Below are 57671 nucleotides of genomic sequence, written 5' to 3' on the forward strand. Positions count from 1 at the left end.
CGGTCCCTTATCGGATCATCAGCTGATCTTGACCGGATTCACGATGTCGGCCACCAGGACCAGCAGCGTGAAGCAGATGAAGAGTCCGGCGACCACGTAGGCGACCGGCATCAGCTTCGCCACATCGAACGGGCCCGGGTCCGGGCGCCGGAAGACCTTGGCCAGATTGCGCCGCAGCGACTCCCAGAGCGCACCCGCGATGTGCCCCCCGTCGAGTGGGAGCAACGGCAGCATGTTGAACAGGAACAGCGACAGGTTGAACCCCGCCAGCAGGAACAGCATCATCGCGACCTGGTTCTGGGCCGGGATGTCGAGGTTCATCACCTCGCCGCCGATCCGGGCCGCGCCCACCACACCCACCGGCGAGTCGTCGGCGCGTTCGCCGTCGCTGAAGGCGGCGTCCCACAGGGCCGGGATCTTGGAGGGCAGCGCGATGATCGCGTCGACGCCGTTCTCGATCATGTCGCCCATGCGCACGACGGAGTCGCCGAAGGAGAGCGGCACGATCTCGGTCTGGGCGGCGAAGCCGAGGTAGCCGGCCTTGATGAACTGATCCGGGACGACCTCGCCGTTGCCGTCCTTCTTCGCGACGGCGTTCTCGCGCAGGACGGCGTTGAGGGTGACCTCCTGGCCGCCACGCTCGACGGTGATGGTGGCGGGACCGATGGTGTTGCGGATGCGGTCCGAGAGCGTCGCCCAGTCGTCGACCTTCTGCCCGTCGAAGGCGACGATCTTGTCGCCCTCCTGGAGGCCCGCGGCCTTGGCCGGGGAGACGGGGTCGGTGCCCTTGCAGGTGTCGCGCTTCTCGCTCTGCGAGATGACGCACTGCTGGACGCCCGCGACCTCGGTGGTCTGCGTCTGGAAGCCGAAGGTCATCGCGACGCCCATGAAGATCGCGACCGCGAGGATGAGGTTCATGAACGGGCCGGCGAACATCACGATGACGCGCTTCCACGGCCTGCGCGTGTAGAAGAGCCGCTTCTCGTCGCCGGGTTCGAGCTCCTCGTACGCGGCGGAGCGGGCGTCCTCGATCATGCCGCGCCACGGTGAGGTGGAGCGGGCCTCCAGGCGGCCGTCGGCGCCGGGCGGGAACATCCCGATCATGCGGATGTAGCCGCCGGCCGGGATGGCCTTGATGCCGTACTCGGTGTCGCCCTTCTGCTTCGACCAGAGCGTCGGACCGAATCCGACCATGTACTGCGGGACCCGGATGCCGAACATCTTGGCCGTGGAGAGGTGGCCCAGCTCGTGCCAGGCGATGGAGAACAGCAGGCCCACGACGAAGACGGCGATCCCCAGGACCGTCAGCAGGATCGAGGTCAGACTCATGCGCGCGCCTCCGCTGTCACTTTCGCCGAGAGTTCCCGGGCCCGTGCGCGGGCCCAGGTTTCCGCTTCGAGGACGTCCGCGACGCTGAGCGGGGTTCCCGGGGCGGGGGTGCCGTGTTCGGACACCACAGCGGTGACCGTATCCATGATTCCGTTGAAGGGCAGCTGTCCGGCGAGGAAGGCGTCGACGCACTCCTCGTTGGCCGCGTTGAAGACGGCGGGTGCCGTGGAGCCGAGCGTACCGACATGGCGGGCGAGGCCGACCGACGGGAAGGCCTCGGTGTCCAGCGGGAAGAACTCCCACGTGGACGCCTTCGACCAGTCGAAGGCGGGGGCGGCGTCCGGGACCCGCTCGGGCCAGCCGAGGCCGATGGCGATGGGTCCGCCCATATCGGGCGGGGTGGCCTGGGCGAGCGTGGAGCCGTCGGTGAACTCGACCATGGAGTGCACGTAGGACTGCGGGTGGACCACGACCTCGATGCGGTCGAAGGGGATGTCGTAGAGGAGGTGCGCCTCGATGACCTCAAGACCCTTGTTGACGAGCGTCGCGGAGTTGATCGTGATGACCGGGCCCATCGCCCAGGTGGGGTGGGTCAGGGCCTGCTCGCGGGTGACGTCGGCCAGCTCCTCGCGTGTACGGCCCCGGAAGGGTCCCCCGGAGGCGGTGACGACGAGCTTGCGGACATCGGCGCGGGTGCCGGCGGCGAGCGCCTGGAAGAGCGCGGCGTGCTCGGAGTCGACCGGGATGATCTGGCCGGGGGCGGCGAGCGCCTTCACCAGCGGGCCGCCGACGATCAGCGACTCCTTGTTGGCGAGGGCGAGCGTACGGCCCGCCTTCAGCGCGGCCAGCGTCGGGGCGAGCCCGATGGAGCCGGTGATCCCGTTGAGCACGGTGTGGCAGTCGCTCGCGGCGAGCGTGGCCGCCGCGTCGGGCCCGGCGAGGATCTCGGGGAGCGGCTCCCCGGCCCCGTACCGCTCACGCAGCGCCTCGCGCAGGGCGGGGACCGCGCCCGGGTCGGCGACGGCGACCGTGCTCACCCGCAGCCGGTGGGCCTGCTCGGCGAGGAGGGCGGTCCGGCCGCCGGCGGCCGAGAGCGCGGTGACCCGGAAGCGGTCGGGGTTGCGCAGGACCAGGTCGATGGCCTGGGTGCCGATGGACCCGGTGGAGCCGAGGATCACCAGATCCCGGCGGCCGTCCGCGGTGTCGAAGAGGAGATGCGGATCGGCGAGGGGGGCGGGGCTGTCGCTCATACCCCCCATTGTTGCCGCTCCGGCTGTGCGCGGGGACAGCGCGTCCCGGTGGGGCGGGGATTCGGCGGCTTCGGTACGGAGGGGGCGCGCCGGGTGCACGGGCGCGCCCCCCTTGATGCGCTACGGGGGCGGCGGCTCAGCTGATGCGTTACGGGTGGCGGCTCAGCGGACCGGCCGGTGCCGGTTCTCCTCGGCGGAGGGTCCAGGGGTGGCGTCCGCGATCCAGGGGCCTTCGCCGCTGGGGTCGATGACGCCCTCCTCCAGCCAGGTGTACGTACCGGACAGCACGCCGTCCACCACGCGCCGGTCCAGATCGTCGGTGTTGGACCAGAGCCGCGTGAACAGCTCCTCCACCCTGACCCGGGACTGCCGGCAGAAGGCGTCGGCAAGCTGGTAGGCCTCGCGGCCGTGCTCCCCGGAGCCCCGCAGATGCTCGGCGCGGACGCAGGCGGCGCTCATCGCGAAGAGCTCGGCGCCGATGTCGACGATCCGGCCGAGGAACCCTTGCTTGGTCTCCATCCGCCCCTGCCACCGGGACATGGCGTAGAAGGTGGACCGGGCGAGCTTGCGCGAGGAGCGCTCGACGTACCGGAGGTGCCCGGAGAGGTCGCGGTGCCCGGCCGGGTTGAACTCACCGTACGTCAGAGGAAGTTGCCCCGCCCCGGTCACCAACTGTGGCAGCCAGCGGGCATAGAACCCGGCGGCGTTGGCACCGGCTTTCGCCTTGTCGGCAAGTGCCTTCTCCGGATCGATGATGTCGCCGGCGACCTTGAGGTGGGCGTCGACGGCCTCACGGGCGATCAGCAGGTGCATGATCTCGGTGGAGCCCTCGAAGATCCGGTTGATCCGCATGTCGCGGAGCATCTGCTCGGCCGGGACGGCCCGCTCCCCGCGGGCGGCGAGCGACTCGGCGGTCTCGAAGCCGCGCCCGCCGCGGATCTGGACCAGTTCGTCGGCGATCAGCCAGCCCATCTCGGAGCCGTACAGCTTGGCGAGGGCGGCCTCGATACGGATGTCGTTGCGGTCCTCGTCGGCCATCTGCGAGGAGAGGTCGACGATCGCCTCCAGGGCGAAAGTGGTGGCCGCGATGAAGGAGATCTTCGCGCCGACCGCCTCGTGCTTGGCGACGGGCCGCCCCCACTGCTCCCGTACGGCGGACCACTCGCGGGCGATCTTCAGGCACCACTTCCCGGCCCCGACGCACATGGCGGGCAGCGAGAGGCGCCCGGTGTTGAGGGTGGTCAGGGCGATCTTGAGCCCGGCCCCCTCGGGCCCGATGCGGTTCACGGCAGGCACCCGGACCTGGTGGAAGCGGGTGACGCCGTTCTCGATGCCGCGCAGCCCCATGAAGGCGTTGCGGTGCTCCACGGTGACACCGGGGGCGTCGGCCTCGACGACGAAGGCGGTGATGCCGCCGGGGTGTCCGTCGGAGGCGGGCACCCGAGCCATGACGACGAGCAGATCGGCGACGACCCCATTCGTCGTCCAGAGCTTCACACCGTCCAGGAGGTAGTCGTTCCCGTCGGGCACGGCGGTGGTGGCGAGGCGGGCCGGGTCGGAGCCGACGTCGGGCTCGGTGAGCAGGAACGCGGAGATGTCGGTGGTGGCGAGCCGGGGCAGGAAGGCGTCCTTCTGCTCCTGGGTGCCGAAAATCTTCAGCGGCTGCGGTACGCCGATCGACTGATGCGCGGAGAGCAGCGCACCGATGGCGGGGCTCGCGGAGCCGACGAGGGCGAGCGCCTTGTTGTAGTACACCTGGGTGAGCCCGAGACCGCCGTACTTGGTCTCGATCTTCATGCCCAGGGCGCCGAGCTCCTTGAGCCCGTTGACCACCTCGTCGGGGATCTTCGCCTCGCGCTCGATCCGCGCACTGTCGATGTGCGCCTCGCAGAAGGCCCGCAGCCGCCCGAGGAACTCCTCGCCGCGCCGGATGTCGTCGGGCGGCGGCAGGGGGTGCGGATGGATCAGGTCGAGCCGGAAGCGCCCGAGGAACAGCTCCTTGGCGAAGCTGGGCTTACGCCAGTGCTGCTCCCGGGCGGCCTCGGCGACCTTGCGAGCCTCACGCTCGGTGACCTTGGGTGCTTTGGGGACCTGGGGGGTGTTGTGTGGTGCGGACATGGGGGCCTCACCTCGCCGCGCATCACCAGGACGGACAGGCACCTGGGCACACGGACTGCTAGTCGCTGCCTACTGATCCGTATGTAACCCGTGTACCCGCACTTCGGCACCCGCACCAGCCCTCGCGTACGGGGTGGAGGCCTCGGCTTCCCTCAGCCGAGCCGACCGGGCCGACCGGGCCGACCGGGCCGACCGGGCCGACCGGGCCGCAAGAGCATCGGGTCGTAGACCGGGGACTCCGGGGCATGCTTGATCCGGGCAGCGACCACCTCGTACCCCCATCGCGGGTAGGCGCTGCGCGCGGGCTCGTTGGCCACGATGCACGTCAGGGTGGTCCAGGTCTCCGGGCGCCCGTCGACCATCACGTCGTGGAGGCGCCGACCGATGCCGAGGTTGGTCGCTTTCGGGAGAACCATGAGTTCCCGCAGCCAGAAGACGTCGCCGGCCTCGGCGGCCTGCTTGGCGTCGGCGGGCAGGTCATCGGCGATGGACGCCCACCACGCGCGGCCCGGGGTGAGCGTGACCCCCTGGACGTACCCGACGAGGGCCCCGTCGTCCAGACGCGCCGTGACGACCTCGAAGCCGCGCATGGTGAAGGCGGCGGTGAGCCGGTCGGCGAAGGTCTCGACGGAGAAGAACGGATCGCCCGCGTAGGGCGGGACGCCGTACACCTCGGCGTAGACGGCGTTGAGTTCATCGACGATCTCGCGCGCTGCGTCACCGTCGTGCCGGGTGAAGGTGAGGCCGGGTGTGGTGCGGGCGGGCATGCGGGGAAGCTCCTCGGCTAGGCGACGTGGTCGGTGAGCAGGTCGAACGTGTCGCGAACGGCAGGGCTGGCCCGGTGCGGCCCGAGCCGTTCACGGACGGCCACGAGTTGCTTGCGTGTACGGCTGGAGGACTGCCCGCCCTCGATGAGCCGAAGGGATTCCCGCGCGGCGTCGGCGGGCCGAAGTCCCGGTCCTGAGCGGCGGCGCCGGCGAGTCGGGCGAGGCACATGCCTCTGTTACGGGAGTGACACGGAGTGGCGCTTCCCACTTGGTGGCCTACTGCTCAACCGTGCGAATGCAGCGACCTATTCGAGAATCCGTGTGGGGAACGAACGGCGAGAGATCAATGGCAGCTGCCCGTTGGGCCCCGAGATCCTGAGCTGCTTGCCCTGCTGGTCCCAGACCTTGGCGCTTGTGACCAATCACTGTTCCCCCTTCGAGCGGCCGCAGACGAGGGCCGGAGGTGTGGGCGCCCGAGATCGTCCTAGCGTACCGATCAGCTGAACGCTGAGCCTGAGGTTCGAGGATCGTCAAATGCCGTGCTTCCAGCCGGAGTGGCCATGCCAGATGCGTGCCAGATCGCGGGCGGAACGACGGGGCCGACGGACAGCAGGACGGTAGTCAGCCGGCGCCTCGGACGCGCTTCACAGCCGGCTGGACCGGGGCGAGGCCCCGCCCGTAACCACCCGGTGGCTGCTGGTCCCGGCCGGGCGCAAAATGGGAATGCGCACTCATCGGCTTCGGGGGCCCTCGGCCGTATCCCCCCGGACGAGTTGGCGGCGATCCCCGTCACGCGGGAGCGCTTCTCCATCGAGGTCACGGGGAGGAAACCCCGAGGCGGCAGCCCCCGCACAGTGGGCTGCCGCCGGTCCTTATGTGTGCCCCGCCCGCGCTCGCTGTCCAGGCGGGGGCGCGGGTGGGGTCGTCCGAGGGACTACAGGGCCAGGCCCGTGAGGACCAGGACGCGCTCGTAGGTGTAGTCGTCCATCGCGTAGCGGACGCCCTCGCGGCCGACGCCGGACTGCTTGGCACCGCCGTACGGCATCTGGTCGGCGCGGTACGAGGGGACGTCGCCGATGATCACGCCGCCGACCTCCAGGGCGCGGTGGGCGCGGAAGGCGGTCTGGAGGTCGTGGGTGAAGACGCCTGCCTGGAGGCCGTACTTGGAGGAGTTGACGGCGGCGAACGCCTCCGCCTCGCTGTCGACCTTCTGGAGGGACATGACCGGGCCGAAGACCTCCTCGCAGGAGAGCTTCACGTCGTCCGGGAGGCCGGCCAGGACCGTCGGGGCGTAGGTGGCGCCGTCGCGCTTGCCGCCGGTGAGGAGTTCGGCGCCTCCCTGGACGGCCTCGTCGACCCAGGACTCGACGCGCTTCGCCGCGTCCTCGCTCACCAGGGGGCCGACATCCGTGGTGGCGTCGGCCGGGTCGCCGGTGACCAGGGCCTCGACGGCGGCGACGATCTTCGGGACCAGCCGGTCGTAGACCGAGGCGTCGGCGATGACGCGCTGCACCGAGATGCAGGACTGGCCGCCCTGGTAGTTGGAGAACGTGGCGATCCGGGTGGCCGCCCAGTCCAGGTCCTCGTCGGAGGCGTAGTCGGACAGGACGACCGCCGCGCCGTTGCCGCCGAGCTCCAGGGTGCAGTGCTTGCGGGGCACCGACTCCATGATCGCGTAACCGACCGGGCCCGAGCCGGTGAAGGAGATGACCGGCAGGCGCTCGTCCTGGACCAGGGCGGGCATCTTGTCGTTCGGGACCGTCAGGACGGACCAGGAGCCGGCCGGGAGGTCGGTCTCGGCCAGCAGCTCGCCGAGGATGAGCGAGGAGATCGGCGTCGCCGGGGCCGGCTTCAGGATGATCGGGGCGCCTACGGCGATGGCCGGGGCGACCTTGTGGGCGCTCAGGTTGAGGGGGAAGTTGAACGGCGCGATGCCGAGGACCGCCCCGCGCGGGAAGCGGCGGGTCAGGCCGAGGCGGCCCGTGCCGCCGAGGTCGGTGTCGAGGCGCTGGGCCTCGCCGCCGTTGAAGCGGCGGGCCTCCTCTGCCGCGAACCGGAACACCGAGATCGCCCGGCCGACCTCACCGCGCGCCCACTTGATCGGCTTGCCGTTCTCCGCCGAGATCAGCTGCGCGATCTCCTCGGTGCGCTCCCCCAGCCGCCGTACGACGTGGTCGAGGGCCGCGGCCCGTACGTGCGCCGGGGTCGCGGCGAACTCGTCGCGTACGGCGTGGGCGGCGGCGACGGCCTCCTCGGCCTGGGCGTCGGTCGGCACGCTGACGGTGCCGACGAGGCGTCCGTCGTACGGGTTGGTGACGTCGAAGCTGTCGGCACCGGTGGCCTGGCGGCCGGCCACCCAGAAGGCGTGGGGCGAAGTCATGGAGGTTCCGGCCCTTCGGAGGTCGTGAGCGTGCGGAGGTCGTGGACGAGGTGGGCGTGACGGAAGCCGAGGGCCCCCTCTGTGGTCCCACGGTAGGGCGGGGAAGGTGCGATCGCGTTTAGCCGGGGTGGAGTGGGGTGGCTGTCCGGTGCTCCGAATTGGCCAGGGGGGTGGTGGCCGGGCCGTCGGACGGTGGTGTCGTGGTCGTACGAGGGCCCGTTCCCCTCCCCGTACGGCGCAGCAGGTCCGGTACGAGCGTGAGCAGGCCGGCCACCGCCAGCGCCGCGCCCAGCCAGAGCGGGGCCCGCAGGCCGAAGCGGTCCAGGCTCAGGCCGCCCAGCGCTGAGCCCAGGACCACGCCGAAGGTGATGAACGAGCTGTGCACGGTGTTGACGAGCGGGCGGGCGTTGCCGACGCGCTGCACCCGGGTGACCAGGGCCGGGTTCATGGTGACCCCGACCAGGCCGATGCCCAGCATGCAGAGCACCGCCCCGACGTCGAACCGGGCCAGCAGAGCGAACCCGGCCAGGAACACCGCGTTCAGGGAGAGGCCCGTGAGGAGGACGGGGAGGGTGTGGCGGTCCGCCAGCCGGCCGACGACGGTGTTGCCGATCACCGTGGCGGCGCCGTACGCCAGGAGCAGCAGCGGGACCGTGCCCGGGGAGAAGCCGGTGACCTGGGTGAGGATCGGGTTGAGGTAGCTGAAGGCGGAGAAGGTCGCGCCGATGACCATGGTGCTGGTCAGCAGGGTGAGCCAGAGGCGGGGAGCGCGGAAGGCGGTCACTTCGGCGCGGAAGGTGCCGCTGCCCTCCGGGCGGCCCGTCCGGCCCACCCCGATCAGCGTGCACAGGGCGGCGGCGGCCGTCAGCGCGGAGATGGCCCAGAACGCGGCGCGCCAGCCGTACCGTTCGCCGGTCAGGGTGGCCAGTGGCAGCCCGAGCAGGGTGCCGAGCATCAGCCCGTTGAGGATGACCGCCACGGCCCGGCCGCGTACCTCGGGGCGGGTCAGCTGGGAGCCGAGCGAGATCGCTACGCCGAAGAATGCCTGGGACACGACCCCCGTGATGATCCGTGCCATCACCATCGCCGGGTAGCCGGACGCGGTGGCGGCCAGCACGTTGCCCGCCAGGAAGAGCGGGAAGAGGACCATGAGCGCGGTCTTGGGCGGGAGCCGCAGCAGGGCGACCGAGAGCAGCGGTCCGCCGAGCGCCATGGAGAGGGCGAAGACCGTGATCAGGTAGCCGATCTGCGGGACGGTGACGCCCAGTCCCGCGGCCATCTGCGGCATCAGCCCGGCGACGACGAACTCGCTGGTGACCATGGCGAAGATGCCGAAGGCCAGTACGTGGACAGCACGAGGCACGAGCGGTTCCCCCTGTGGATGTGGTTTTGTATTGATCGGTTCAGAACTTGGGAATGGGTGGGCCGTGCCTCGGTTCGGCACGTGAGGGTCAGCTGGTCAGGGCGTCCAGGGCCGTGTCGGCGACGGACTGGACGGCTGCCCGGTCGGCTCCGCCCTGGGCCGCGATCCGCATCCCGCCGATGACGGCGTTGACGTACCGGGCGAGGGCGTCGGAGCCGCGCGTGGAGGCGATGGAGCCGTCGCGCTGCCCGGCCGCGATGACGGCGGACAGGGTACGCAGCCGCCGGGCGGCGTCGCGGTCCAGGAGGCGGGCGGCCTCCGGGTCGCGGGCCGCGAGTTCGACCGTGGAGTTGACGCCCAGACAGCCCAGGCTGCGGCCGTGGGGGCGGTGGTCGAACTCGTCGGACACGATCTTGTCGAGCAGGGCGCGGACCCGCTGGGCGGGCGGGCGTGACGTGTCCTCCAGGACGGCGTCCTGCGCCTCGGCCATGGTGTCCAGGTAGCGCGCCAGTGAGCGCGCGAACAGCTCGCGCTTGCTCCGGAAGGTGTTGTAGATGCTGCTGCGCCCCAGCCCCGTGGCGGTGCAGAGGTCCTGGGTGGAGGTGGCCTCGTAGCCGCACTCCCAGAACGTGCGCATCGCGGCGTCCAGGGCCCGGTCCTCGTCGAACTGTCTCGGTCGGGCCATGGCAGCACTCTAGGGTTTTGGATCGGACGTTGCAATACCGGCCCTGATCCGGGTTCTCAATTTTCGGCCGGTGCCGCCGCCTCCGTCGCCTTCAGTGCGAGCCACAGCTCCATCCGGACGTCCGGGTCGTCCAGCGAGCGGCCCAGGATCTCCTCCACCCGGCGCATCCGGTAGCGCAGGGTGTGCCGGTGTACGCCCAGGTCGGCGGCGGCCGCGTCCCACTGGCCGTGGCGGGAGAGCCAGGCGCGCAGGGAGGCCACGAGGTCGCCGCGGCCCTTGGCGTCGTGCTCGTACAGGGCGCGGAGCATGCCGTCGGCGAAGGCCCGTACGGCGTCGTCCGCAAGGAGCGGCAGGACCGAACCGGCCGCCAGCTCCTCGTGCTCGACCAGGGCCCTGCCCCGGCGGCGGGCGACCGAGAGGGCCTGTTCGGCCTGCTTGTACGCGGCGGAGACCGCGATCGGGCCGCAGGGGGCGGAGAGGCCCACCACGACGTCGCTGTCCTCGGCGCCGCCCTCGCGCGGGGCGCGGTCGTCCTGGGCCTCCGCGTAGGACGCGCAGGCGGCGACCGCCGTGCCGCCGTCGGCCGCCAGGACGACGACGCGCTCGCCTTCGGGGACCATGAGCAGCGCCTCGCCGGAGCGGGCGGCGGCGGCCTCCATCGTCTCCGTGAGCAGGTCGAAACCGGCGGGCGCGGCCGCCTCCGCGATCAGCAGCCGGAAGGGGGCGTCGAGCAGCCCGCCGTACAGATCTCCGGCGACCGCCCGGGCGTGGTCCGGCTGCCCGGCCAGCAGCATCCGCAGGACGGCGGCGCCCAGGCGCTGTTCGGCGCCCTGGAGGGAGCGGGAGCGGGCGGTGGTGAGGGTGAGCAGGGCGACGGCGGAGTGGACCGCGTACCGTTCGGCGGTCCCCAGCGCCGCTCCCGTACCGACGGCCAGCGCACCGCGCGCCCGGCGGCCGGTGCCCAGCGACTGGAGTTCGACCCGGTCCTCGCTGTCGCCGACGACGACGCTGGCGGGCGCGGGTCTGTCCCGGAGGCGTTCGACGTCGGGGGTGAGGCGGGCGGCCCGGCGCGCGGCCCAGTCGGGGGCGGCGGCGAGCACCGCGCCGGAGGTGTCGTACAGCGCGGCCCAGCCGTCGACGTGGACGGCGAGGCGGGCGAGGAGGTCGGCGGGGCCGTCCCCCGCGAGCGCGGCCTTCGTCAGCTCGCGCTGGGCCTCGAAGCCGGCGGTGACCGCGCGGTACTGGTCGGCGGCGATGGCGGCGGAGACGGCCTTGCTGATGGCGAGGAACGGGGTGCGGCGGGGCACTTCGAGGACGGGCAGGCCCGCTTCCTCGGCGGCGTCGAGCAGGGCGGCGGGGATGGCGTCGTAGTTGACCCCGACCGCGAAGCCGACCCCCGCGACGCCCGCTCCGGCCAGCCTCCGTACGTAGCGGCGCATCGACTCGGCGTTCTCGGCGTCCAGGTTGGTGGCGGTCACCAGGAGCAGTTCGCCGCCGTCCATGTACGGGACGGGGTCGGCGAGCTCGCTGGCGTGGGCCCAGCGCACCGGGGTGTCGAGCCGGTCCGCGCCCGCCCGCACCGTGAGCTTGAGCGCCGAGTGCTGGACGAGCGAGGCGAGCGTGGGGGGCATGGGACCGGGAACCCTCGGTGTCGGGGACGCGTGGCCGGCGAGGGGTCTCGCCGGCCCGATCGGTGATCGGTGGTCAGTGGTGGGTGATCGGTGGTGGGTGATTACGCCGTCCCGTATGAACGGCTGCCAACGATTCTGCCAGGGTGGCAGAGTTCCTGTAACCGCTCTCAGTCGCCCCCGGTTCCGCAAGGGCGCTTCTCAGCCGTCGCCGGTCTCGCCCGAGGAGGCCCCTTTCTCAGCCGCCCAGCTCCACCAGCAGCGGCGGCGCGTGCTCACCCTCCACCGTGGTCAGCCGGATCACCGCGTGCCCGGCCGGGACCGCGTACGCCAGCTCCGAGGCCGACCAGCGCTCCCGCTCCACCTGCCGTACGGTCACCGCGTCCGTGGTCACCGCCTTGCCGGTCACCAGCTTCCGCAGCGCGTGCAGGGCGCGGGTGAACGGCTGGTCGGCGAAGACCGTGTGCTGCGCGACCTCGCGGGTCTCCACCCACTCCTTGCCCCAGGCCTCGGCGAAGCGCTTGCCGTCCCACGTGGTGATGCCGGAGAAGGCGGCCGTGCAGCCGACCGCGCCGAGCAGCGGGGTGTGCAGGGCTTCGGGCACGTCGTCGACGGTACGGAGGGTGAGGACGGCCCCCGCGTTGACCGAGCGCAGCCGGCGGATGCCGCGTACGGTCTCGGCGGTCACCGCGTGGGTCGCGTCGTCCAGGACCAGGCCGACGAAGAGCGTGGTGTCGGTGCGGGCGGCGGTGATCGCGGTGAACTGGGCCAGCAGGAGCCGGGTGAGGAGGCGGGATGCCTCGGCGTGGCCGCGTTCCGGCAGGTCGACGCGGACCCGCAGCGGGTACTGGCCGAGCGAGCGCAGCGCGAAGGGGCGGGCGTCCGGGCCGGTGGCGAAGAACCCGGCGAACGCGGGCCGGTCCAGCAGCGCGACCCGGTCCGCGAGGGCCGGTGCGGGGTCGCCGGGGCCGCCCGCCTGCCGGGTCCTGGCCTCCAGCTCGCGGAGCATCGCCTGATGTCCGGCGGTTTCGAGGGCGGCGCGCAGGGCGGTGAGCGCGGCCGGGGTCCCGTCGAGGAGTTCGCGCAGTTCCGGTACGGAGGGGAAGTGGCCGTGGGCCGTCCGGTACGGGCCCAGCAGTTGGGCGAGGACGGTGGCGGCGCGGCGGCTGTCCAGGCTGCCGACATCGCCGACGAGCCCCTCCGCCAGGACGGCGGCGGCCTCGTCGGGGTCGGTGGTGCCGCCGTACAGGTCGAGGTCGTGGGCGGAGGCGGGGTTGCCGACGCGTACGACGACGTCGAAGGCCTCGTCCGGGCCGACGGGCGCGCCCGCGCCGCCGACGGCGAGGACGGCCGCCTGGCCGGCCAGGGCGCGCAGCCCGAGGGCCTCCACCACGGGGCGCACCAGCCGGGCGGACTTCCCGGAGCCGGGCGGGCCGACGGCCAGCAGCGAGGTGCCGAGCAGGGTGGGGTCCAGGGCGATACCGGTGGACCGGCGGGCGTAGGGGTTGTGCGGGTCGTCCGCGCAGCGGCCGATGCGCACCTGGCCGGTGAGCACGTCGTGGCGGGCGGTGCGGCGGGGCAGGTCGCGGTCCCCGGAGGGGTGCAGGGCGGCCGCTCCCCCGGTGCGCAGGACGGCCTCCGCGAGGGGGGCGAGGCGGTCGGGGCTGCGGGTGGCCTGGGTCCAGGCGTGGCGGAGGCGGGCCACGTCCACGTCGTTCATCCGGCCGGTGCGGACCTCGGCGGTGAGGGTGTCCGCCGCGTCGGTCCAGCCGGCCGCGCGCAGCTCGGGCCACTGGTCGGCGGAGGTCACGGTGGAGGATGCCGAAGCGGTGTCGGCCGGGGCCGGGGTTACGGCGCCCTTGCGGGCGGCGAGCAGGTCGCGCCAGCGGCCCAGGAGGGCGAAGGGGTACAGGACGGCGGCGGCGATCAGCGCGTAGATGACGTTGACGACGGTCTGGCTCTGGTAGATCTCGCCGCCCGCGACGGCGGCGACCAGGACCAGGACCGGGCGGACGACGGGCAGGGTCTCCTTCCAGACCAGGAGCTGGGTGAGCCCCGCCGCGACGGCCGCCGCGAGGGCGAGGAAGGGCTGCCCGCGGCTCACGACATGGCGGCGGAAGAGCTCGGAGAAGTTACCGATCCGGCCGCAGCCGTAGGCGAGCAGCCCGAAGAGGAGGGCCTCGTACACGGTGAGGGCGTCGGAGCCCTCGATGGTGCGGGGGCCGCCGGAGGTGCCCGGGTTCCACCACTCGCCCGGGGTGAAGAGCTTGAGGGGGACGAGGCGGTACGGGAGGTAGCCGTTGCGCCAGAGCGACCAGAGGAGGAGGGCGGAGAGGAGGGTGATGACGGCGCCCACGAGGAGGGAGCGGTCGGAGACCTCCTCACCCTGCTCGGCCGGACGCGGTGTGAACCCGAACCGCCAGACGCCGGGGGCCTGCGGGGGGCGGGGCGTACGGAGCCAGGCGTCCAGAGCCGGGGCCCCGGCGGAGGGCTGCTCGACGGGGGGCGGCGGGGAGGCGGGGCGGGCGGGGGGCGGCCCGGGCGGAGGCGGCGGGGAGGTCCACGCGGAGGGCTGCACGCCCCAGGGCGCCCCCGGGGTCGCGGGCGGCTCCCCCGGCGCAGGGCGCGGGCCCCCCGGTTCACCGGCCGGAGGCCGCCCGGGCGCGGGCTGCCCTGGCCAAGGCTGCCGCGGCGGCCCCGACGGCGGTGGTGGCACGGCCGGGCCGGGCACCCTGTCCGCACTCGTGCCCCGTACGCCGCGCGTGCCCTCGTCCTCCATGAACCACTGCCCCCTTGAACTGCCGGGTCCATCCGCTGCCCCGGTCAATCTAGTGCGCGCACACGGGGAGTTCAGCAACCCGCCCGAACAGTGACCGCCCCGGACCGGCCCGTGCCCGCATCGCACCAGGTCGGAAGGGACGTACACCGCCTTCTGTCCGCGACGGACAACGACACGCGCCCATCACTCCCGATCGGAGCATGCCCGGGTGGGGCGCCGGCCCCTAGCCTGCGATGAGAAGCGCGTCCGAAACACCCCCAGGAGCCCCTCATGACCGCAATCCCGCAGGAGCGCCGCCTCGTCACTGCCATCCCCGGCCCGAAGTCGGTCGAGCTGCAGGCTCGCCGTGTCGCCGCCGTCGCCGCAGGTGTGGGCTCCACCCTGCCGGTCTTCACCGCCCGCGCGGGCGGTGGGATCATCGAGGACGTGGACGGCAACCGGCTGATCGACTTCGGCTCCGGTATCGCCGTGACCTCGGTCGGCGCCTCCGCCGAGGCCGTCGTACGCCGCGCCTCCGCGCAGCTCGCGAACTTCACCCACACCTGTTTCATGGTCACGCCGTACGAGGGGTACGTCGAGGTCTGCGAGCAGCTCGCCGAGCTGACGCCGGGCGACCACGCGAAGAAGTCCGCGCTGTTCAACTCGGGCGCCGAGGCCGTCGAGAACGCGGTGAAGATCGCCCGCGCCTACACCAAGCGCACCGCCGTCGTCGTCTTCGACCACGGCTACCACGGCCGGACCAACCTCACCATGGGCATGACGGCGAAGAACATGCCGTACAAGCAGGGCTTCGGTCCGTTCGCGCCCGAGGTCTACCGCGTCCCGGTCGCCTACGGCTACCGCTGGCCGACCGGTGCCGAGAACGCCGGTGCCGAGGCCTCGGCCCAGGCCATCGACGCGATCGCCAAGCAGATCGGTGCGGAGAACGTCGCCGCGATCATCATCGAGCCGGTGCTCGGCGAGGGCGGCTTCATCGAGCCGGCCAAGGGCTTCCTCCCGGCGATCGCGCAGTTCGCCAAGGACAACGGCATCGTCTTCGTCGCGGACGAGATCCAGTCCGGCTTCTGCCGCACCGGCCAGTGGTTCGCCTGCGAGGACGAGGGCATCGTCCCGGACCTGATCACCACCGCCAAGGGCATCGCGGGCGGTCTGCCGCTCTCCGCCGTGACCGGCCGCGCCGAGATCATGGACGCCGCGCACGCCGGCGGTCTGGGCGGTACGTACGGCGGGAACCCGGTCGCCTGCGCGGGTGCGCTCGGCGCCATCGAGACGATGCGCGAGCTGGACCTCAACGGGAAGGCCAAGCGGATCGAGGAGGTCATGAAGGACCGCCTCGCGCAGATGCAGGCCAAGCTCCCCAACGGCGACATCATCGGCGACATCCGCGGCCGCGGCGCCATGATCGCCATCGAGCTGGTGAAGTCCGGCACGAAGGACCCGAACCCGGAGGCGGCCGGCGCGCTCGCCAAGGCCTGCCACGCCGAGGGCGTCATGGTCCTGACCTGCGGCACCTACGGCAACGTGCTGCGCTTCCTGCCGCCGCTGGTGATCGGTGAGGACCTGCTGAACGAGGGCCTCGACGTCATCGAGCAGGCATTCGGCACGCTCTGACCCGTCGAGGATCCTTCGATGATCCTTCGAACTCGGGAACGTACGGCGGCGGTTCCTCGACGCCGCCGTACGGCATCCGGGTGAGGGCCTGTGAAGAAGGTGTGCGGGGGCGATGGCGGGTGGCGGCTGCGGCTGTCGGCCGCCCCTTCGCTGCCGTACGGTTTCTGCAGATGAGAGAAACACATCGCCCACGGGAAACCGCGGGTGATTCCGGGTCGGGGCTTCCCCAGCACCGTCCCGGGCGTGCCTTCGTGCACGACTCCGGAGCCTCTGGCTCCGGTACTCCTCACCGATCGGACGGCCGCCCGCCCCACACCCCCCGGGGCGCGCGGCGACCCGATCCCGCCGGCCATCCCGGAACAACCCCCCCTGTTCCCGGGTGGCCGGCCTCTCTCTTTCTCCCCGTCTCTCTTTTTCTCGGCATCCTGCTCGCGCTGTTCGCGCTGATCACCTGGCAGGTCGCGGCCGACGGACCGCTGCTCCGGCTGGACGAGCGCGTCGGTGAGAGCCTCTTCCTGCGCGGCCCTTCCGCCCTGACCCAGCTCTTCTCCGATCTCGGCGGGGTGCCGGTGGCGCTCCCGGTGCTCGTCTGCGCGATCGCGTACGCGCTGTGGCGCGGGGCCAGGCGGCTGCCGGTGTACGCGGCCCTCACCATGGCGGCCGTACCCGCGCTGGTGATCCCGCTGAAGGTGGCCACCGCCCGGCAGGGTCCGCTGACCGAGGCCGTCAACTACTACCCGTCGGGCCATACGGCGACTGCGGCGGTGGCGTACGGGGCTTCGGCGCTGCTCCTCCTCACCGTCGCCCGGCCGGCGTGGCTGCGGGCGTGGGTCCCGCCCGCCGTCGCTGTGCTGCTGACGGCGGCGACGGGCGTCGGTCTGGTGCTGCACGGCTACCACTGGCCGCTGGACGTGCTGGCGAGCTGGTGCCTGGGGCCGGTGCTGCTGGCGCCGCTGTGGTGGGTCAGCCGCGGGGCCCGGCTGCGGTCAGGAGAGCCGCGAGCCACTCGGTGAGCTCCGGGGTGTCGTGGCCGATCGTCGCGAAGTGGATGCCGAGCGGCTCGTCGGCGGGGACGGTGCCGGGCTCGTAACGCCGGTAGTGGATGTTCCCGCGTTCGCTGTTCGTCACGGTGAGTTCCTCGACCAGTGCGTCGGTGCCCAGGAGCGGTGCGGGGTCGGCGCGGACGCGCTCGTCGTCGGCGGCCTGGGTGATGCGGACCGGGACGGTGAGGGGGAGGTCCGGGTTCATCGCCTCCAGTTGGCGGTCGAACTTCTGCTGCTCGGGGTTGGGCGTGGCCGGATAGCCGGGGCGGAACTGCTCGGTGCCCTTGATACCGCCCCAGGAGTCGGGGCGGCTCAGCCCGGCGCGGGAGCGGTCCCGTACATGGGGCCAGAGCTCCTGGAACGCCCGGGGCGAGAGGACCTGTTCCGGGTCGATCGTGGGGTCGCCGCCGAGGGCGCCGGCGAGGAGGAGCGGGGTGAACGCGAAGCCGGAGTTCACCTGGTCGAGGGTGGCTCCGCCCCGGACCAGGCCGAGGAGGTGGTTGGCGGGGGCGATCGCGGCGACGCCGGTCAGCCCTTCGACCCGCCCGGGGGCGTGGTGGGCCGCGAACAGGGCCGCCTGGCCGCCCTGCGAGTGCCCCACGATCGCGAACCGCTCCCCGATCTCCCCGGGGAACAGCCTGCGGGCGGCCGTCACGATGTCGAGTACGCCCATGGCCTCGGAACGGCCGCAGAGGTACGGGTGCAGCCGCTGTGGCGTACCCGTGCCGAGCGCCTCGTAGTCCGTCATCGCCACGGCCCAGCCCTGGTCCAGGAAGTGGCCCAGGAGCGTGAGCGGATAGGCGTTCATGGGCGAGGCCCCGGTGTCGCCCCGGTCCCGTGAGGGCGCGCAGCGGTCGGCCACGCCCACCGTGCCGTGGGCCCAGCTGATCAGCGGGTGGCCGCCCGCGGGGACGGGGTGGGCGGTGCGGTCCGGCAGGGCGATGATGCCGGAGGTGGCGACCGGGCTGCCGTCGGCGCCCTCCGACCGGTGCAGGACCAGCGAGTTCTCCCCGCCGGGTACGGCGGCGGCCGGGTTGTCCAGGGGGCGGGCGTGGATCGGGTCGCCGGGTACGCCGTCGGGGAGCGGTATCGGCGGGGTGTAGAACGCGTCCCCGGCCGGGGCGTCCGTCGCGAGGGATGTACTGGTGGCCACACGCTGTCCCTTCTCGGACGCCGCGGGCTGCCGTGCCCCTCCGCGTGGTCGGACCTCGCGATCACCTTAGGACGGCATGGATGATGCCCGTCGCCGCGATCCTCTTCACCCCGGCGACGGGCATCGGTCTGGTGGGCTGCCTCAGGGGTACCTCAGCGGCCGAAGTAGGAGTTGAAGTTCCTGCTGAACTCCCAGTTGTTGAACCGGTCCCAGTTGATCGACCAGGTCATCAGGCCACGGAGATCGGTCCAGGTCCCGTGGGTCTGGTAGGAGCCGCAGTCGGTCTTCTTGATCAGGCAGTTGAGCGCCTTGTTGACCTCGGCCGGTGAGGTGTGGCCGTTGCCCGCCTGGGTGGAGGCCGGGAGGCCGATGGCGACCTGGTCGGGGCGCAGGCCCGGGAAGACGCGGCTGGTGTTGCCCGCGACCGGGAAGCCGGCGAGCAGCATGTCGGTCATCGCGATGTGGAAGTCCGCGCCGCCCATCGAGTGGTACTGGTTGTCCAGACCCATGATCGGGCCCGAGTTGTAGTCCTGGACGTGGAGCAGGGTCAGGTCGTCGCGCAGGGCGTGGATGACCGGCAGGTAGGCGCCGGCGCGCGGGTCCTGGCCGCCCCAGGGGCCGGAGCCGTAGAACTGGTAGCCGAGCTGGACGAAGAAGGTCTCGGGCGCCATCGTCAGGACGAAGCCGGAGCCGTACTTCGCCTTGAGGGTCTTCACCGCGGAGATCAGGTTGACGATGACCGGTGAGGTCGGGGCGCGGAAGTCGGTGTCCCCGGTGTTCAGCGAGAGGGAGTGGCCCTCGAAGTCGATGTCCAGGCCGTCCAGGCCGTAGGTGTCGATGATCTTCGAGACCGAGGTGACGAAGGCGTCCCGGGCGGCGGTGGAGGCGAGCTGCACCTGGCCGTTCTGGCCGCCGATGGAGATCAGGACCTTCTTGCCCGCGGCCTGCTTGGCCTTGATGGCGGCCTTGAACTCCGCCTCGGACTCGACGTTCGGGCACTCGGCGACCGGGCAGAGCGAGAAGCGGATGTCGCCGGAGGTGACGGAGGTGGGCTCACCGAAGGCGAGGTTGATGACGTCCCAGGAGTCGGGCACGTCCGCCATGCGGGTGTAGCCGGAGCCGTTGGCGAAGCTGGAGTGGAGGTAGCCGACGAGCGCCCGGGCGGGGAGCTTGGTGTCGCCGCCACCGCCGCCGCCCGCCGTGGTGGTCGCGGTGACGGCGGCCGACTTCGCGGACTCGCCGGCCGCGTTGGTGGCGGTGACCTGGAAGCTGTACGCGGTGGAGGCGGTCAGCCCGGTCACGGTGGCGGAGGGGCCGGTGGCCGAGGCCACCTTCGTACCGCCTCGGTAGACGTTGTAGCCGGTGGCGCCGGAGACTTCGTTCCAGGAGAGCGCGACCGAGGAGGAGGTGATCGCGGTGGTGCGCAGGCCCGCGGGGACTGCGGGGACGACCACCGGGTCGCCGCCGGGGCCGACGAGGGTGAGGTCGTCGACGTAGTGGGCCGGGGTGCCGTACCAGCCGTGGGTGTAGACGCTCACGGAGGTGGTGGAGGGGCCGGTGGTGAAGCTGGTGGTGAGCTGCTTCCAGGCGCCGGTGGACTGGGTCCAGGTGGAGACGTCGGTGGTGCCGGTGCCCGTGGCGCCGAGGTAGACGGGGCTGCCCTGCACCCAGGCGCTCAGCGTGTAGCGGGAGTTGGGCTTGACCGTGACGGCCTGGGAGCACTTGGCGTTGTCGTTGCCCGCCGGGGTCCCCTTCAGCGCCTTCGTACCGCCGTGCACCGGGGTGGAGACGACCGAGCCGCTGCCGGCGGTGCAGCTCCAGCCGTCGAGCCCTGCCTCGAAGGTGCCGTTGCGCGCCACGTCCACATCCGCCGCGCTCGCCGCCGGTGCCGTGGCGACCAGGGCACCGGCAGCGAGCACTGCGGCCGTACAGGTGGCCAGAAGTCCGGAAAATCTGACGGTTGGTCCGGTGCGTTCCACAACAGCCTCCGTGCAGGGGGGAATTGGGTGTGGCGTGCGCACAACATGGTCCAGACCAATGAGGTTGTCAAGACCTCTGGCAGTGGGGCCACCCCCTGCATGGCCTCTGACCGGGGGCCATCCTCCTTCGCGGCCCCCGGGCTGCGGGTCACCCTCCTTCGCGGTCGTCCTGGGCGGCGGCTCCGGCCGCCTCGTGCATCGCCAGCTCCAGCAACGCCGCGTCCGTGAGGGTCCCCGAACCGTCCGGCGGGATCAGCCAGCGCACTCCCCCGGCCGCCCGGCCCGGATGGGGAACGACGATCCAGGTGCCGGGGCCCGCGCCCCGGATGCCGGTGCCGAGCCAGCGGGACGCCGTGCCCGGCGGGACGAAGAAGCCCATGCGCGACTCGCCGAAGTCGGCGAGGACCGGGCCGGGCCGGTCGATGAGGCGGGTGAGCACGTCGAGCGTCGGATAGCCGAGCTCACCGGGGAGGATCAGCACGTCCCAGCGCCTGCCGGCGGGAAGAAGAGCGATCCCCTGCGGGTTGCGCTCCCATTCCCACCGGCAGGCGCCGGGGTCCGGTGCCACCGATGTGAGCCACTCGATCGCGGCTTTCATTTCCGGTCCCGTCATGACCAGCCTCCCGTTGACGTGAACACCGGCAGGGTTCTACCGGTGGGTACACGTGCGAGAGAGCGCTCGGCCCCGACTATGACGCGGGTTGGGACCATGAGTGGCCGTGACGTGAGTCACACTGTTGGACAGGGTGTCAGCTGTCGAAGCCGAGCCCCAGCTTGTCCATGGTCTTCAGCCAGAGATTGCGGTGCCCGCCGTTGCTGTCGGCCCGGGCGAGCGACCGCTTGGTGATCTCGATCCCGGCCCAGGCGAACGGCTCCGGCGGGAACGGCATCGGCTTCGAGCGGACCATTTCCAGGCGGGTCCGCTCGGTCTCCTCGCCGGCGAGCAGATCGAGCATCACATCGGCCCCGAAACGCGTGGAGCCGACGCCGAGACCCGTATATCCGGCGGCGTACGCGACCCTTCCCTGATGGGCCGTCCCGAAGAATGCCGTGAAGCGGGAACAGGTGTCGATCGCGCCGCCCCAGGCATGCGAGAAATTCAGCCCGGAAAGCTGCGGGAAACAGTCGAAGAACTGCTCCGCGAGTTTCAGGAACGTCTCCGGACGCTGGTCCAGATCGGCGCTGAGACGGCCCCCGTACGGATAGATCGCGTCGTATCCGCCCCACAGGATCCGGTTGTCCGCGGAGAGCCGGAAGTAATGGAACTGGTTGGCGCTGTCGCCGAGTCCCTGGCGCCCCTTCCAGCCGATGGATTCCAGCTGCTGCGGGGTGAGCGGCTCGGTCATCAGCGCGTAGTCGTAGACCGGCACGGTGTACGGGCGGACCCGCTTGACGAGCGACGGGAAGATGTTGGTGCCGAGCGCGACCCGGCGGGCGAAGACCCTCCCGTACGGCGTACGCACCGCCATCCCCGGGCCGGAGCGCACGAGGTCGAGGCCCCGGGTGTGCTCGTAGATCCGTACGCCCAGCTCCAGGCAGGCCCGCTTCAGGCCCCAGGCGAGCTTGGCCGGGTGCAGCATCGCGACGCCGTTCCGGTCCCAGAGGCCGCCGAGGAAGGTGGGCGAGTCGACCTCGGCGCGCAGGGCGTCGCGGTCCAGGAAGTCGACACCCGTGATGCCGAGCTTCACCAGCTCCTCCTGCCATTCCCGCAGCTCTTCGAGCTGGTGGGGCTCGGTGGCGACGTCGATCTCACCGGTCCGCTCGAACTCGCAGTCGATGCCGTAGCGGGCGACGGCGGCCTCGATGGCGTCGAGGTTCCGCTCCCCCAGCTCCTCCAGCTTCGCGATCTCGTCCGGCCACCGCTCCACGCCGTTGGCCAGGCCGTGGGTGAGGGAGGCGGCGCAGAAGCCGCCGTTGCGGCCCGAGGCGGCCCAGCCCACCTCGTGCCCCTCGATGAGGACGACGTCCCGGCCGGGGTCGCGCTCCTTGGCGATGAGCGCGGTCCACAGTCCGCTGTAGCCGCCGCCGATGACCAGAAGGTCGGCGTGCTCGTCGCCGGTGAGGGCGGGGAGCGCATCGGGTTTGGCCGGGTCGTCCAGCCAGTAGGAGACCGGCTTGGCGCCGGAGAGTGAATGGGCAGCGATACTCATGGCAGCTGGGGCCATGGTTTCCAACTCCTTCGGGACTTTCAGTTTCGAGCGTTGCTCTTCCGCCGGCTCGCGATGAGCTGGCCGACGAGGACCATCGTTACCGCAATGATGAACATGGCGGTGCCGATGACGTTGATCTGCACGGGCGTGCCGCGCTGCGCCGATCCCCAGACGAACATGGGGAAGGTGACGGTGGAGCCCGCGTTGAAATTCGTGATGATGAAATCGTCGAACGAGAGCGCGAAGGCGAGCAGGGCTCCCGCCGCGATTCCCGGGGCGGCGATGGGAAGGGTCACCCGGACGAAAGTCTGCACGGGGCCCGCGTAAAGGTCGCGGGCGGCTTCCTCCAGTCTCGGATCCATCGACATCACGCGCGCCTTGACGGCCGTCACCACGAAGCTGAGGCAGAACATGAGGTGCGCGATCAGCACGGTCCAGAAGCCGAGCTGGGCGCCCATGTTCAGGAAGAGCGTGAGCAGGGAGGCGGCCATGACGACCTCGGGCATCGCCATCGGCAGGAAGATCAGCGAGCTGATCGCGCCGCGCGCCCGGAAGCGGTAGCGCACCAGCGCGAAGGCGACCGCCGTGCCGAGCGCGGTGGCCCCGAGCGTCGCCCAGAACGCGATCTGGAGCGAGAGCGAAAGGGATCCGCAGAGGTCGGCGACGCCGCAGGGGTCCTTCCAGGCGTCCAGCGAGAACCGCTGCCACGCGTAGTTGAAGCGCCCGTTGGGCTTGTTGAACGAGAACACCATCACGACGATGTTCGGCAGGATCATGTACGCGAGGGTCAGCAGACCCGCGATGACGATCAGGTTCCGGCGTATCCAGCGCAGTACGGGCATCAGACCAGGTCCTCCGTCCCGGAGCGGCGGATGTAGAAGGTGACCATCAGCAGGACGATCGCCATGAGGATGAACGAGAGCGCGGCGGCCGTCGGATAGTCCAGGACCCGCAGGAACTGGCTCTGGATGACGCTGCCGACCATCTTGGTGTCGGTGGAGCCCAACAGCTCGGCGTTGACGTAGTCGCCGCTGGCCGGGATGAAGGTCAGCAGGGTGCCGGAGACGACGCCGGGCATGGAGAGCGGGAACGTCACCTTGCGGAAGGTGGTGGCGGGGGTGGCGTAGAGGTCGCCCGCCGCCTCGTGCAGCCGGCCGTCGATCCGCTCCAGCGAGGTGTAGAGCGGCAGGATCATGAACGGCAGGAAGTTGTACGTCAGACCGCAGACGACGGCCATCGGGGTGGCGAGGACCCGGTTGGACTCGGTCCAGCCGAGCCAGCTGGTGACGTCCAGGACGTGCAGGGTGTTGAGCACGTCCACGACCGCGCCGCCGTCGGCGAGGATCGTCTTCCAGGCCAGCGTACGGATGAGGAAGCTGGTGAAGAACGGGGCGATGACCAGCACCAGCACCAGGTTGCGCCAGCGGCCCGCCTTGAAGGCGATGAGGTAGGCGAGCGGGTAGCCGAGCAGCAGGCACAGGATCGTGGCGGTGCCCGCGTACAGCAGGGACCGGATGAACTGCGGGTAGTAGTCGCGCAGCGCGTCCACGTACGTCTGGAAGTGCCAGGTGACCTCGAAGCCCTGCTCCAGGGAGCCGGTCTGTACGGAGGTGGAGGCCTGGTAGACCAGCGGCAGCGCGAAGAAGACGAGCAGCCACAGGATGCCGGGGAGCAGCAGCCAGTACGGGATGAGCCGTTTACGGGTGGAGGGCTTGCGGAGCGTGAGCTTCCGGGGCTCCTCGGGCTGGGCGGGGGGCGCGGGCGGCGCTTCGGTGAGGCTCACTCCGCGTCCTCCACGCTGGTGGCGCCCGCGTCGATGTCCTGGGCGGCGTCGAGGCCGAAGGTGTGGGCCGGGTTCCAGTGCAGGACGACCTCGGCGCCGGGGGTGAGCCGGGAGTCGCGCTCGATGTTCTGCTCGTACACCTGGAGGGCCGTTCCGGCCGGGCTCTCGACGACGTACTGCGTGGAGACGCCGATGAAGCTGGAGTCGGTGATGCGGCCGGTGACGCGGTTGCAGCCTGCGGCGATGTCATCGGCGTCGTCCGCGTGGGCCAGGGATATCTTCTCGGGCCGGATGCCGAGGAGGAGCCGGCCGCCGCTGGTGGTCGGCGCCGAACATCGCTCGCGGGGCAGCGTGAGCTTGCCGCCACCCGCGGCGACCACCAGGTCCTCGCCGGTCGACACGATCTCGCCCGCGATGAGGTTGGAGGTGCCGAGGAAGTTGGCGACGAAGGTGGTGCGCGGGTTCTCGTAGAGGTCGGCGGGGGCGCCGAGCTGCTCGACGCGGCCCCCGTTCATCACCGCGACGGTGTCGGCCATGGTCATGGCCTCCTCCTGGTCGTGGGTGACGTGAACGAAGGTGATGCCGACCTCGGTCTGGATCCGCTTGAGCTCCAGCTGCATCTGGCGGCGCAGCTTGAGGTCGAGGGCGCCGAGCGGTTCGTCCAGCAGCAGGACCTGCGGGTGGTTGATGAGCGCGCGGGCGACGGCGACGCGCTGCTGCTGGCCACCGGAGAGCTGGTGCGGTTTGCGGCGGGCGAAGTCGCCGAGCTGGACCAGCTCCAGCATGTCGTCGACCTGCTTCTTCACCGACTTGATGCCGCGCCGGCGCAGCCCGAAGGCGACGTTCTCGGTGATGTCCAGGTGCGGGAAGAGCGCATAGCTCTGGAAGACGGTGTTGACCGGCCGCTTGTACGGGGGCAGGTCGGTGATGTCCTTGCCGCCGAGGTAGACCGTGCCGGTGGTGGCCTCCTCCAGCCCCGCGATCATCCGCAGGGTGGTGGTCTTGCCACAGCCGGAGGCGCCGAGCAGGGCGAAGAAGGAGCCCTGGGGGACGGTCAGGTCGAGCGGCTGTACGGCGGTGAAGGAGCCGTAGGTCTTGCTGATCCCGACGAGGCGGACATCGCCGCCCGCGGTCTGCTGCTGTGTCATGGGTCGCGGTCCCAGTGTGTTCGGGGGAGTTCGGGGAAGGGGGTGACCTGGCGTCGTACCGGTGAGGTGCCTGGTCAGGCGCCGATGAGTTTGGCGAACTTCTCTTCGTACGCCGTCTCTTCCTCCGTGCTCAGGGAGCGGAAGGAGCGGGACTTCGCCGCCATCTCCCGGTCGGGGAGGATCAGCGTGTTGGAGGCCATCGACTCGTCGATCTTGGCGAGTTCGTCGCGTACGCCGTCGACCGGGCAGACGTAGTTGATGTACGCGGCGAGCTGGGCGGCGACCGGCGGCTCGTAGTAGTAGTCGATGAGCTTCTCGGCGTTGGTCTTGTGCCGGGCCTGCGCGGGGACCAGGAGGTTGTCGCTGGAGGTGATGTAACCGGCGGCCGGGATCGCGAACTTGATGTCCGGGTTGTCGGCCTGGAGCTGGATGATGTCCCCGGCCCAGCCGACGCAGGCGGCGATGTCGCCCTTGCTGAGGTCGGCGGTGTAGTCGTTGCCGGTGAAGCGGCGGATCTGCTTCTTGTCGACGGCCTTCTGGAGCCGGCCGATCGCCCCGTCGAAGTCGGCGTCGGTGAACTTCCCCGGGTCCTTGCCCTGGTCGAGGAGGGTCATGCCGATGGTGTCGCGCATCTCGGAGAGGAAGGAGACCCGGCCCTTGAGCTTCGGGTCGTCGAGGAGCTGGGTGACCGAGTCGACCTTCCGGCCGCCGGTCGCCTTCGCGTTGTACGCGATGACCGTGGGGATGCCGGTCCAGGGGTAGGAGTAGGCGCGGCCGGGGTCCCAGTCAGGGGTGCGGAACTGGGCGGAGACGTTGGCGAAGGCGTGGGGCAGGTTCGAGGGGTCGAGCTTCTGCGCCCAGCCGAGCCGGATGATGCGGGCGGCCAGCCAGTCGGTGACGCAGATGAGGTCGCGTCCGGTGTTCTGGCCGGCGGCGAGCTGCGGTTTGATCTTCCCGAAGAACTCGACGTTGTCGTTGATGTCCTCGGTGTACTTGACCCTGATCCCGGTGCGCTTGGTGAACGCCTCCAGGGTGGGCCGGCTCTTCTCGTCGTTGCTGACGTCCATGTACTCGGTCCAGTTGGAGAAGGTGAGTTCCTTCTCCTTGGCCGAGTGGTCGTCGGCGGCGGCCGCTCCCTCGGCGCGTCCGGCGGGCGGGATGCCGCAGGCGCCGAGGGTGGCTATCCCGCCCAGTGCGAGGGCGCCCATACCGGAGGCGCGCAGCAGGGAGCGGCGGGTGAGGGCTCCCCTGCCGCTGGTCAGGGAACGCTTCATGGCCGCCAGCTGGACCGGCGAGAGGCGCTCGGGCTCGTAACTCTCCATACGCTGTTGCCCTTTCGGGTGGGAGGCCGCTGGGGCCTGTCGTCGCGGACAGGCCCCGGTCGCGCGGCTGCTGCTATCGGTCCCCGAAGATCGTGCGGTGCCAGTCCTTCCGGGCGACCGCGGTGTTGTCGTACATGACGTGCTTGACCTGCGTGTACTCCTCGAAGGAGTACGCCGACATGTCCTTGCCGAAGCCGCTGGCCTTGTATCCGCCGTGCGGCATCTCGGAGAGGATCGGGATGTGGTCGTTCACCCACACACAGCCCGCCTGGATCTCGCGGGTGGCGCGGTTCGCGCGGTACAGGTCGCGGGTCCAGGCGGAGGCGGCCAGTCCGTACGGGGTGTCGTTGGCGAGGGCGATGCCCTCGTCGTCGGTGTCGAAGGGGAGGACCACCAGGACCGGGCCGAAGATCTCCGACTGGACGATCTCGCTGTCCTGGGCGGCGCCCGCGACGAGGGTGGGCCGGTAGTACGCGCCGTCCGCGAGGTCTCCGCCGGGGGCCTCGCCGCCGGTGACGACCTGGGCGTAGCCGCGGGCCCGCTCGACGAAGGCGGCGACGCGGTCGCGCTGGGCGTGGCTGATGAGGGGGCCGAGGTCGGTGGCCGCGTCGAAGGGGTCGCCGAGGCGGACGGTCTCCATGAGGGCGGCGACGTCGCGGACGAAGGCGTCGTAGAGGGGACGCTGGACGTAGGCGCGGGTGGCGGCGGTGCAGTCCTGGCCGGTGTTGATGAGCGATCCGGCGACCGCGCCCTGGACGGCGGCCTCCAGGTCGGCGTCGTCGAAGACCACGAAGGGGGCCTTGCCGCCGAGCTCCAGGTGGAGCCGCTTGACAGTGGCGGTGGCGATCTCCGCGACCCGCTTGCCGACGGCGGTGGAGCCGGTGAAGGAGGTCATCACGACGTCCGGGTGGCCGACGAGGTGTTCACCCGCCTCCTTGCCCGCGCCGGTGACGATGTTGATGACGCCGTCGGGGATGCCCGCCTCGGTGGCGGCCTGGGCGAACATCAGCGAGGTCAGCGGGGTCAGCTCGGCGGGCTTGAGGACGATGGTGTTGCCCGCGGCGACGGCCGGAAGGACCTTCCAGGCGGCCATCTGGAGCGGATAGTTCCAGGGGGCGATGGAGCCGACGACACCGATCGCCTCGCGCCGTACGTACGAGGTGTGGTCGCCGTCGTACTCGGCGGCGGCCTTGCCCTCCAGGTGGCGGGCGGCGCCCGCGAAGAAGGCGGCGTTGTCGACGGTGCCGGGCACGTCGAACTCGGTGGAGAGCTTGATGGGCTTGCCGCACTGGAGGGACTCGGCGTACGCGAAGTCGTCGGCCTGCTCGGCGAGGACGGCGGCGAACCGGTGCAGGGCCTCGGAGCGCTCGCCGGGGGTGGCGGCCGACCAGCCGGGGAAGGCTGCCCTGGCTGCGGCGACGGCCGCGTCCACGTCGTCGGTGCCCGCCAGCTCGTACCGCAGGACGCTCTCGCCGGTCGCGGGGTTCACCACGTCGTGGTGGCGGCCGGACGTGCCCGTGAGCAGCTTGCCGCCGATGTACTGCGCACCTTCCGCGAAGCGGTCCTGAACCTGGAAGCCGTTGCTCATGACGCTCTCCTCCGCCGCTGTACCCGCTGAGCGGGGTCGGCGTAGCCTCTTCGTGAATTGAGTGCCGATCCTGACAGAGGGGTCCAGGCCCAACAAGTGATTCCGTTGTTGCCTTTTGGTTACGCGACGGAATCTGTCGACCATGTGTCGTGTCGGTGCGGAAATCCCCGTACGGAGTGTCAGTGGCGGATGCCACACTCACATGCCATGGGACCGATCGATGAGCTTGTGGCGGACGTGGCGCGGGGCAAGCGGGTGAAGTATCTGCCGTTCTGGGGCCACCGCCCGCGCCCGGACGGCCGGCTGGGGCCGAGCTGCCTGAGCCAGTGGTGGCCCTCGCCCTTCACGGTGGACGGGGTCACGTACGCGAGCGCGGAGCACTGGATGATGGCCGGCAAGGCCCGCCTCTTCGGCGATACGGAGGCGGAGCGGGCGGCCGTTGCGGCGAGCAGCCCGGCGGCGGCGAAGAAGGCGGGGCGGCTGGTGCGCGGCTTCGACGAGGACCTGTGGATACGGGAGCGGTTCGCCCTGGTCGTGGAGGGCTCCACGCACAAGTTCGGGCAGAGCCCTGAGCTGGCCGGCTATCTGCTGGGCACGGGTGACCGGGTGCTGGTGGAGGCGTCCCCGCTGGACCGGATCTGGGGCATCGGGCTGGCGGCGGACGACGAGCGGGTGGAGCGGCCGCAGGAGTGGCGGGGGCTGAATCTGCTGGGGTTCGCGCTGATGGAGGCGCGGGCGCGGCTGCGGGCCTCGTAGCCGGCGGGTACGACAGCGCCGCCCGGTCCGGCGGGGAGTGGTTCCCTGCCGGACCGGGCGGCGGATGCGGTACGTCCCCGGGGCTAGCTCCGGCCCTCGATGACCAGCGACGTGGCGAACGGGTCGTCGTCGTAGGTGTCGTCGAAGCTGGAGTCACCGTTGGCGATGGCCCAGATGATGAAGCCGAGGAGCACGGAACCGATCACGATGCCGACCGAGCCCGTGATGATCCCGGCGATCGCCATGCCCCGGTTGGTCGCCTCGCCGCGCTTGGCCCGGCCGAGGCCGATGATGCCGAAGATCAGCGCGAGGATGCCGAGGATGATGTTCACCCCGTACATGCAGAAGCCGACCACCGAGATGATGCCGAGCACCAGCGCGGCCGTGCCGAGGCCGTTCGAGGGCTGCGGCCCCCAGGGCTGCTGGCCGCCGTAGGCGTCGTAGCCCGGGTAGCCGCCGTACGGCTGCGCCGGCGGGGCCGGGTAACCGTAGTGCCCGGTGGTCGGGGGCGGCGGTGGCTGGTGGCCGGGGCCGACCGGCGGCGGCGGTACGGCCGAGGGCGGCGGGCCGAAGCCGCCGCCCGCCGGTATCGGTCCGGTGGATTCCGGGGCCGGGCCCGCACTCGGCATCGACGTCACGGTCTGCTGGTCGTGGACGGCGGGCGGCGGCGGTGCCGCGTCCTGCTTGCCCAGCTCCACCCTGCTGTCCGGCGGTGCCCACGGATCGCGCGGCGCGGCCCCGCCCCCGGGCTGCTCTGTGTTGTCTGACATGGGCCTCCCCCATCGTGGTCCCGTCATGCTACGGCCCGGTTCCGTGCCGCCTCACCCCGCCTACGATGATCGGTGCAGCCGGCCGGACCACCCCCGGGGCTCCGCCGATGTACACGCCGAACTGTGGGAGACAGACACATGACCGATCCGCACCCCTTCATCGCCGGGCTGCCCAAGGCCGAGCTCCACGTCCACCATGTCGGGTCCGCCTCGCCCCGGATCGTCGCCGAACTGGCCGCCCGGCACCCGGACTCGAAGGTCCCCACGGACCCGGAGGCGCTGGCCGACTACTTCACCTTCACCGACTTCGCGCACTTCATCGAGGTCTACCTCTCGGTGGTGGACCTGATCCGCACCCCCGAGGACGTCCGGCTGCTCACCTTCGAGGTGGCGCGGGACATGGCCCGGCAGAACATCCGGTACGCGGAGCTGACCGTGACCCCGTTCAGCTCGACCCGGCGCGGCATCCCGGAGGTGGCCTTCATGGAGGCCATCGAGGACGCCCGCAAGTCGGCCGAGGCCGAGCTGGGCGTCATCCTGCGCTGGTGCTTCGACATCCCGGGTGAGGCCGGGCTCCAGGCCGCCGAGGAGACGGCCCGGCTCGCGGTGGAGCGGCGGCCCGACGGGCTCGTCTCCTTCGGCCTCGGCGGACCGGAGATCGGGGTGGAGCGCCCGCAGTTCAAGCCCTACTTCGACCGGGCCATCGCCGAGGGCCTCCACTCGGTGCCGCACGCCGGGGAGACCACCGGACCGCAGACCATCTGGGACGCGCTCACCGTCCTGCGCGCCGAGCGCATCGGCCACGGCACCAGCTCCGTCCAGGACCCGAAGCTGCTGGAGCACCTCGCCGAGCACCGCATCGCCCTGGAGGTCTGCCCGACGTCGAACATCGCCACCCGCGCGGTCACCGACATCGAGCTCCACCCGATCCGGGAGATGGTCCAGGCGGGCGTCCTGGTCACCGTCAACAGCGACGACCCGCCCATGTTCGGCACCGACCTCAACAACGAGTACGCGGTCGCCGCCCGGCTGTTGAAGCTGGACGAGCAGGGCATCGCCGGCCTCGCGAAGAACGCGGTGGAGGCCTCGTTCCTGGACCCGGCCGGCAAGCGCCGGCTGGCCGAGGAGATCGACACGTACACGGCGAACTGGCTCCGGGGCCCCGCCCGCTGACCCGGACACGTAACCGTCCCGCTGACCCGGACACGTACGCGGAAAACCACCTCCGGCGCCCCGTCCGCCGACCCCGGTCGTCACAATGGCCCCATGGCCGACACCACCTCCCGCCTCACCGCCGTCGCGCATCGCGGCGACCCGTACCGGGCCCGCGAGAACACGCTGCCCTCGATCCGCTCCGCCCTCGACCGGGGGGCGGACGCGGTCGAGATCGACGTACGCGTGACCCGCGACGGGGTGCCCGTCCTGCTCCACGACGAGACGCTGGAGCGGCTGTGGGGCCATGACCGGCGCGTCGACCGGCTCACCCACCAGGAGGTGCTGGAGCTGACCGGCGGCGGGGTGCCGACCCTGCGCGAGGCGCTGGACGCCACCGAGGGGCACCGGGTGATGGTGGACCTGCCCGGCTCCACGGACGCCTCGGTGAAGAAGGTCGTGGGTACGGTCCTGGAGTGCGGGGCGGGCGAGCGGGCGTACTACTGCGCGGGCGCGGACGCGATGCTGCGGGTGCGCGCCGTGGACCCGGCGGCGGAGATCGCGCTGACCTGGAACACGCTCGCCCCGCCGCGCCCGGTCCTGCTGGAGGCGGTGAAGCCGCGCTGGCTGAACTACCGCTTCGGGCTCGTCAGCCGCGAACTGGCCGACCGGGCGCACCGGGACGGGTTCCTCGTCTCCGCCTGGACGGCCGACACCAAGCGCACGATGCGCCGGCTGATCGAGCGGGGCGTCGACTCGATCACCACCAACCGGATCGACGCCCTGCACAAGCTGCGGTCCAACTCCCCCGGCACCGAGGGGCTCTTGATCGGTCCGGCATGATGGTCGGTGCCGTGAAGCGCCGGACGGGTACCGAGGAGCAGCAGACGTGAGTGAGAGCCGACCGCAGGCCGAAGCCCCCGCGCGGATACGTTCCGACGTCGCGCACAACGCCCGGGTCTGGAACTACTGGCTGGGCGGCAAGGACCACTACCCGGTGGACCGGGCGGTGGGTGACCAGGTGACCGGGATGTATCCGAGCATCGGTGAAGTGGCCCGCGCGGACCGGGCGTTCCTCGGCCGGGTGGTGCGGCATCTGGCCGGGGACGTGGGTGTCGACCAGTTCCTGGACATCGGCACCGGTCTGCCGACGGCCGACAACACCCACGAGATCGCCCAGCACACCGCCCCGCACGCCCGGGTCGTCTACGTGGACAACGACCCGATCGTGCTGGCGCATGCGCGGGCCCTGCTCAGCGGTTCGCTGGAGGGCGCCACCGAGTACGTCGACGCGGACGCGCACCACCCGGAGCGGATCCTGAAGGCGGCGGAGCCCACCCTGGACCTGGGGCGGCCCGTGGCGGTGATGATGCTCGGCATCCTCAACTTCGTGCTGGACACGGACGAGGCGCGGTCCATCGTCCGCACGCTGATGGCGGCCGTCCCGTCCGGGAGCCACCTGGTGCTGACCCACCCGACGCTGGAGCTGGGCGGCGAGGGCAACGAGGCGGCGATGCGCTTCTGGAACGAGAACGCCACCCCGCCGATCACCGCCCGCAGCCGGGAGGAGGTCATATCGTTCCTGGACGGGCTGGACCTGCTGGAGCCGGGGATCGTCTCCTGCTCCCGCTGGCGTACGAACCCACGGGAGCCGGAGGTGGCGCAGTTCGGCGTGGTGGCGCGGAAGCCGTGACTCAGAAGGCTGCCGGAGCGGGCGTGGCGGCCGGTGCCTGCTCCAGCACCTCCAGCCGCTTGATCATGCGCCGCACGATCAGCAGCGGGATGACACCGAAGACCCCGAAGGACATGTCGATCACGGACCACCAGAACGGGATGTCGCGGATCGGGCCGCATATCAGGGCGAGCGGGATGATCCCGGCACAGGCGATCATGCCGAACTCGATGACCCAGATGTTGCGGACCGGGTCGCGGTAGGGCCCGTAGAAGGCGACGGCGATGACCAGGTGGGCGAAGGCCAGCCAGTCGGTGCCGTACAGCATGAAGGGCTGGTCCCGCTCGATGGTGTCGAGCCCTTCGCGGACCCGGGTGATCCACTCCATCAGGCCCGGGAGGTGCTCGGGGACCGGGGAGGCTGAGGCGCCCAGGAGGTCCTCGGCCCAGCGGAGTTCGGTGACGAGCGGGAAGGCCGTGATGCCGCTCAGCACCAGGCAGACGATGAAGAAGACCAGCCACCTGCGTATACGCCGCGTGAGGGCGTGTCGCTCGCTCATATCCGCAGCGTACGCCCGTGTTTACCGCCCCTTTACGGCACCCCTGTCAGCGCTTCACAAGCCGACGATGGAGTTCCATTTCTTGGCGAAGTCCGTCCGCTCCTCGGAGGTGATGTCGCGGGCGATGGCGAGCCGTTGACGCATCGTGTCGTCGGGGAAGATCAGCGGATCCTCGGCGAGCGCGGCCGTCTCCTCGTCCTTCGAGGAGGCGAGGACGTCGCGGGCGGCGGGGACCGGGCAGACGTAGTTGACCCAGGTGGCGAGTTCGGCGGCGATCTCGGGGTCGTAGTAATGGTCGATCAGCCGCTCGGCGTTGCGCTTGTGGCGGGCGAGGTTGGGAATCATCAGCGACTCGGCCCACAGCTCGGCGCCCTCCTCGGGGACGACGAACTCGATGTCGGGGTTGTCGGCCTGGAGCTGGATGACATCGCCGGAGTACGCCTGGCAGGCCAGCACATCGCCGGTGGCGAGGTCCTTGATGTAGTCGTTGCCGGTGAAGCGGCGGATGTGCTTGGAGCGGACCCTGCGCTCCGTCTGCTCGCAGATCTCGTGGAAGTCGTCGGGCGTCCAGCGGGTGATGTCGACGCCGTTGCCCTGCATCAGCAGCGCGAACGACTCGTCGAGGCCGGAGAGCAAGGTGACCCGGCCGCGCAGGTCGTCCGCCCACAGGTCACCGGTGGAGCGGATCTCGCGGCCGAGCCGCTTCCGGTTGTACGCGATGCCGGTGATCCCGGACTGCCAGGGGACGCTGTGGAGCCGCCCCTCGTCGAAGGCGGGCGAACGCAGCTGCGGATCGAGGTACTTGGCCACGTTGGGCTGCTTGGCCCGGTCCATCTCCTGGACCCAGCCGAGCCGGACGAAGCGGGCCGCCATCCAGTCGCTGATGACGATCAGGTCCCGGCCGGTCTGCTGGTGGTTCATCAGCGCGGGGCTGATCTTCCCGAAGAACTCGTCGTTGTCGTTGATCTCCTCGGTGTACGTGACGGAGATCCCGGTCCGCTTCGAGAAGGCGTCCAGGGTGGGCCGCTTCGACTCGTTGTCGTCGTCGGTGTCGATGTAGAGCGGCCAGTTGGCGAAGTGCAGGGTGTGGTCGGTGGCGGAGCTGTCGTGTCCGGCCCGGTCCCCCGGCTCGACGAAGGCCGCGGGCACCCCGCAGCTGGCCAGGGTGGCGCCGGCCGCTCCCGCCCCGAGGGCGCGCAGCAGGGAACGGCGGGACATGGGGTTCTTCCTGATCGCTCGCACCCGCGCAGAATGCCCGTCGGCGGTCGCGCGGACAATGGACCAAGCGTCCAGCGGGAGGGTCCCGCCCCGCACACGTTGTCCAGATACGCGTACGGCCCCGGGCGCGGAGCCCGGGGCCGTACACCTCAACAGCGCGGCGGTCAGTCCTCGATGGACGTCATGACGTGCTTGATGCGCGTGTAGTCCTCGAAGCCGTATGCGGAGAGGTCCTTGCCGTAGCCGGACTTCTTGAATCCGCCGTGCGGCATCTCGGCGACGAGCGGGATGTGGGTGTTGATCCACACGCAGCCGAAGTCGAGGTTCTTGGACATGCGCATGGCGCGGGAGTGGTTGGTCGTCCAGACCGAGGAGGCGAGCGCGTAGTCGACGCCGTTCGCGTACTCCACGGCCTGCTTCTCGTCGCTGAACGACTGGACCGTGATGACGGGCCCGAAGACCTCGTTCTGGATGATCTCGTCGTCCTGCTTGAGGCCGGAGACGACGGTCGGGGCGTAGAAGTAGCCCTTGTCGCCGACCCGGTGGCCGCCCGCCTCGACCTTGGCGTGGGCGGGGAGCCGCTCGATGAAGCCGCTGACCTGCTTGAGCTGGTTGGCGTTGTTGAGCGGGCCGTACGCCACGTCCTCGTCGTCCGGCTGCCCGGTCTTCGTGTCGGCGGCGGCCTTGGCGAGCGCGGCGGTGAACTCGTCGTGAATGGACTCGTGGACCAGGACGCGGGTCGCGGCCGTACAGTCCTGGCCCGCGTTGAAGAAGCCCGCCTCCGAGACGCCGGAGACGGTCTTGGCGATGTCGGCGTCCTCGAAGACCACGACGGGCGCCTTGCCACCGAGCTCCAGGTGGACCCGCTTGACGTCCTTGGCGGCGGACTCGGCGACCTGGATGCCGGCCCGGACGGAACCGGTGATGGAGGCCATCGCCGGGGTCGGGTGCTCGACCATCGCGCGGCCGGTGTCCCGGTCGCCGCACAGGACGTTGAAGACGCCCTTGGGCAGGATCTGGCCCATGATCTCGGCCATCAGCACGGTGGAGGCCGGGGTGGTGTCGGACGGCTTGATCACGACGGTGTTGCCCGCGGCGAGCGCCGGGGCGAACTTCCAGACGGCCATCATCATCGGGTAGTTCCACGGCGCGACCTGCGCGCATACGCCGACGGGCTCGCGGCGCACGATGGAGGTCAGGCCCTCCATGTACTCGCCGGCCGAGCGGCCCTCCAGGAGGCGGGCGGCACCGGCGAAGAAGCGGATCTGGTCCACCATCGGCGGGATCTCTTCGCTGCGGGTGAGCCCGATCGGCTTGCCGGTGTTCTCCGACTCGGCCGCGATCAGGTCCTCCGCGCGCTCCTCGAAGGCGTCCGCGATCTTCAGCAGGGCCTTCTGGCGCTCGGCGGGCGTCGTGTCGCGCCAGGCCGGGAAGGCGGCCGCGGCGGCTTCCATGGCGGCATCGACGTCGGCCTGGCCGGAGAGCGGCGAGGTCGCGTAGACCTCTTCCGTCACCGGGCTGACCACATCGATGGTCCGCCCGTCCGCGGCGTCCCGGAACTCCCCGTTGATGTAGTTGCGCAGACGGCGCACCTCGGTGGTCATGACCACCCCTCCTGTCGGCTGTCCGATGGGTGAGACACCCACCCTAATCGTTCCGGTGACGCTTTCGACATAGGCAACCACCCCCAGCTTCGGATTCAGTCGGTTCTGCACACCCACTCAACGAATTTCATCGATCTGGGGTTGCGAGACAGACGAGTGCGGTGCAGAGTGGATGTGTGGCCAGTCGCAGCGCAGACTCCAGGACCGGGAACGGATCGTCACCAGCGGTCGATGCCGTCTCCCTCGCAATCATCGAGCAGCTCCAGGAGGACGGGCGGCGTCCGTACGCAGCGATCGGCAAGGCCGTCGGCCTCTCCGAAGCGGCTGTGCGCCAGCGCGTTCAGAAGCTGCTCGACCAGGGCGTGATGCAGATCGTCGCCGTCACGGACCCGCTCACCGTGGGATTCCGGCGCCAGGCGATGGTCGGCATCAATGTCGAGGGCGACCTCGACCCGGTGGCCGAAGCCCTGTCGGCCATGGCCGAGTGCGAGTACGTGGTGATGACCGCGGGCTCCTTCGACCTGATGGTGGAGATCGTCTGCGAGGACGACGACCACCTGCTGGAGACGATCAACAAACGCATCCGGACCCTTCCCGGCGTGCGCTCCACCGAGAGCTTTGTTTACCTCAAGCTCAAGAAGCAGACCTATATGTGGGGAACCCGATAGCCGTGAGCAAGGACCTCAGCCGAACCGCGTACGACCACCTGTGGATGCACTTCACCCGCATGTCGGACTACGAGAACGCGCCTGTTCCCACCATCGTGCGTGGCGAGGGAACGTACATCTTCGACGACAAGGGCAAGCGCTACCTGGACGGTCTCTCCGGCCTGTTCGTGGTCAACGCCGGCCACGGTCGTCACGAGCTCGCCGAGACGGCGTACAAGCAGGGCCAGGAGCTCGCCTTCTTCCCGGTGTGGTCCTACGCCCACCCGAAGGCCGTCGAGCTGGCCGAGCGTCTCGCCGACTACGCCCCGGGCGACCTCAACAAGGTCTTCTTCACCACCGGTGGCGGCGAGGCCGTCGAGACCGCCTGGAAGCTGGCCAAGCAGTACTTCAAGCTCAAGGGCCAGCCGACCAAGTACAAGGTCATCTCGCGTGCGGTCGCCTACCACGGCACCCCGCAGGGCGCCCTGTCCATCACCGGCCTCCCGGCCCTGAAGGCCCCCTTCGAGCCGCTGGTCCCCGGCGCGCACAAGGTGCCGAACACCAACATCTACCGCGCCCCGCTCTTCGGCGACGACCCGGTGGCCTTCGGCCGCTGGGCCGCCGACCAGATCGAGCAGGAGATCCTCTTCGAGGGCCCCGAGACCGTCGCGGCCGTCTTCCTGGAGCCCGTGCAGAACGCGGGCGGCTGTTTCCCGCCGCCGCCCGGCTACTTCCAGCGGGTCCGCGAGATCTGCGACAAGTACGACGTGCTGCTCGTCTCCGACGAGGTCATCTGCGCCTTCGGCCGCCTCGGCACGATCTTCGCCTGCGACAAGTTCGGCTACGTACCGGACATGATCACCTGCGCGAAGGGCATGACCTCCGGCTACTCCCCGATCGGTGCCTGCATCGTCTCGGACCGCGTCGCCGAGCCGTTCTACCAGGGCGGCAACACCTTCCTGCACGGCTACACCTTCGGCGGCCACCCGGTCTCCGCGGCGGTCGGCCTCGCCAACCTGGACATCTTCGAGCGTGAGAACCTCACGCAGCACGTCCTGGACAACGAGAACGCCTTCCTCACCACGCTGCAGAAGCTGCACGACCTGCCGATCGTCGGCGACGTCCGCGGCAACGGCTTCTTCTACGGCATCGAGCTGGTGAAGGACAAGGCCACCAAGGAGACGTTCACCGACGAGGAGACCGAGCGCGTCCTCTACGGCTTCCTCTCCAAGGCGCTGTACGACAACGGCCTCTACTGCCGGGCCGACGACCGCGGCGACCCGGTCGTCCAGCTCGCGCCGCCGCTGATCTCCGACCAGTCGACGTTCGACGAGATCGAAGGCATCCTGCGGGCCGTGCTGACGGAGGCGTGGGCGAAGCTCTGACCCTCGTGACCTGACCGCTCCGGTCTCCTCTGGATGATCATCATTCAGCGGTCATTTCATACGGTCCACCCGGCCCGGATGCGCCCTTTCGAGTGAGAAGGGGAGCGTCCGGGCCGTGTGCTGTGCGTACACACCGGTCCGACTATCTACGGTGCCCAGTGACCGATCGGCCGCGTCCTCGTTCCCCCGTACGGGGGAACGGGAAAACTCATCCGAACCGAGGTGTACGCCATGGTGGCCCCGCCGGACAACGACGTGATCTGGGCGCGTTCCCTGCACCACTCCCACAACGGATCGCCCGGTCTCGGCGGTGTCTCCGTCTCCGTCCGCGACGCCGAGATCCTGGCCGTGACCGGCCCGCGCGGCAGCGGGAAGACCACTCTGCTGCACTGCCTGTCGGGACGGCTGGTGCCCGAGCAGGGCGAGGTCTGGTTCAACAGCGTCCCCGTGCACACGATGGCTCCCCGGGTGCGCGAGCAGCTGCGGAGGGAACGGTTCGGCTGGATCGGCGCCGATCCGGAGCTCGTCCCCGAGCTGACCACCTGGGAGAACGCGGCGCTGCCGCTGCTGCTGCGCGGTGCCTCGCACCGGGCCGCGAAGAAGGCCGCCACGGAGTGGCTGGAGCGCCTGGACATCGCCGCCCTCGCCAGGAAGCGCCCGCACGCCCTGCTCCAGGCCGAGCGCCAGCGGGTCTCCGTCGCCCGGGCCCTGTGCGGGCAGCCGACGGTGCTCTTCGCCGACGAGCCCACCGCGACCCTGCACCGGGCCGAGCGCTCCCAGCTCCTGCGCACCCTGACCGCCGCGGCCCGCTCGCACGGCATCACGGTGGTCCTGGCCACCCATGACGCCGAGGTCGCCGCCCTCGCCGACCGGACCGTCCCCCTGCTGGACGGCCGCCGCGTCGCCACCGTCGCCCTGCCCGGCGTACCCGCCGATACGGAGGGCAGCGCGGCGTGCTCGCTCTCCGTCTGACCCGCGGTACCCACCCCCTCGTCCTGGTCCGGCGGCTGCTCGTCGCCGCCGCCTCCGCCGGTGTCGGCTTCCTCCTCCTGTGCTCCCTGGGGTACGCCTCCGCGCATCCCGCGTCCGCCGGTTCGGTGCTGCGGCTGCTGTGGTGCTTCGTCCCGCTCGCCGCCACCGTGATGTTCGCCGTGGCGGTGGCCCGTACGGATCCGAGCACGCGGCCCCGGCCCGGCCTCTCCTCGGTGGGCCTCGGCCCGGTGCGACTCTCGGTGCTGGCGGCGGTCTCGACGGCCGTCTCCACCACGCTCGGCTCGATGGTGGCGCTGCTGTTCTTCCTGCATCTGCGGGGAGATCTGACCGGGATGCCGTTCGACGGCGGAGCGGCGGAGTTCCTCGGGGCGGGCACTCCGTTGCCGCTGGCGGCGGCGCTGATGCTGCTCTCCCTCGTACCGGTGCTGTCGGCGACGGCGAGCGCCGTGGCGCTGCGGTCGCGGCCCGACCCGGCGCGGGACACCTTCGGCTCCGAGGAACTGCCGGAGCCCGCCCCGGCGCCGAGCGGCCTCCCCTGGGGTGTGGCGCTGGTGGCCCTGGGGCTGGCGGTCGAGGCGTACGCGTCCCGGGACGCGGCCGGGAGCGCGTTCCCGTTGCCGGGCCGGTTCGAGTCGACCCCGGTTGCGGTGCTGGCCGGCTGGACGCTGGCGGCGGCAGGCCTGGCCGTGGCCGGTCCCGGTCTGACGTATCTGTGCGGGCGGGCGCTCCAGGCGGTGCGCCCGGGTGCCGCACGGCTGCTGGCGGGCCGTGTCCTGATGGACGAGGCGCGCCGGATCGGCCGCCCGCTCGGGATCGTCTGCGCGGTGTTCGCCGCGGTGATCGCCGCGTCGGCGCTGTACGGGGGCGACGAGCGCCCCTGGGGACCGCTCACCGCACTCGGTGCGGTGGTGGTCCTCGGCTGCACGGTGGCGACGCTGCTGACCTCGGCCCTGGAGGCGAAGCAGGCCCGCGCCCACACCGCCGAGTCACTGCTGCGGATGGGCGCCCCCGCTTCCGTGCTGCGCGCCGCGACCGCGCTGCGGGCTGCGGCGCTGCTGGCCCTGTTCGCCCCGCTGACCTGGGTGATCGCGGAGCTGGCGGCGCTGCCGCTGGCGAAGTAGGCCCCGCTTGGGGGGGCTCAGGGGCGGGGGGCTCAGGGGTGGGTTGCGAGGCGGGCGGGGGCTCAGGGGTGGTTGGCGAGGCGGGCGGCCAGCGCGTCGAAGAAGGCCTCCCAGCCGTCCTCGGCCGCCGCGTACTGCTCCGGTGTGAGGTTGCCGCCGCGCTGCTGGAAGGCCAGTTCGGTGGTTCCGTGGCCCAGGTCGGTGAAGGTGACGGTGATGGTCTCGCCCTCTGTGTCCTTCGGCGCTGAGCCGTCCTTGAGCGTGAGGACGAGGCCGTCGGGCTCGCTCACCTCGCGGTAGACCCCGTGGAACGGCATCTCGACGCCCGGCATCACGATGACCAGGCTCCATGCCCCGCCCGGCCGTACGTCCATCGACACCCGGTCCAGTGGAACCTCGGCCTCGCCGCCGTACCAGGCGGCGAAGTCCTCCGGTGACGTCCAGGCCGCGAAGACCCGCCGCTGCGGGGCGTTCAGCACGCGGGTGAGGTCGATGCCCTGGCGGGTGCCACCGTTCATGGTCGGGGTCCTCGTCTCGTGGTCGTGCTTCGGGGTGCGCCTTCAGCTTGCCCGGCCCGCCTCGTCCTGTCCTGTCGCGCCGGTCAGGGGCGCAGCAGCCTCTCCAGCGTCGCGTACGCACTGCCCCACCCCCACGCCTCGCGGACCCAGGCCCGCCCCTTCTCCCCCATCGCTGCGGCGGCTTCCCGGTCCCGCAGCAGCCCGACGAGCCGGTCCGCGACGGCCTCCACGTCCCGGCCGTCCACCACATGACCCGTCTCCCCGTCCCGTACAGCGTCGGGGGCGCCGCCCGAGTCCCCCACCAGCACGGGCAGCCCGGCGGCCGCCGCCTCCAGGAAGACGATCCCGAGCCCCTCCACCTCCAGGCCCCGCCTGCGGGTCCGGCACGGCATGGCGAACACGTCGGCGGCGGCGTAGTGGCCGGGCATCTCGGCGTGCGGCTGCCCACCGGCGAATACCACGTGGTCCGCCACCCCGGTGTCCTCGGCGAGCCGGCGCAGGGTGCGGGCGTACGGCCCCTCGCCGGTCAGCAGGAGTACGACGCCGGGCACCGCACGCCGTACGGCGGGGAGCGCGCGGATCAGGGTGTCCTGGCCCTTGCGGGGGACGAGCCGCGCCGCGCAGAGGATCACCGGCCGCGCGCCCAGCCCGTACCGCTCGCGGATCTCCCGGTGTCCGGCCCGTACGCGGAAGGCCTCCGGGTCCACCCCCGGCGCGAGCCGCACCATACGGCGGGCGGCGGCCGGGCCGAGCGCTGCGGCGATGGGGGCGCGGGTGGCGGCGCCGAGGTAGGTCACCGCGTCGGTACGGTCCCCGATCCGCCGGAGCAGCGCCCTGGCCCCCGGTGTACGGGCCCACCACACCTCGTGCCCGTGCGTCGTGGCGACGGCCCGCCGTATTCCGGCCTCGCGCCGCAGCCTCTCGCCCATCAGCCCGAGCGGCGCGGCGGCCCCGAACCACACGCTGTCGCAGCCGTGGCGCCGGGCCAGCTCCACGGCCCGGGCGGTGGCCCGCGGGGTCGGCAGCAGCATCCGCGCGGGGTCACGGACCACCGGGTAGGGCAGCGCGGCGTCATGGGCGGCCGCCCCCGGTTCGGCGGAGGTGTACACGACGACGGAACCGGCGGGAAAGCGTCCGGCCATGGCGTGGACGAAGGTCTCGATGCCTCCCTGGCGCGGCGGGAAGTCGTTGGTGACGACGAGGGTGCGGCGGCGGGTCATCGCGTTGCCTTCTTCTGTATGCGTACGAACACAGGTGCGTCGACGGGGCGTTGCCGGACCACGGCCGCCCACGCCGCGAGGACCAGCGGGTGCACCAGGTACCCGAACCGGGTCGCGGGCAGGAACGCGATGGCGAGGAGCAGCCCGACCGCGAGCCGCAGCGCGGCGTCCGGGGCCGCGGCCGGAGGGCGTACGAGCAGGGAGACGGCGGCCAGGAGGGCGCTGGCCCCGAGCAGCCCCAGGGCCAGGGTCCGGCCACCCGGGACATAGGTGGCGAGCAGTTGGCCGGGGAGCGGGCTGGCGGCGGAGGACACCGCGTCGGTCAGGCCGAGGGGGAAGGCGATGACGTGGGCGTGGAAGGCCCCGGGATCACGCCAGGCGGCGGGCAGCCCCAGTGCGGCGGCGGTGAGGAGGGCGACGAACGCGCAGCGCAGGCCGGCCCGGCGGCGGTACCCGGCAGAGCCCGCCGCGAGCAGCGCGAGCGCCACCGGCAGCGCGGCCCATGCCGTCCACTTGAGCGCGGCGGCGAGCCCGAGCCAGAGCCCCGCACGCCCGCCCCTCCCCCGGCCTGCCTCCGCCAGCCCCAGGCACATCAGGCCGACCACCGGCAGGTCCACCCCGCCGACCGCGAGCGGCAGGGCGACCAGCGGGCACGCGGCGACCCACAGCAGCGGCTCGCGCCGGAACCCCGTGGGAAGGGCGTACGCGAACGTGGCGAGGAAGGCCGCGCCCATCCAGAGGCGGGGGTCGGTGAGCGGCCCGGAACCGGCCACCGCTTCCGGGAGCCCGAAGGCCGCCATGCCGGGCAGATACGGGGTGAAGTCCTCGGGTATCAAGGGGTGCGCGGCATACGGGGTGCCGTCCGCCAGCAGCAGCGCGGCCGCCCGGGCCACCACCTCCACCTCCAACTGCGCCCGGTCCACGGCCAGGAGCACCACGAGCGGCAGCACGACCCCGCCCGTGACGGCGACTGCGCCCACGGTCCGGGCGGGGCGTCCGCGTGCGGCGAGGACGGCGGCAGCCGCGTAACCGAGTGCGCCGGCTGCGCCCCAGGCGCGGTGCGGGCCGAGCGAGGTGAAGACGGCCAGGGCCAGGGACGCCGCCGCGCAGAACGTCCACCACCCGGGACCGCCGGGCAGCGCGAAGCGGGTCCTTCGTTGCTGGTCAAGGGGGGTGGGAAGAGCAGTCGTCGCCATGGATCCGAGGCTAGGAACGGACCGCTGACAGGTCGTCACACCACGGTGCGGTCCTGCGGCTCAACCCGCGGTATGACACGGCCCCGCGAATTGGCCCCGTGGTCCGATGCGCCCGCCGGGGGCCGCGTTGAAGAATCGCCGTATGACACGCACCATCGAGGCGAGCGGAGCGGCAGCGACCGCCGCCGAACGCCCGTCACCGGAACGGACCCCGCGGCAGCGGCTGCGGCGCTGGACATCGGCGCCCGCGTACGCGGGGCTGACCGGTGGCGCGCTGACACTCTTCGCCGCCGTGGAGCTGCTCCTCGTACCGGGTTCGGCGATCACGGCCTTCGCCGTGCTCGTGTGCACGGCCTCGCTGACCCTGCGGGCCGCCCACCCCGCTGTCGGGCTCCTGACCGTCGGCGCGGCGCTGCTCGGCTTCGCCACCGACGGCAACATGGCGTACGCGACGGTGGCCGGTCTGCTGATGGGCTGCTACACGCTGGGGCGGCACCGGGTGCAGCATCCGGCGGTGCTCGTGACGGCGGGTTCACTCGCCGCGCTGACGGTCAATCTGGTGCACATCGACCGCTGGGCCCGGGACGGCTCGCCCGGCCTTCCGGTGCTCCAGGGCACCGACCGGTTCAGCCTCGGGCTCTACGCGGAGACGCTGGTGCTGACCGTGGTGATCATGGGTGCGGTGAGCGCCGGAGACGCGGTCCGGGCGCGCGAGGAGACCCGGCGCACCCGGGCCGCCGCCCAGTCCCGGCTGCTGGCGATGGAGCGGCGGCAGGCGGCCCAGGCGGAACGGGCGGCGATTGCGAGGGAGTTGCACGACATGATCGCGCACTCGGTCTCGATGATCGCGGTGCGGGCCGAGAGCGCCACGTACACGACCCCGGGCCTCTCCCCGCCGGCCCGGGACGCCTTCCAGGAGATCGCGGGCACGGCCCGGTCATCGATGGCCGAGCTGCGCCGGCTGCTCGGGGTACTGCGTACGGGCACCGACGCAGGCCCCGCCCTCACCGCCCCGCAGCCGTCGCTGGCCGCGCTCGGCGAGCTCCTGGACCAGCACCGCGCGGTGGACGGCTCAGCCGAACTCCGTGTCACCGGTGAGGAGATAGGCGTGCCGTCGTCCTGGGAGCTGTCGGCGTACCGGATCGTGCAGGAGGCCCTGACCAATGTGCGCCGGCACGCCCCCGGCGCGCACGCGGTCGTCGAGATCGACCAGCGGCCGGGACTGTTGCGGGTCCGGGTCGGTGACGACGGGCCGGGGCCGCCCGCCGCCCCAGCGCCGGAGCCCGCCGGGCGCCCCGGTCACGGTCTCGTGGGCATGCGCGAACGGGCCGCTCTGCTGGGCGGCAGGCTCACCACCGGCCGAGGCCCGGCCGGCGGCTATCTCGTGGAGGCGGAACTCCCGTGGTGATCCGCGTGATCGTCGCCGACGACCAGGCGGTCGTGAGGACAGCGTTCTCCCGGCTGCTGGACACCCAGGAGGACATCGAGGTGGTCGGCGAGGCGGAGGACGGCGAGCAGGCGATCCGGGTCGCGGCCGAACTGCGGCCGGACGTAACCCTGCTGGACATCCGGATGCCGAAGCTCGGCGGGATCGACGCCGCCCGCGAGATCGTCGCCGCGTCGGACGGGGCGACGAAGGCGCTGATGCTGACGACGTTCGGCCTGGACGAGTATGTGTACGAAGCCCTGACGGCGGGGGCCAGCGGCTTCCTGCTCAAGGACGCGACCTTCCCCGAACTGCTGCACGCGGTGAGGGTGGTGGCCGGCGGGCACGCACTGCTGGCGCCCGAGATCACGGGGCGGCTGATCGCGGAGTTCACCCGGCAGCGGGTCAGCGCACCGCCGGCCCGCTCGGTCGAGGGGCTGACCGCGCGCGAGGCGGAGGTGCTCGTCCTCATCGCGCAGGGCCTGTCCAACGCGGACATCGCCGCCCGGCTGACCATCACCGACCACACGGTGAAGACCCACATCAACCGGCTCTTCGCGAAGATGGGGCTGCGGGACCGGGCGCAGGCGGTGATCCTGGCGTACGAGATGGGTCTGGTGGTGGCGGGCGCCCAGAGCCCGTAGCGCATCCCCGACTCCAGGCCTGTGCCCTGGACGACGCCGCCTACCACGCCCGCACCCTCGGCCGGCCCCACCGCCGCATCGCCGGCCGCCGGACATATTCCCTCCGCCATTTGGTCACAGGTCCGTCACCACCGGAACATCTGGCTCTCTGGGGCGGGTGGGGCTGACTACGGTCGATCTCGCACGAACCATCCCAGGGGGACGAGTTGAACACCCGCACACTCAGCGTCGCGCTCGCATGTATCGCCACAGCGACCCTCGTCGGCTGCAATCCGGTCGCCACAGAACCGACGCCGGATGCACCCGCCGCCACCCAGCCCGCCACCGAGACCCCTGCGACGACGCCGTCCAAGGCGGAAGAGGAACCGGTCGAGCCGAAGGCGGTACCGAACTTCGTCGGCATGGGTCTCCAGTCCGCCCAGGACGCGGCGCAGAAGGAAGGCTTCTACGCGCTCACCTCGCACGACAGTGCCGGGCGAGGCCGCACACAGGCCTTCGATCGCAACTGGAAGGTCTGCTCCCAGAACATGGCGGCCGGCAAGACCGTCCCCACCGACACCACACTGGATTTCGGCGCCGTGAAGCTGGAGGAGGACTGCCCGGCCGACGACGCCAAGGCCCCTGAAGCGGCGGACGGGAAGATGCCGAGCCTGGTCGGGAAGTCGGTGAAGGTCGCCCGTAAGGCACTCGACTCCAGCACGTCGGTCACCGTCACCGACGCGGCGCAGGGCAGGATGGTCCTCATGGAGAGCAACTGGCAGGTGTGCACCCAGTCGCCCTCCCCCGGGGCCGCTCTGAACGGGCAGCCGGTCGAATTCACAGCGGTGAAGTTCGAGGAAGACTGCCCGTAGGCTCGAGCTAGCCCTCCGCCAGCACCACCGTCTCCGCCGAGTCGAACCGGACGCCCACCACCGCGCCCTCGTCCGGGGTGTCCCGCAGGGCGCACTCGGCCTCCAGCACCGGCGCGTTCTCGGGGGTCAGCCGCACGGTCACGTGGTTGCCGCGGAACGTGCGGACGCCGACCGTGCAGCGCAGCCCGTCCTTCTCGGCCCCGATGAGCACCCCGGCGGGCCGCACCAGCAGGTCGACCTCGCCCTGGGGGGAGCCCTCCGGCACCGGCACCTTGCCCCAGGCGGTCGCGGCGGCCTCGCCGGTCACCGTCGCCGGGGTCACGTTGTCGAAGCCTAGGAAACGGGCGACGAACGCGGAGGCGGGGCGCTGCCACACGTCCAGCGGGCTGCCCTCCTGGGCGATCCGGCCGTCCCGCATCACCACCACCCGGTCGGCGAGCGCGAACGCCTCGCCCTGGTCGTGGGTGACGGCGAGCACCGTCGTACCCAGCTCCTGGAACAGGGTGCGCAGTTCGATGACGAGCCGTTCGCGCAGGCTGCGGTCGAGCTGGCCGAGGGGTTCGTCCAGCATCAGGAGCTTGGGGCGCGGGGCGAGGGCGCGGGCCAGGGCGACGCGCTGCTGCTCCCCGCCGGAGAGGGCGGCGACCGCGCGGCGTTCGGCGCCGGGGAGGCCCACCAGATCGAGGAGTTCACGGACCCGGCGCTCGGACTCCGCCCGCCCGGTGCCGTGCATCCGCAGCCCGAAGGCGACGTTGGCGCCGACATCGCGGTGTGGGAAGAGCTGGTGGTCCTGGAACATCAGGCCGAGCCCGCGCCGGTGGACCGGGACGCCGCTCTGGTCCTGTCCGGCCAGCAGCACCCGGCCGCCGTCCATGGGCTGGAGCCCGGCGACGGCCCGGAGCAGGGTGGACTTCCCGCTGCCGCTGGGACCGAGCACGCAGACGATCCTGTGGTCGGCGACCTCCAGGTCGACCGCGTCGAGGGCCGTCCGCTTCCCGAACCGTACGGTGGCTGCCTGCAAGCTCAGCATGGTGGTCAGAACTCCCCGGATCGGTCGGTACGGATGCGTTCGAGGAGCAGCAGCGACACCGCGCACACGAGCATCAGGATCGTGCTGAGGGCCATCGCCTGCCCGTAGTTGAGCTCCCCGGACCGGCCCAGCAGCCGGGCGACCGCGACCGGCAGGGTCGGGTTGTCGGGCCGGGCGATGAAGACGGTGGCGCCGAACTCCCCGAGCGACACGGCGAACGCGAAGCCCGCGGCGACGAGCACCGCCCGCCGCACCAGCGGCAGATCGACCTCGCGCCAGGCCCGCAGCGGGGAGGCACCCAGCACGGCGGCCGCCTCGCGCAGCCGGTCGTCCACCGCGCGGAGTACGGGGAGCATCGTCCGTACGACGAAGGGGACGCCCACCAGCGCCTGGGCGAGCGGGACCAGGATCCAGGAGGTACGCAGGTCGAGCGGCGGCTTGTCGAGGGTGATGAGGAAGCCGAAGCCGACGGTGACGGCGGAGACCCCGAGCGGCAGCATCAGCAGCGCGTCGAAGCCGCGTACGAGCCGCCCCGCCCGCCGGGTCAGGGCCGCCGCCGCGAGACCGCCGACGACGAGCGCGATGAGGGTGGCGACGAACGCGTACTGGAGGGAGTTGCCGACCGCCTCCAGCGGCGGTACGAGGAAGGTGGAGCCGCTGCCTCCGGCCGACTGGAGGGCCTCGTAGTAGCCGAGGCCGTAACCCTCCGGTCCGTCGAACGACCGCTCCACCAGCACTCCGAGCGGCAGCAGGATCAGCAGCAGCGCGGTGAGCAGCACCCCGCCGAGCAGCGCCCACTGCCCGGCGCCGTGCGGGCGGCGGGAGGTCTGTGCGGGGTCGACGAGCTTCAGCGCCCGTTCCCGGCGGCGTACGGTCACTGCGTGCAGGGCGAGGATCGCGCCGACCGCCACGAACTGGACCATGGTCAGGACGGCGGCCGTCGGCAGGTCGAGCAGCTGGGCGGTCTGGCGGTAGACCTCCACCTCCAGGGTGGAGTAGGACGGGCCGCCGAGGATCTGCACGACACCGAACGAGGTGAACGTGAAGAGGAAGACCATCAGCGCCGCTGCGGCCACCGCCGGGCCGAGCGCGGGCAGCGTCACCCGTCGCCAGGCGGTGAACCGTCCGGCGCCGAGCACCCGGGCGGCCTCCTCCTGGCGCGGGTCGAGCTGCGACCAGAGGCCGCCGACCGTCCGGACGACCACCGCGTAGTTGAAGAAGACGTGTGCCAGGAGGATCGCCCACACCGTGGTGTCGAGCCGTACGCCCCACAGCTCGTCCAGGAAGCCGCCGCGCCCGAGGAGGGCCAGGAAGGCGGTACCGACGACGACGGTGGGCAGCACGAACGGCACGGTGACGACCGCGCGCAGCACCTGCTTCCCGGGGAAGTCGAAGCGGGCGAAGACATACGCGCCGGGCAGGGCGATCAGCAGGGTGAGCGCGGTGGAGGCGAGGGCCTGCCAGGTGGTGAACCAGAGGACGTCGAGGATGTCCGGGCGGGACAGCACGTCGCCGATCCGCCCGAACTGCCAGACGCCGTCCGTCTTCAGCCCGCGTCCGACGATTGCGGAGACGGGGTAGGCGAAGAAGACGGCGAAGAACGCGACCGGCACGGCCATCAGGCCGAGCCGCACCGCCGCTCCACGCCGCCCGCCTCCGGACCGTGCGCCGCCGGACCGGGGCCCGGCGGCGGGCTCGGCGGCTTCGACGGAGCCGGCTACTTCACGGCGATCGAGTGCCACGCCTGGACCCACTGCTCACGGTTGGCGGCGATCTTCTCCGGGGCCACGGTGGCCGGCTTCTCGACGGTCTCACCGAACTCGGTGAAGATCTCCGGCAGCTTCGCGTCCGTCACGACCGGGTTCACGAACATGTTCAGCGGCACGTCCTCCTGGAACGACTTGCTGATCAGGAAGTCCAGCAGCGCCTTGCCGCCCGCCTCGTTCTTCGCGCCCTTCAGCAGCCCGGCGTACTCGGTCTGCCGGAAGCAGGTGCCGGTGGAGACGCCGGTGGGGGCCTCCTTGGGCTGCGGGTCGGCGTAGAGGACCTCGACGGGCGGGCTGGAGGCGTAGCTGACGACCAGCGGCCGGTCCGCCTTGGCCTTCTTGCCGCCCGCGGAGCCGGAGAACTCCTCGTTGTAGGCCTGCTCCCAGCCGTCGACGACCTTGACGCCGTTGGCCTTGAGCTTCTTCCAGTAGTCCTGGTAGCCGTCCTCGCCCTGGGAGGCGATGGTGCCGAGAAGGAAGCCGAGGCCGGGCGAGGAGTTGGCCGCGTTCTCGGTGACGAGGAGGTTCTTGTACGCGGGCTTGAGCAGGTCCTCGAAGGTCTGCGGCGGCGCGAGCTTCTTGTCGGCGAAGAACTTCTCGTCGTAGTTGACGCAGATGTCACCGGTGTCGACGGGCGTGACGCGGTGCTCGTCGTCCTGCTCGGTGCCCTTCGCGACCCGGTCCAGGCCCTTGGCCTCGTACGCGGTGAAGAGACCGTTGTCGAGGGCGCGGGAGAGCAGGGTGTTGTCGACGCCGAAGAAGACGTCGCCGCGCGGGGAGCCCTTGGTCAGGATCTCCTGGTTGAGGGCGGCACCGGCGTCGCCGCTCTTGAGGAGTTCGACGGTGTAGCCGCTCTCCTTGGTGAACTGCTTCAGCACGTCTTCCGAGGCGTTGAAGGAGTCGTGGGTGACCAGGGTGACGGTCTTGGAGCCGCTGCCCTTGGACGCACCGGATCCGGCCGAGGTGTCGTCGGAGCCGCCGCAGCCCGCGAGGACGGTGACGCCGAGCGCCGCGGCGAGCGCGGTCGAGGCGTACTTCTTGGTGGTGTTCATGTGATTCCTCCTGGAGGTGACCAGGAAGAGACGCGGCCCCGCCCGCCCCCGGAGACGTAACAGACGTACCGGAAGCGGGCAGGGCGCAACAGCTTGAGTAAGGTCCGAACTTCCTACCCGGAATGACCCGGGCGAGGTTCAGAGGGTCTGCGGCCAACCTGTCCTTGGTGCCGCACTCTCAGCGCTGTGGCGCTCCCCTGTCGGAATATGAAGTTGACTTCGCGCCCAGGCTACACCGGCGGTTTCAGGCCGGGCCGGCCACGGTCACCGGCGCCTCAGCGCTCGGAGGCCGCCAGCTGCCCGCAGGCCCCGTCGATCTCCTGGCCGCGGGTGTCCCGGACGGTGACCGGCACGCCGTGGGCCGCGATGGCCTCGACGAACGCCTTCTCGTCCTCGGGCCGCGAGGCGGTCCACTTCGAGCCGGGCGTCGGGTTCAGCGGGATCAGGTTGACGTGCACCCGCTTGCCCTTGAGCAGCCGGCCGAGGAGGTCGCCGCGCCAGGCCTGGTCGTTGATGTCCCGGATGAGGGCGTACTCGATGGAGATGCGGCGGCCGGACTTCTCCGCGTATTCCCAGGCGGCGTCCAGCACCTCGCGGACGTTCCACCGGGTGTTGACGGGGACGAGGGTGTCGCGCAGCTCGTCGTCCGGGGCGTGCAGCGAGACGGCGAGGCGGCACTTGAAGCCCTCGTCGGAGAAGCGCAGCATCGCCGGGACGAGCCCGACCGTGGATACGGTGATCCCGCGCTGGGAGAGGCCGAGGCCGTCCGGCTCGGGGTCGGTGAGCCGGCGGATCGCTCCGACGACACGGTTGTAGTTGGCGAGCGGCTCGCCCATGCCCATGAAGACGATGTTGGAGAGCCGGGCCGGACCGCCGGGCACCTCCCCGTCACGCAGGGCACGCATGCCGTCGACGATCTGGTGCACGATCTCGGCGGTCGACAGGTTGCGGTCGAGCCCGGCCTGCCCGGTGGCGCAGAACGGGCAGTTCATCCCGCAGCCGGCCTGGGAGGAGATGCACATCGTGACGCGCTCGGGGTAGCGCATCAGGACGGACTCGACGAGCGTCCCGTCGTGCAGCTTCCACAGCGTCTTACGGGTGGTGTCGTCGTCGCAGCTGATGTGACGGACCACGGACATCAGGTCGGGGAACAGCGCCTCGGCGAGCTTCTCCCGGGACCCGGCGGGGATGTTGGTCCACTGCTCCGGGTCGTGCGCGTACCGCGCGAAGTAGTGCTGCGAGAGCTGCTGGGCGCGGAACGGCTTCTCGCCGGTCGCGGCGACCGCTTCCTTGCGCTCGGCGGGCGTGAGGTCGGCGAGGTGCCGCGGCGGCTTCTTGGCTCCGCGGGGCGCGACGAAAGTGAGTTCTCCGGGCTTAGGCATGGTTCATCCAGTGTCGCAGACAGACGGGTGAGGGCCCGCCGCCCTGTGGACGACGGACCCTCACTCGTAGAACGTGCAGGTGGGACGTGGTGCGCGGGCTGATGAGGACGCTCAGCCGGAGCCGACGAACAGCACCAGCAGCAGCCAGAACACCGGCGCGGTCGGCAGGAGCGAGTCCAGCCGGTCCATGATGCCGCCGTGGCCGGGGAGCAGGGTTCCCATGTCCTTGATCCCGAGGTCCCGCTTGATCATGGACTCGCCCAGGTCACCGAGGGTGGCGCTGACGGCGACCGCGAGACCGAGCAGCAGACCCTGCCACCAGGCGCCGCCGTCGATCAGGAACTCCATGCACAGCGCGCCGGCGACCATCGCGAAGGACACGGCACCGAGCAGGCCCTCGCGGGTCTTGCCGGGGCTGATGCGCGGGGCGAGCTTGTGGGTGCCGTAGCGCCAGCCGACCGCGTACGCCCCGGTGTCGCTGACGACCGTGAGGACGAGGAAGACGAGAACCCGCCAGTGCCCGTCGTCCGCCGTCAGCATCATGGCGACGAAGGTGGCCAGGAACGGGACGTAGAACGCGGCGAAGACGCCGGCCGTGACGTCCTTGAGGTAGCCGTCCGGCGGCTCGGTCATCCGCCAGACCAGCACCGCCAGGGCGGTCAGCGCCATGGCGACCCAGGCGCCCTCCGCGCCGCGTGCGTAGCCGGCGACGACCATCGCGGCCCCGCCGACGGCCAGCGGGATCAGCGGCGCCTTGATGCCCTTCTGCTCCTGGAGGCGGGAGGTGAGCTCCCAGAGACCGACGACGACGGCGAGCGCGATCACGCCGACGAAGACGGCCTTCACGATGAACAGCGAGGCGACGATGACGGCGCCGAGCCCCACGCCGACCCCTATGGCGGCGCGCAGATCACGCCCCGCACGCTTCTTCTGCGGCGGGGACGGAAGCGGGGTGGACATGGGCTCCTGCGGCATCTCGTCACGGAACAGGGGGCCGCCGACGTGCGCGGCGTCCCCGTCCCGGTTGGCGCGGCTCTGTGCGTCTCTACCTGCGTCGGGATCGTCCGGCACGTTGGGCATGGGCCGAGTCTGCTGGGCTTCATGCGCATCGTAGGCGGGACCCGCCGGAGCGACCCCCATCTCGGGGGCGCCCCGGTAACCGGCTCCCTGCGGTGCACCCCAGGAAGAGTCGTTCATCAGACTTCGAGCAGCTCGGCTTCCTTGTGCTTGAGCAGCTCGTCCACCTGCGCGACGTACTTCGCGGTGGTGTCGTCGAGCTCCTTCTCGGCGCGGCGCACCTCGTCCTCGCCGGACTCCTTGTCCTTGACGAGCTTGTCGAGCGCTTCCTTGGCCTTGCGGCGGATGGAGCGGATCGAGATCTTGGAGTCCTCGGCCTTGGTCTTGGCGACCTTGATGTACTCCTTACGGCGGTCCTGGGTGAGCTCGGGGAAGGTCACCCGGATGATATTGCCGTCGTTGCTCGGGTTGACGCCGAGGTCGGAGTCGCGGATCGCCTGCTCGATGTTGCGCAGCGCGGTCTTGTCGAACGGCGTCACGACGGCCATCCGCGGCTCGGGAACCGAGAACGAGGCCAGCTGGTTGATCGGGGTCAGCGCGCCGTAGTAGTCGGCGACGATCTTGTTGAACATCGCCGGGTGCGCACGGCCGGTACGGATCGCGGCGAAGTCCTCTTTCGCGACGACAACGGCCTTCTCCATCTTCTCCTCGGCCTCGAGGAGGATTTCTTCGATCACCACGTGCTCCTGCGTGTCTTGAGCGGACCCGTCATCGACGGGCCCTGCGGGTCCTGCGTCGCGTCCTCACCTGCACGGTGTCCGACCGGCAGGCCGTTGTCCATCCTGGGGGGGCCGTCAGGCCCGGGTGCTCTGATCGCTGACGAGCGAGCCGATCTTCTCACCCTTGACCGCGCGGGCGATATTGCCCTCGACGGTCAGCTCGAAGACGAGGATCGGAAGCTTGTTGTCACGGCAGAGCGTGATGGCGGTGGCGTCGGCGACCTTCAGGTCGCGCGTGATCACCTCGCCGTACTCCAGCGCGTCGAACTTCACCGCGTCGGGGTTGGCCTTCGGGTCGGAGTCGTAGACCCCGTCCACGCCGTTCTTCCCCATGAGCAGCGCCTCGGCGTCGATCTCCAGGGCGCGCTGGGCGGCGGTGGTGTCGGTGGAGAAGTACGGCATGCCCATACCCGCGCCGAAGATGACGACGCGCCCCTTCTCCAGGTGCCGAACGGCACGGAGGGGGATGTACGGCTCGGCGACCTGGCCCATGGTGATGGCGGTCTGGACGCGCGAGTCGATGCCCTCCTTCTCCAGGAAGTCCTGGAGCGCCAGGCAGTTCATGACGGTGCCGAGCATGCCCATGTAGTCGGACCGGGCCCGGTCCATGCCGCGCTGCTGGAGCTCGGCACCGCGGAAGAAGTTGCCTCCCCCGATGACCACCGCGATCTGGGCGCCGTCGCGTACGACGGCGGCGATCTCGCGGGCGATGGTGTGCACGACGTCGGGGTCGACGCCCAGACCGCCGCCACCGGCGAAGGCCTCACCGGAGAGCTTCAGCATGAAGCGCCCGGAACCCTTGTCGTCGTCACGCTTGTCGTCGGCCTGAATGGCGTCCGCGCCCTTGTCCATGGAAATTCTCCTCGTGCACATACGAAGAAGGCCATTGCCGGTGGGTCTGGTGTCCCTACAGCGGCAATGGCCTCCTCGTCAGATCTGCGGTCGTCCGGCGTGGGTGCGGCCGTCGACTGCACCAGACCCTATCGGGTCCGGCGCTGTTCGCCCGGACGGACTCAGATGCCGACCTTGATGCGCGAGAAGCGCTTCAGGGTGACACCGGCCTCGTCCAGGACCTTCTGGACGGACTTCTTGGCGTCCAGCGCGTACGGCTGGCCGAGAAGCGTGGCCTCCTTGAAGAAGCCGTTGACGCGACCCTCGACGATCTTCGGGAGGGCAGCCTCGGGCTTGCCCTCGGCGCGCGTGGTCTCCTCGGCGACGCGGCGCTCGGCCTCGACGACCTCGGCCGGGACGTCCTCGCGGGAGAGGTACTTCGGGGCGAAGGCGGCGATGTGCTGGGCGATGCCCTTGGCCAGGTCGGCGTCGGCCTTGTCCAGCTCGACCAGGACACCGATCTGCGGGGGCAGGTCGGGCATGGTGCGGTGCATGTACACGGAGACGAAGTCGCCGGTGAACTGCGCGAAGCGGTCCAGGACGATCTTCTCGCCGAGGTTGGCGTTGGCCTCGTCCACGTACGCCTGGACGGTCTTGCCGGGCTCGATCTCGGAGGCGAGGAGCGCGGCGATGTCGGCCGGGGAGGTGGCGGCGACGTGCGCGGCCAGCGCGTTGGCGACGGCCTGGAACTTGTCACCCTTGGCGACGAAGTCCGTCTCGCACTTCAGCTCCAGGAGGACGCCGGACGTCTTGTCCTCGGAGATGAGGGAGACGACGGCACCGTTCTCGGCGGAGCGGCCCTCGCGCTTGGCGACGCCCTTCTGGCCCTTGATACGGAGCGCCTCGACGGCCTTGTCGACGCTGCCGTCGGCCTCGTCGAGCGCCTTCTTGCAGTCCATCATGCCGGCGCCGGTGAGCTCGCGGAGCTTCTTGACGTCAGCGGCGGTGTAGTTCGCCATGAGTCTTTATGTCTCTCTCGAAGTCTGAAAGATCTACGGGTGAACGGCGGGGGCCGCGCTTGTGGCGCCGGCCCCCGCCGTCAGCAGCCGTGACGGGTGTCAGGCCTGCTCGGCGTCCGCGTCGGCGGCCGGAGCCTCGGCAGCGGCCTCGGCCTCGGCGACGGCCTCGGCCGGCTTCTCGGCGTCGGCGACCTTCTCGGTCTCGGCGGAGGACTGGACCTCGGCGGCAGCCGCGGTCTCGTCCTTCTTGTCGCCCTCGAGCAGGTCGCGCTCCCACTCGGCGAGCGGCTCGCCGGCGGCCTTCTCGCCCGGCTTCGAGTCACCGGTGGCGGCACCGGAGCGGGCGATGAGGCCCTCGGCGACGGCGTCGGCGATCACGCGGGTGAGCAGGGTGACGGAGCGGATCGCGTCGTCGTTGCCCGGGATCTTGTAGTCGACCTCGTCGGGGTCGCAGTTGGTGTCGAGGATCGCGACGACCGGGATGTGGAGCTTGCGCGCCTCACCGACGGCGATGTGCTCCTTCTTGGTGTCGACGATCCAGACGGCGCTGGGCACCTTCTGCATCTCGCGGATACCACCGAGGGTCTTCTCCAGCTTGGCCTTCTCACGCGAGAGGACCAGGAGCTCCTTCTTGGTGAGGCCGGAGGCGGCCACGTCCTCGAAGTCGATGAGCTCGAGCTCCTTCAGACGCTGAAGGCGCTTGTAGACGGTGGAGAAGTTGGTGAGCATGCCACCGAGCCAACGCTGGTTGACGTACGGCATACCGACGCGCGTCGCCTGCTCGGCGATGGCCTCCTGGGCCTGCTTCTTCGTACCCACGAACATGATGGAGCCGCCGTGGGCGACGGTCTCCTTGACGAACTCGTAGGCGCGGTCGATGTACGACAGCGACTGGAGCAGGTCGATGATGTAGATGCCGTTGCGCTCGGTGAAGATGAAGCGCTTCATCTTCGGGTTCCAGCGACGGGTCTGGTGACCGAAGTGGACGCCGCTTTCCAGCAGCTCCCGCATCGTGACGACGGCCATGGCCGTACTCCTTGAGGTGCTCGGTTATCGCGACCGCAGGTTTGCGTTCGCGCCTGACGCCCCGACGCGCCGTGCCACAAGGGACCGAGGGGCGCGGCCACCATCTCGGAAGAGGGAGGTGGCGGGGCGTGCGAAGTCGACCCGGTGACCCGGATCGCCGTAAGAAGTGTACGGGACCCGCCGGGTGCCGGGTGACGGCGATATCCACAACCGGCGAGTAGTCCACAGGCGCGGACCAAGATCCCCGGAATCCGAGCCTCCGGGGGAGCGTTGATCCATGCGATTCCTGCTCTCGCCCCTGCGCACACCCGGCCCGCGCCGGTGCCGCGTGCCGATGTTCCTGCTGGCCGTGGCCCTGCTGACGGCAGCGCTGCCGGTGGCTTCGGCCGGTGTTCGGCTCCTGCCTGCCGCCCGGACCGGGGAGGCGTCGCCACCGACGGAGCCGGACGCGGGTGCGGAGGCGCCCCCGCTGGCGGCCGGGCCGGACGAGGACGGGGACGCGGACGCAGGTGAAGAGGCGGACGCGGGTACGGGTGCGGGCGGCGGGACGTTCGCGGAGCTGGACGGTGGGCCGGTCTGGCCGCTGACGGGCAGGCCTGCGGTCTTACAGGGGTGGGAGCCGCCCGCCACGCCGTACGGGCCCGGCCACCGAGGCATTGATCTGGCGGCCCGGCCCGGCGACGCGGTGGTGGCCGCCGCCACCGGCCGGGTCTCGTTCGCGGGGCGGGTGGCCGGGCGCGGGGTGCTGGTCATCGAGCTGGCCGGGAGCGGGGCGCCCCCGCTGCGCACGACGTACGAGCCGGTGCGGGCGCTGGTGGACAAGGGCGACGAGGTCGTCGCCGGGCAGCCGGTCGGGGTGCTGGAGGCGGGGCCGTTCCACTGCGCCGGGGGCTGTCTGCACTGGGGGCTGCGGCGGGGCGACGCCTACCTCGACCCGCTCACACTGCTGCCGCCCGCACTCCTGCGGCGCGGGCCGTCACGGCTGCTGCCGGTCTTCGGGGTGCCGGAACCGGAAGAGGCGGCCGCGGACCCGGGTGGAGCGTCGGAGGCCGCCGCGCTCAGCCGCGTACGCCGCGCAGGATCATCGCGACGGCGGTGTCCGCGATGACGCCGGGCTCCTCCGCCACGCTCAGCTCGATACGGCGCACGGCGGCGTCCACCGATCCCTGCAGGAGCATCGCGGCGAGCCTCGGCTGCGTGTGGCCGAGGTCCCCGAGCGCTTCGACGATCATGGCGATCAGGCCGCCGTGCGCCGCCCGGATCTTCTCCCGGGCGCCCGCGTCGAGCTCACTGGCGGAGATCGCGACGACCGCCCGGTGGCGGCGGTCCCCGACGAGATCGAGCTGTCGGCGCACATACGCCTCGATCTTCGCCTCGGGGGTCTCGGCGCGCTGCATCGCGTTCTCGACCTCGGCCGCCCAGACGGGGAAGTCGACGGCGCAGAGCTCCTCGACGACGGCGGCACGGGAGCGGAAGTACTCGTACACGGAGGACCGGGCGAGGCCCGTGCGCTCGGCGAGTGCGGGGAAGGTCAGCGCCTCCGTACCGCCCTCGGACAGCAGGGAGCGCGCGGCGTCCAGGAGGGCGCCGCGCTGCATGGTCCGGTGCTCGGCCACGGAGGCCGCTCGAATCCTGGGCACGTATCCACTCTACGGCGGCGGCTGCCGGAGGGAAGGGCAGAGCGTCGGTCCAGGTGGCCGGAGGGACGGGATCAGCCTCGGTCCAGGTGGCCGGAAGGGGACTTTCAGCGTCCGGCGTCGGCCAGTTTGGCCCGGAGCTGGAGCACGGATTTGGTGTGGATCTGGCTGACCCGGCTCTCGGTGACGCCGAGGACGTTGCCGATCTCCGCGAGGGTCAGGCCCTCGTAGTAGTAGAGGGTCACCACCGTCTTCTCCCGGTCGGGGAGCGTGTTGATGGCACGTGCGAGCAACCGTCTGAGCTCGCGGTCCTCGGCTACCTCC

50 protein-coding genes (1 of these 50 only partly in view) are annotated in these 57671 nt (G+C 71.2%); 14 read left to right on the forward strand and 36 right to left on the reverse strand.

Translation table 11 applies throughout. The features are described 5' to 3' along the window. Positions 1–18: 18 nt before the first annotated feature. The 9 genes from IF17_RS0123925 to IF17_RS0123965 form a co-directional block, all read right to left on the reverse strand. Positions 19–1329 (reverse strand): M50 family metallopeptidase, encoded by a 1311-nt coding sequence (locus IF17_RS0123925; protein ID WP_030569412.1) that lies wholly within the window; start codon positions 1327–1329, stop codon positions 19–21. Beyond that, a complete protein-coding gene (dxr, locus tag IF17_RS0123930) occupies positions 1326–2579 on the reverse strand; it encodes a 1-deoxy-D-xylulose-5-phosphate reductoisomerase (RefSeq protein WP_032772518.1) in 1254 nt (417 codons plus the stop codon). The genes IF17_RS0123925 and dxr overlap by 4 nt, the downstream gene beginning before the upstream one ends. 162 nt (positions 2580–2741) lie before the next feature. After that, positions 2742–4697 carry an acyl-CoA dehydrogenase family protein gene (locus IF17_RS0123935; RefSeq protein WP_030569418.1) on the reverse strand — a complete coding sequence of 652 codons (1956 nt, stop codon included), beginning with the start codon at positions 4695–4697 and terminating at the stop codon, positions 2742–2744. Positions 4698–4849: 152 nt separating this feature from the next. Further along, positions 4850–5464, reverse strand: a complete 615-nt coding sequence (locus IF17_RS1000000139020; RefSeq protein WP_030569421.1) for a GNAT family N-acetyltransferase — start codon at positions 5462–5464, stop codon at positions 4850–4852. A 934-nt stretch (positions 5465–6398) separates the two neighbouring features. Beyond that, on the reverse strand, positions 6399–7844 hold the full coding sequence (locus tag IF17_RS0123945) for an aldehyde dehydrogenase family protein (RefSeq protein WP_030569424.1): 1446 nt from the start codon (positions 7842–7844) through the stop codon (positions 6399–6401). 118 nt (positions 7845–7962) lie between these two features. Then, positions 7963–9207, reverse strand: a complete 1245-nt coding sequence (locus tag IF17_RS0123950) for an MFS transporter (RefSeq protein WP_030569426.1) — start codon at positions 9205–9207, stop codon at positions 7963–7965. 88 nt (positions 9208–9295) lie between these two features. Beyond that, positions 9296–9892, reverse strand: coding sequence for a TetR/AcrR family transcriptional regulator (locus IF17_RS0123955; RefSeq protein WP_030569428.1), 597 nt, complete (start codon positions 9890–9892; stop codon positions 9296–9298). A gap of 56 nt (positions 9893–9948) precedes the next feature. Continuing rightward, a complete protein-coding gene (locus tag IF17_RS0123960) occupies positions 9949–11523 on the reverse strand; it encodes a PucR family transcriptional regulator (RefSeq protein ID WP_030569430.1) in 1575 nt (524 codons plus the stop codon). A gap of 235 nt (positions 11524–11758) precedes the next feature. After that, on the reverse strand, positions 11759–14299 hold the full coding sequence (locus IF17_RS0123965) for a hypothetical protein (RefSeq protein ID WP_030569432.1): 2541 nt from the start codon (positions 14297–14299) through the stop codon (positions 11759–11761). Positions 14300–14569: 270 nt separating this feature from the next. Between IF17_RS0123965 and gabT the strand changes: the two genes are divergently transcribed. Both gabT and IF17_RS0123975 read left to right on the forward strand, forming a co-directional pair. Further along, positions 14570–15910, forward strand: coding sequence for a 4-aminobutyrate--2-oxoglutarate transaminase (gene gabT, locus IF17_RS0123970; protein ID WP_030569434.1), 1341 nt, complete (start codon positions 14570–14572; stop codon positions 15908–15910). Between the two features lie 170 nt (positions 15911–16080). Continuing rightward, a complete protein-coding gene (locus IF17_RS0123975) occupies positions 16081–16923 on the forward strand; it encodes a phosphatase PAP2 family protein (protein WP_030569437.1) in 843 nt (280 codons plus the stop codon). Here the strand turns inward: IF17_RS0123975 and IF17_RS0123980 are convergent. From IF17_RS0123980 to IF17_RS0124020, 9 genes are all read right to left on the reverse strand, one after another. Next, positions 16874–18106, reverse strand: coding sequence for an alpha/beta hydrolase family protein (locus IF17_RS0123980; protein ID WP_030569440.1), 1233 nt, complete (start codon positions 18104–18106; stop codon positions 16874–16876). The two genes, IF17_RS0123975 and IF17_RS0123980, sit on opposite strands and share 50 nt — an antisense overlap. 152 nt (positions 18107–18258) lie before the next feature. Beyond that, positions 18259–20085: a chitinase gene (locus tag IF17_RS0123985; RefSeq protein WP_030569443.1), complete on the reverse strand. Its 1827-nt coding sequence runs from the start codon at positions 20083–20085 to the stop codon at positions 18259–18261. A gap of 148 nt (positions 20086–20233) precedes the next feature. Next, the gene (locus tag IF17_RS0123990) at positions 20234–20698 is read right to left on the reverse strand and encodes a hypothetical protein (RefSeq protein WP_030569446.1); all 465 of its coding nucleotides are present in this window, start codon (positions 20696–20698) and stop codon (positions 20234–20236) included. Positions 20699–20834: 136 nt separating this feature from the next. Continuing rightward, positions 20835–22250: an NAD(P)/FAD-dependent oxidoreductase gene (locus IF17_RS0123995; protein WP_076968461.1), complete on the reverse strand. Its 1416-nt coding sequence runs from the start codon at positions 22248–22250 to the stop codon at positions 20835–20837. Between the two features lie 23 nt (positions 22251–22273). Continuing rightward, the gene (locus IF17_RS0124000; protein ID WP_030569451.1) at positions 22274–23077 is read right to left on the reverse strand and encodes an ABC transporter permease; all 804 of its coding nucleotides are present in this window, start codon (positions 23075–23077) and stop codon (positions 22274–22276) included. Then, a complete protein-coding gene (locus tag IF17_RS0124005) occupies positions 23077–24018 on the reverse strand; it encodes an ABC transporter permease (protein WP_030569454.1) in 942 nt (313 codons plus the stop codon). The genes IF17_RS0124000 and IF17_RS0124005 overlap by 1 nt, the downstream gene beginning before the upstream one ends. After that, positions 24015–25166 (reverse strand): ABC transporter ATP-binding protein, encoded by a 1152-nt coding sequence (locus tag IF17_RS0124010; protein WP_030569458.1) that lies wholly within the window; start codon positions 25164–25166, stop codon positions 24015–24017. The genes IF17_RS0124005 and IF17_RS0124010 overlap by 4 nt, the downstream gene beginning before the upstream one ends. A 74-nt stretch (positions 25167–25240) precedes the next feature. Further along, positions 25241–26488: an ABC transporter substrate-binding protein gene (locus tag IF17_RS0124015; protein WP_030569461.1), complete on the reverse strand. Its 1248-nt coding sequence runs from the start codon at positions 26486–26488 to the stop codon at positions 25241–25243. Between the two features lie 73 nt (positions 26489–26561). After that, positions 26562–28076: a gamma-aminobutyraldehyde dehydrogenase gene (locus IF17_RS0124020; RefSeq protein ID WP_030569464.1), complete on the reverse strand. Its 1515-nt coding sequence runs from the start codon at positions 28074–28076 to the stop codon at positions 26562–26564. 207 nt (positions 28077–28283) lie between these two features. Here IF17_RS0124020 and IF17_RS0124025 point away from each other — a divergent pair, with 207 nt between their 5' ends. Then, positions 28284–28832, forward strand: a complete 549-nt coding sequence (locus tag IF17_RS0124025) for a riboflavin biosynthesis intermediates N-glycosidase (protein WP_030569468.1) — start codon at positions 28284–28286, stop codon at positions 28830–28832. 83 nt (positions 28833–28915) lie between these two features. Here IF17_RS0124025 and IF17_RS0124030 read toward each other — a convergent pair whose 3' ends face one another. After that, positions 28916–29602 (reverse strand): DUF4190 domain-containing protein, encoded by a 687-nt coding sequence (locus IF17_RS0124030; RefSeq protein ID WP_078616014.1) that lies wholly within the window; start codon positions 29600–29602, stop codon positions 28916–28918. Between the two features lie 138 nt (positions 29603–29740). Here IF17_RS0124030 and IF17_RS0124035 point away from each other — a divergent pair, with 138 nt between their 5' ends. The 3 genes from IF17_RS0124035 (at position 29741) to IF17_RS0124045 (ending at position 32447) form a co-directional block, all read left to right on the forward strand. Beyond that, entirely contained in the window at positions 29741–30775 is a 1035-nt protein-coding gene (locus IF17_RS0124035) for an adenosine deaminase (RefSeq protein WP_030569475.1), read from the forward strand. A gap of 93 nt (positions 30776–30868) precedes the next feature. Continuing rightward, complete coding sequence (locus IF17_RS0124040) at positions 30869–31597, forward strand: glycerophosphodiester phosphodiesterase (protein WP_030569478.1); 729 nt, start codon at positions 30869–30871, stop codon at positions 31595–31597. 46 nt (positions 31598–31643) lie between these two features. Next, entirely contained in the window at positions 31644–32447 is an 804-nt protein-coding gene (locus IF17_RS0124045) for an SAM-dependent methyltransferase (protein WP_030569481.1), read from the forward strand. A gap of 1 nt (position 32448) precedes the next feature. On the opposite strand, the gene IF17_RS0124050 is transcribed toward IF17_RS0124045, so the two are convergent. The 3 genes from IF17_RS0124050 to IF17_RS0124060 form a co-directional block, all read right to left on the reverse strand. Beyond that, positions 32449–32985 (reverse strand): hypothetical protein, encoded by a 537-nt coding sequence (locus IF17_RS0124050; RefSeq protein WP_030569485.1) that lies wholly within the window; start codon positions 32983–32985, stop codon positions 32449–32451. 54 nt (positions 32986–33039) lie between these two features. Continuing rightward, a complete protein-coding gene (locus IF17_RS0124055) occupies positions 33040–34203 on the reverse strand; it encodes a polyamine ABC transporter substrate-binding protein (RefSeq protein WP_030569488.1) in 1164 nt (387 codons plus the stop codon). A 164-nt stretch (positions 34204–34367) separates the two neighbouring features. Beyond that, positions 34368–35807, reverse strand: a complete 1440-nt coding sequence (locus IF17_RS0124060; protein ID WP_030569491.1) for a gamma-aminobutyraldehyde dehydrogenase — start codon at positions 35805–35807, stop codon at positions 34368–34370. Positions 35808–35983: 176 nt separating this feature from the next. Here IF17_RS0124060 and IF17_RS0124065 point away from each other — a divergent pair, with 176 nt between their 5' ends. The 4 genes from IF17_RS0124065 to IF17_RS0124080 all read left to right on the forward strand — a co-directional run bounded on the left by IF17_RS0124065 (position 35984) and on the right by IF17_RS0124080 (position 39953). Beyond that, a complete protein-coding gene (locus tag IF17_RS0124065; protein ID WP_030569493.1) occupies positions 35984–36475 on the forward strand; it encodes an Lrp/AsnC family transcriptional regulator in 492 nt (163 codons plus the stop codon). Continuing rightward, positions 36460–37839: an aspartate aminotransferase family protein gene (locus IF17_RS0124070; protein WP_032772523.1), complete on the forward strand. Its 1380-nt coding sequence runs from the start codon at positions 36460–36462 to the stop codon at positions 37837–37839. The genes IF17_RS0124065 and IF17_RS0124070 overlap by 16 nt, the downstream gene beginning before the upstream one ends. Positions 37840–38070: 231 nt before the next feature. Then, positions 38071–38811: an ABC transporter ATP-binding protein gene (locus IF17_RS0124075; protein WP_026241009.1), complete on the forward strand. Its 741-nt coding sequence runs from the start codon at positions 38071–38073 to the stop codon at positions 38809–38811. Beyond that, positions 38793–39953, forward strand: a complete 1161-nt coding sequence (locus tag IF17_RS0124080) for a hypothetical protein (protein WP_030569500.1) — start codon at positions 38793–38795, stop codon at positions 39951–39953. The genes IF17_RS0124075 and IF17_RS0124080 overlap by 19 nt, the downstream gene beginning before the upstream one ends. Before the next feature lie 62 nt (positions 39954–40015). Here IF17_RS0124080 and IF17_RS0124085 read toward each other — a convergent pair whose 3' ends face one another. From IF17_RS0124085 to IF17_RS0124095, 3 genes are all read right to left on the reverse strand, one after another. After that, positions 40016–40471, reverse strand: a complete 456-nt coding sequence (locus tag IF17_RS0124085; protein WP_030569503.1) for an SRPBCC family protein — start codon at positions 40469–40471, stop codon at positions 40016–40018. Between the two features lie 83 nt (positions 40472–40554). Then, positions 40555–41691, reverse strand: coding sequence for a glycosyltransferase family 4 protein (locus IF17_RS0124090; RefSeq protein WP_030569506.1), 1137 nt, complete (start codon positions 41689–41691; stop codon positions 40555–40557). After that, a complete protein-coding gene (locus IF17_RS0124095; protein ID WP_030569509.1) occupies positions 41688–42887 on the reverse strand; it encodes a glycosyltransferase 87 family protein in 1200 nt (399 codons plus the stop codon). Before IF17_RS0124095 ends, IF17_RS0124090 begins: the two co-directional genes overlap by 4 nt. A gap of 142 nt (positions 42888–43029) precedes the next feature. Here IF17_RS0124095 and IF17_RS0124100 point away from each other — a divergent pair, with 142 nt between their 5' ends. The 3 genes from IF17_RS0124100 to IF17_RS0124110 all read left to right on the forward strand — a co-directional run bounded on the left by IF17_RS0124100 (position 43030) and on the right by IF17_RS0124110 (position 45808). Next, positions 43030–44295, forward strand: a complete 1266-nt coding sequence (locus tag IF17_RS0124100) for a sensor histidine kinase (RefSeq protein ID WP_030569512.1) — start codon at positions 43030–43032, stop codon at positions 44293–44295. Next, the gene (locus IF17_RS0124105; RefSeq protein WP_030569515.1) at positions 44289–44957 is read left to right on the forward strand and encodes a response regulator; all 669 of its coding nucleotides are present in this window, start codon (positions 44289–44291) and stop codon (positions 44955–44957) included. The genes IF17_RS0124100 and IF17_RS0124105 overlap by 7 nt, the downstream gene beginning before the upstream one ends. A 206-nt stretch (positions 44958–45163) precedes the next feature. Then, positions 45164–45808 carry a PASTA domain-containing protein gene (locus IF17_RS0124110; RefSeq protein WP_244890545.1) on the forward strand — a complete coding sequence of 215 codons (645 nt, stop codon included), beginning with the start codon at positions 45164–45166 and terminating at the stop codon, positions 45806–45808. 7 nt (positions 45809–45815) lie between these two features. On the opposite strand, the gene IF17_RS0124115 is transcribed toward IF17_RS0124110, so the two are convergent. From IF17_RS0124115 to rpsB, 9 genes are all read right to left on the reverse strand, one after another. After that, on the reverse strand, positions 45816–46838 hold the full coding sequence (locus IF17_RS0124115) for an ABC transporter ATP-binding protein (RefSeq protein ID WP_030569521.1): 1023 nt from the start codon (positions 46836–46838) through the stop codon (positions 45816–45818). Between the two features lie 5 nt (positions 46839–46843). Further along, positions 46844–48457, reverse strand: a complete 1614-nt coding sequence (locus IF17_RS0124120) for an ABC transporter permease (RefSeq protein WP_030569524.1) — start codon at positions 48455–48457, stop codon at positions 46844–46846. A 98-nt stretch (positions 48458–48555) separates the two neighbouring features. Beyond that, entirely contained in the window at positions 48556–49656 is a 1101-nt protein-coding gene (locus IF17_RS0124125) for a thiamine ABC transporter substrate-binding protein (protein WP_030569527.1), read from the reverse strand. A gap of 275 nt (positions 49657–49931) precedes the next feature. After that, a complete protein-coding gene (gene rlmN / locus IF17_RS0124130; protein WP_030569530.1) occupies positions 49932–51038 on the reverse strand; it encodes a dual-specificity RNA methyltransferase RlmN in 1107 nt (368 codons plus the stop codon). A 111-nt stretch (positions 51039–51149) separates the two neighbouring features. Beyond that, positions 51150–52235: a phosphatidate cytidylyltransferase gene (locus IF17_RS0124135; protein WP_030569532.1), complete on the reverse strand. Its 1086-nt coding sequence runs from the start codon at positions 52233–52235 to the stop codon at positions 51150–51152. After that, a complete protein-coding gene (frr, locus tag IF17_RS0124140; RefSeq protein WP_018509617.1) occupies positions 52235–52792 on the reverse strand; it encodes a ribosome recycling factor in 558 nt (185 codons plus the stop codon). Before frr ends, IF17_RS0124135 begins: the two co-directional genes overlap by 1 nt. A gap of 117 nt (positions 52793–52909) precedes the next feature. Next, the gene (gene pyrH / locus IF17_RS0124145; RefSeq protein WP_030569537.1) at positions 52910–53686 is read right to left on the reverse strand and encodes a UMP kinase; all 777 of its coding nucleotides are present in this window, start codon (positions 53684–53686) and stop codon (positions 52910–52912) included. Positions 53687–53847: 161 nt separating this feature from the next. After that, positions 53848–54684 carry a translation elongation factor Ts gene (gene tsf, locus IF17_RS0124150; protein WP_030569540.1) on the reverse strand — a complete coding sequence of 279 codons (837 nt, stop codon included), beginning with the start codon at positions 54682–54684 and terminating at the stop codon, positions 53848–53850. A gap of 99 nt (positions 54685–54783) precedes the next feature. Continuing rightward, entirely contained in the window at positions 54784–55710 is a 927-nt protein-coding gene (gene rpsB, locus IF17_RS0124155) for a 30S ribosomal protein S2 (protein WP_030569543.1), read from the reverse strand. 277 nt (positions 55711–55987) lie between these two features. Between rpsB and IF17_RS0124160 the strand changes: the two genes are divergently transcribed. Further along, on the forward strand, positions 55988–56818 hold the full coding sequence (locus IF17_RS0124160; protein WP_030569546.1) for a murein hydrolase activator EnvC family protein: 831 nt from the start codon (positions 55988–55990) through the stop codon (positions 56816–56818). Here IF17_RS0124160 and IF17_RS0124165 read toward each other — a convergent pair. Next, positions 56769–57326, reverse strand: a complete 558-nt coding sequence (locus IF17_RS0124165) for a TetR/AcrR family transcriptional regulator (protein WP_018509621.1) — start codon at positions 57324–57326, stop codon at positions 56769–56771. The genes IF17_RS0124160 and IF17_RS0124165 overlap by 50 nt on opposite strands. A gap of 128 nt (positions 57327–57454) precedes the next feature. Further along, positions 57455–57671, reverse strand: the 3' end of a protein-coding gene (gene whiG / locus IF17_RS0124170) for an RNA polymerase sigma factor WhiG (protein WP_026241016.1). It continues 620 nt past the right edge of the window; only the last 217 of its 837 coding nucleotides appear in the window; its start codon lies off the right edge, out of view; it ends in the stop codon at positions 57455–57457.

Source organism: Streptomyces cyaneofuscatus, assembly GCF_000718135.1.
GTDB classification, from domain to species: Bacteria; Actinomycetota; Actinomycetes; order Streptomycetales; family Streptomycetaceae; genus Streptomyces; species Streptomyces cyaneofuscatus.

Coding starts and splice junctions, on each gene's coding strand:
- IF17_RS0123925 (WP_030569412.1), bottom strand. CDS start 1,329: ATGAGTCTGACCTCGATCCTGCTGACGGTCCTGGGGATCGCCGTCTTC.
- dxr (WP_032772518.1), bottom strand. CDS start 2,579: ATGAGCGACAGCCCCGCCCCCCTCGCCGATCCGCATCTCCTCTTCGAC.
- IF17_RS0123935 (WP_030569418.1), bottom strand. CDS start 4,697: ATGTCCGCACCACACAACACCCCCCAGGTCCCCAAAGCACCCAAGGTC.
- IF17_RS1000000139020 (WP_030569421.1), bottom strand. CDS start 5,464: ATGCCCGCCCGCACCACACCCGGCCTCACCTTCACCCGGCACGACGGT.
- IF17_RS0123945 (WP_030569424.1), bottom strand. CDS start 7,844: ATGACTTCGCCCCACGCCTTCTGGGTGGCCGGCCGCCAGGCCACCGGT.
- IF17_RS0123955 (WP_030569428.1), bottom strand. CDS start 9,892: ATGGCCCGACCGAGACAGTTCGACGAGGACCGGGCCCTGGACGCCGCG.
- IF17_RS0123960 (WP_030569430.1), bottom strand. CDS start 11,523: ATGCCCCCCACGCTCGCCTCGCTCGTCCAGCACTCGGCGCTCAAGCTC.
- IF17_RS0123965 (WP_030569432.1), bottom strand. CDS start 14,299: ATGGAGGACGAGGGCACGCGCGGCGTACGGGGCACGAGTGCGGACAGG.
- gabT (WP_030569434.1), top strand. CDS start 14,570: ATGACCGCAATCCCGCAGGAGCGCCGCCTCGTCACTGCCATCCCCGGC.
- IF17_RS0123975 (WP_030569437.1), top strand. CDS start 16,081: ATGAGAGAAACACATCGCCCACGGGAAACCGCGGGTGATTCCGGGTCG.
- IF17_RS0123990 (WP_030569446.1), bottom strand. CDS start 20,698: ATGACGGGACCGGAAATGAAAGCCGCGATCGAGTGGCTCACATCGGTG.
- IF17_RS0123995 (WP_076968461.1), bottom strand. CDS start 22,250: ATGGCCCCAGCTGCCATGAGTATCGCTGCCCATTCACTCTCCGGCGCC.
- IF17_RS0124000 (WP_030569451.1), bottom strand. CDS start 23,077: ATGCCCGTACTGCGCTGGATACGCCGGAACCTGATCGTCATCGCGGGT.
- IF17_RS0124010 (WP_030569458.1), bottom strand. CDS start 25,166: ATGACACAGCAGCAGACCGCGGGCGGCGATGTCCGCCTCGTCGGGATC.
- IF17_RS0124015 (WP_030569461.1), bottom strand. CDS start 26,488: ATGGAGAGTTACGAGCCCGAGCGCCTCTCGCCGGTCCAGCTGGCGGCC.
- IF17_RS0124020 (WP_030569464.1), bottom strand. CDS start 28,076: ATGAGCAACGGCTTCCAGGTTCAGGACCGCTTCGCGGAAGGTGCGCAG.
- IF17_RS0124025 (WP_030569468.1), top strand. CDS start 28,284: ATGGGACCGATCGATGAGCTTGTGGCGGACGTGGCGCGGGGCAAGCGG.
- IF17_RS0124030 (WP_078616014.1), bottom strand. CDS start 29,602: ATGTCAGACAACACAGAGCAGCCCGGGGGCGGGGCCGCGCCGCGCGAT.
- IF17_RS0124035 (WP_030569475.1), top strand. CDS start 29,741: ATGACCGATCCGCACCCCTTCATCGCCGGGCTGCCCAAGGCCGAGCTC.
- IF17_RS0124040 (WP_030569478.1), top strand. CDS start 30,869: ATGGCCGACACCACCTCCCGCCTCACCGCCGTCGCGCATCGCGGCGAC.
- IF17_RS0124050 (WP_030569485.1), bottom strand. CDS start 32,985: ATGAGCGAGCGACACGCCCTCACGCGGCGTATACGCAGGTGGCTGGTC.
- IF17_RS0124055 (WP_030569488.1), bottom strand. CDS start 34,203: ATGTCCCGCCGTTCCCTGCTGCGCGCCCTCGGGGCGGGAGCGGCCGGC.
- IF17_RS0124060 (WP_030569491.1), bottom strand. CDS start 35,807: ATGACCACCGAGGTGCGCCGTCTGCGCAACTACATCAACGGGGAGTTC.
- IF17_RS0124075 (WP_026241009.1), top strand. CDS start 38,071: ATGGTGGCCCCGCCGGACAACGACGTGATCTGGGCGCGTTCCCTGCAC.
- IF17_RS0124085 (WP_030569503.1), bottom strand. CDS start 40,471: ATGAACGGTGGCACCCGCCAGGGCATCGACCTCACCCGCGTGCTGAAC.
- IF17_RS0124090 (WP_030569506.1), bottom strand. CDS start 41,691: ATGACCCGCCGCCGCACCCTCGTCGTCACCAACGACTTCCCGCCGCGC.
- IF17_RS0124095 (WP_030569509.1), bottom strand. CDS start 42,887: ATGGCGACGACTGCTCTTCCCACCCCCCTTGACCAGCAACGAAGGACC.
- IF17_RS0124100 (WP_030569512.1), top strand. CDS start 43,030: ATGACACGCACCATCGAGGCGAGCGGAGCGGCAGCGACCGCCGCCGAA.
- IF17_RS0124115 (WP_030569521.1), bottom strand. CDS start 46,838: ATGCTGAGCTTGCAGGCAGCCACCGTACGGTTCGGGAAGCGGACGGCC.
- IF17_RS0124120 (WP_030569524.1), bottom strand. CDS start 48,457: ATGGCCGTGCCGGTCGCGTTCTTCGCCGTCTTCTTCGCCTACCCCGTC.
- IF17_RS0124125 (WP_030569527.1), bottom strand. CDS start 49,656: ATGAACACCACCAAGAAGTACGCCTCGACCGCGCTCGCCGCGGCGCTC.
- rlmN (WP_030569530.1), bottom strand. CDS start 51,038: ATGCCTAAGCCCGGAGAACTCACTTTCGTCGCGCCCCGCGGAGCCAAG.
- IF17_RS0124135 (WP_030569532.1), bottom strand. CDS start 52,235: ATGAACGACTCTTCCTGGGGTGCACCGCAGGGAGCCGGTTACCGGGGC.
- pyrH (WP_030569537.1), bottom strand. CDS start 53,686: ATGGACAAGGGCGCGGACGCCATTCAGGCCGACGACAAGCGTGACGAC.
- tsf (WP_030569540.1), bottom strand. CDS start 54,684: ATGGCGAACTACACCGCCGCTGACGTCAAGAAGCTCCGCGAGCTCACC.
- rpsB (WP_030569543.1), bottom strand. CDS start 55,710: ATGGCCGTCGTCACGATGCGGGAGCTGCTGGAAAGCGGCGTCCACTTC.
- IF17_RS0124160 (WP_030569546.1), top strand. CDS start 55,988: ATGCGATTCCTGCTCTCGCCCCTGCGCACACCCGGCCCGCGCCGGTGC.